Source organism: Pontibacter ummariensis (assembly GCF_900188175.1).
Classification (GTDB): domain Bacteria; phylum Bacteroidota; class Bacteroidia; order Cytophagales; family Hymenobacteraceae; genus Pontibacter; species Pontibacter ummariensis.
In genome coordinates, this window is record NZ_FZOQ01000015.1 from 1 (window position 1) to 57,671 (window position 57,671).

The window sequence follows — 57,671 nt, forward strand, 5'->3', positions numbered from 1 at the left end:
TTGCGGGCTGCAAAGTTCGGTGTTTCTCTCTAAACCGCCAAACTTTTCTTTTATTTTTTTCGACCGGCTCTTTCTTTGCCCAAGAAGTGTGCCATGCCTCCCCTTCCCTCTGAAGCGGGCTGCAAAGGTAAGAAGAGTTTTTCGTTTTGCAAGCACCAGGGGAGAGTTTTTCCTCTTTTCCCTTTGCCTGCCAATGCTCGCTACGGCCCCTGTTATCGCTGCCCCTGTCCTGCCGAAGGGAGCGCAAAGGTAGGGAAAGTTTCCCTACAGGCAAGGCCTCAGAGAAGATTTGCGCTAACAAAAAGCTAAGTGGCTCAGGCAGTGGGAGATTCTTTTTGATCCCCTTCTCTAGAGCGGGCGCTGGGGAATAACAGCCAGAGAACCGGTGAGAGTTCCGAAAGCAGGAAACTTTTTACTGCTTCCCCTACCCTACTCCCTCAAAGCACTGGCGAGAAAACAATAACTCTTTTACAAGTTCTACGGATAAGGTGTTTTACAAACGCTATGTAGCTCTGCTTCTTTCTGCCTATGAGGCAGTTGCAAGCTCAACCCTATTCGGGGTGGGCGCCCCCCTACTCCACTCCATTGACTTCGGATGGCCTCTTACACTACCCGACTGTCATCTTCAAAGCTTTTGTGATAAGAACGGAAGAGAGCCTGGGAAGCTGAAACCGGCTTAAACAGAATTTCAGATAAATTTCTACCGGGGTTGTGATAACAAATATTAAGAGATACTAAAAGAAAGGCACCCTGCACCGTTGAGATCACTAGTATAGAGGAAAGACTTAGGAACTCGGCTCATGCATATCTGCTCAAAAAAGCACTGGATTGCAGACAGGAATCCGCTAAGTTTGCAGCTTTAAAAAACACCTTTATGAAGAAGTACGTTCTGTTAATCTCCCTGCTGGCCCTGATCCTACAAGTAAGCTGTAAGCCTGTGTTAGTTGTTAAGGCCCCTCCAGGACAAGTCAAAAAAGTAACCGGCGCTAAGTCAGCCAAATCTTATGCTCCGGGGCAAATGAAAAAAGTAGCAGGCACAAAGTCCGCAAAACAATTCGCCCCTGGTCAGCAGAAGAAAAAGAAGAAAGGATAACGGCTGTGGTTTAACTGCTGCTAACTATAAAAACTTGCAGCGGAAGGAAGAGGCCGGCATCAGGTTGTATTTAGTTAGTTCGGGTTACCGCCCTTCGTTTAAAGCAAAAGCTCCGCCGGTCATCAATACCTGCAGGGCTTTTGCTATTTTACGGCTATCTGTTTTGTGGCATCTTCCTTTGGTTTGGGTTTCGTTTTCGTGGGCTTGCCTGTTAGCTTCGCCCATACCCATTCTCCTACCTGCTCGCCCTGCTTGGTCCCTTCCAGGGCTCCGTCCAGAAAGTGGATGCCGCCATACACCCTGCTCATGGAGGTTTCCATGTAGGCATCCCGGATGGATGTGAAAGACCGGACCCCGTGGCCAAACTCGTACTCTGTTGAGTCGATAAAGGCTACCTGATCACCCAGCAGGTAAGTAAGGACTTTTCCTGCGGATGCGGATATGGCGCTATGGCCACTCACGTACTCCGGGAAAGGCGGTGTTTCCAGGTATGGCTCCCACTCCCCGTCCAGGTGCTGGTTGATCACCGTAACCGGCCGGATGCGGTTAGAGCGGTACTTTTCTTCCCAGCAGGCAATAAAGGCGTCGTGCAGGGCAATGGCGGAAAAGGTGTAGGCCTGCAGCGATTGCATCATATCCAACTTCTGGTCGCGGGCAATGGTGCTCACGATCGCCTGCCAGTGCCCGGGCGGCGTCATCTTTTTGTCGAGGTAAGACACATGGCCCATCACATTGGTCACCGTCGCATTGTCGTCCCAAAAGTAAGCGATCTCCTTCTGCTCGGGGGTGGGGTGCTTACCATAGTTGTATACCTCCTCTACCATTTTATAGAAGGGGCTGCCCGGGGTCAGATCATAGGGGGCGGGAGGCGGTGGCATAAACTGCGTGCTGGAGTCCAGGGTGAAGGAGCGGATAGCGCTCCACTTGGGCTCGCAGGCCTGTGCGTAGTTGGGCGGCGTTGGCTCCCAGGAACCCGTGGTGTGGGTAAGCACGTGCCGGTAACCACGGGTGTATTTATAGTTATCTTTTTCGGCATAGTCAAGCACATGCTTGGCTACCGCGTCTCCCAGAGCCACTGAGCGGGTGTACACGTCCTCCGGAATGCCCATGTCTTTGAACTTGCGGTCCAGGTCCTCTTCGTAAGCGTCCCACATCTCCACGGAGAGGGTCAGGTTTTCGCTAACGCCTATAAAAGCCTTGATACTAGCCAGGGGATAACAGTACGCTTTTCCAGCCTCAGGTGCCGGTATGGGTGTAAACTCCCTGATCCTTCCGGCCAGGCTGGGGTAGTCGGGCGATTGGAGGCGCATGGTTTCATAGGCCGCCAGGTTAGCGTAGGCATAAATCCGGCTGGCAACGGGCGGCTTGAAAATATCCCGGATGATCACCGTCGTCAGTTGCTTCGAAGTCTGGTGCAGCAAGGCAGGCTCCGAGGCCAGCTTGTTGTACTCTTCAGGAGAGGTTTGGGAGCAGCTTGAAGCACTAAAAAGGGCGGCAAAAAGGATCAAAAAAGCTACCTCTTTTGCTTTAGATAAAGTACGCATAGCAGAAAAGTGTTCGGTTACCAGGGATACTGGCCCTAGTTAATTACAAAGCCGGTTTCCTGAAAAAGTGATTTCTAGCAACCCTTGGCTCGTGTCTTCGACCAAGATACTGTTTTCGGTTTTCAATCGAAAGTTTTAATCTCTTTGTTTTTAGATGCTTGTACAGGCTTTCTTCATGCCTTGGCTAAGTATTGTTGTCTTCCGTGCAACCTCTCCTCCCGCTACTTTACGTTTGCCTATAGGTGAAATGGAAGAGTACGATCAAAACAGCGCATTACGATACTACCCCCAAAGCGAACCCTTCACCCAGGCTGCCGTTCCTTTTCTTTGTAGATATATTGAAAAGTTATGGACTTAAAAAACAAGAAAGTGCTCATATCCGGTGGCAGTGCCGGTATAGGGAAAGCAATAATACAAGCCTTAGTGCACCGGGGTGTGCAGGACATCGCCGTGATCGGAAGAAGACAGGAGCCGATGGAAGCGCTCAAGTCCTCCTTCTCCTCCGTTAACTTCCTCACGATTCAGGGGAACGTGGCTAATCCAGCGGACCTGGACAAAGCTGTTGCCGCCGTGTCCGAAGCCTGGGGTGAGCTGGACATCCTGATCAACAACGCTGGGGTGGTAAGCGCCGGCTTGCTTACTGAGCAAAGCGACGAGGACATCATCAACCAAATAAACATCAACGTAACGGGCCTGATACTGCTCACAAAAAAGTCGCTGGACCTTCTAAAGAAGAGCAAGGAAGGGGCGATTGTAAATGTTTCCTCGGGCTACGGCTACATCGCCATGCCTTTTTATAGCGTGTATGCCGCTACCAAAGCTGCTGTAGGCCAGTTCTCGGATGCCATGCGCAGGGAGCTGCACCAATACCCCCTGCACGTAATGACGGTTTACCCAGGGGCTACGGACACGGACATGATTAAAACGGCTAACATGGGGCAAATGGATACTCCGGAAGAGGTCGCCAGGGTCTCTGTAGAAGGACTATTGCAAAAGGAAATAAACGTGATCCTGGGCGGGGAGCAAAGAAAAGAAATGATCCGTACGAACTTCCTGGAGCCAAAGAAAGTAGACCAGTTTGCCATTGCCAATTATGAGGGACTAAGAGAGGCAACGAAGAACCATCGGTCTATGTAAGAAATCCCAATTGCAAAACAAAATTTAAACAAGCCCCAGATGGCGACGAAGCTTTACTCCCTTATTACCTGCCCTGGCTGCGGACATGAAAAAGAAGAACGAATGCCGACAAATGCCTGCCAGTTCTTTAGTGTGAAGAGTGCCAGGCCAGTCTGAAACCTATACAAGGGGACTGCTGCGTTTTCTGCAGCTATGGCTCTGAGCCATGTCCGCCCGTTCAGAAACGAAAAAACTGTTGCGACTGAAAGGAACAGGAGACAGGTAAGGCACAGAAGGAGTGCACGGTCAGTTAGTATTTGTATCAGCTCTAGCTAGCACAAAAAAAGTCCCGGCTATGTTTGTAGCCGGGACTTTTATCTTAGGTGCCTGATCAATCAGGACATGTGTTTACACACCATAATAGGTGTTGTAAAGGCCATATTCATTCTCATCCCATACACCGTCACCGTTCTCATCCCAGGCGCTAAACACGCCGCCGGTGTACTCTTCCTCACTCAGCAAGTTATCGTCATCCTCGTCCCACTCGCCGTACCAGCCAGTCTCTGCGAAGGCAGTGTTATACTCTTCCTCCTCCAGGATGCCGTCTCCATCGTCATCCCATTCTGACCAGGTTTGGTTTTCCAGTCCCCAGTCATTCACGGCGGTGTTCCACTCCGTCTCGTCTATCTGGTTATCGTTGTTCACATCCCAGGTGTCATAAAAGCCACCATAGTACTCATTCTCGCTCAGGAAGTTGTCATCGTCCTCGTCCCAGGTCTCATAGTAATCCGTCGCGGCAAAAGTGGTATAAAACCGGTTTTCATCCCAGGTTTCTGCCGTAGCCACTTCCTCTTCTACTAGGGGCTCTTCAACAGCAGCCTCTTCTTCTACAGCGCCTTCTCCGCCGCAGGCTACCATACCGGCTACCAGAAAAAAGCATAGTCCGTTTCTGATTCCTTTCAGGATGTTCATTTCATTCTTTTTCATAGTTTGTCTGTTTTAGATTAACATATGTTGATATATAAACGAGGTGAAAGCAAAGGGGTTTAGAAAGGTTTAGTAATTAGGCCGATAGTAGCGGTATGTGTTCTATTTCGGCCTGCGAATTACGCACACCTGCGTTTTTGCACCTACCCACGCTGCCCCTCGTCCTGTTCCTCCAAGCAAACTGCCAGATGCAATAAGATCAGCGCAGCTTAAAAAACAAAGCCCCGAGCCGAGGCAGCCCCGACTTAGGCCTGTTTGGGTTACTTCATATAAAGCTTAAAAACAAAGCTTATATGCCATAGTAGGTATCATAAAAGGTAGTGTACTCTATTTCCGATAACATACCGTCGCCGTCTGCATCCCAAAGGCCAAACACCCCATCGGCAAACTCACGATCTTCTATCATATCAGTTCCATTCACATCCCATGTGGTGAACCAGTTAGTCAGTAAGTTGGTATCCTCTACACCCAGCTGGAATTCCGTTATCTCCAGCGTGCCGTTCGCATCCATGTCCCAGGCGTCCCAGTCGGCCCCAATCACACCAAAGTCCTGCTCAGCCGCGGTCAGCTCCGCATCGGTCAGCATGCCATTGTCGTCGGTATCCCAGGTATCGAAAAAGCTGGTCATGAACTCGTCTTCGTTCAGCCCATTGTCATTGTCTGAGTCCCAGCCGTCGAAAACGCTGTTAGCCGTGATGTCTTCAAAGAGTGTATCGTTGTTAAACACCCCCACATCATCTTCGTCGTCATCGTCGTCACATCCTACCGCACCCAACATCAGGAACAAACAAAGCCCCATTCCTGCTTTTCTCCACAAGTTTGTTCTGTCTCTTTTCATAGCTCTTATATCTATTTAGTTAATAATAAACATGTTACATGTTAAATTTTACGCAACAGGCGGGGTATCGTTTTTTACGTTAGCTCCTTTTTGCCATAAAAGAGTGCAAATGGCGTTTGCTTCAGTAGCCTGTAAGCACATAAACACAAAATACACACACTCAACATTTTATTAGTTTGGTACAGTATTTGAAACATACCCGGTAAATCTAGAAAACAGCTTTAGGTTTGATTAAGGTGTACTATTAACTGAAGATTTACATTTACATGAAGGCAAAACAATTCTTTGCAGGTCTTACCCTTTCTGCCCTCTTAGGGGGAGGCGTTGCCGCAGGCGGTTATAAATTAATGGATGCAAACACGAGTGGCTTTGCGCAGGGAGAGTCCCTGTTTCCGCAAGTGCACTACACGAGCGACATGCGGAGCAGCTCGCCGATCGTGCCAGAGGGGCTGAACTTCCTGAAGTCTGCCAGCACGGTAACGCCGGCTGTGGTGCATATCCGGACAGAATATAACGGCAGCAGTACCGTGAGCAACGGCAGCGCAGAAATGGACCCGTTCCTGCGTGAGTTTTTCGGGGACAACTATGAAAGACAGGCACCGGCTCAGCGTGCCAGAAAAGGATCTGGTTCGGGCGTGATCATCGCCTCGAACGGTTACATTGTAACCAACAACCACGTAATTGACAAGGCCAGTAAGATTGAGGTTGTGCTGGACGATAAGCGAACGTATGAAGCCACGCTGATCGGTACTGACCCGACGACCGATATTGCCTTGCTGAAAGTTAAGGCGGAGAAGCTGCCGACGGTACGCTTCGGCAGCTCCGATAACCTACAGGTAGGCGAGTGGGTGCTGGCCGTGGGTAACCCAATGAACCTGACCTCTACGGTAACGGCGGGTATCGTGAGTGCCAAAGGCCGTAGCATCGACCTGCTGCGGTCGAAGAATCCAAACCAGCAGTACAGCATCGAGTCCTTTATTCAGACAGATGCGGCGGTAAACCCGGGTAACTCGGGTGGTGCCCTGGTCAACCTGAACGGCGAGCTGGTCGGCATCAACACGGCTATTGCCTCGCAGACAGGGTCTTTCGCGGGCTACTCCTTTGCGGTGCCTTCCTCTATCGTGAGTAAAGTAGTGGAAGACCTGCGGAAGTACGGTGAAGTGCAGCGCGCCCTCTTAGGAGCGCAGATCCAGGAGATTGATGCTGCCTTTGCAAAAGAAAAAGGCCTGAAAACCCTGAACGGGGTGTACCTGGTAAACATCTCTGAGCAAAGCGCGGCCGATGAGGCTGGTTTGCTGGCGGGCGACGTCGTGACAGCCATCAACGGCGTTCCGGTTGCCAAGTCTTCTCAGTTGCTGGAGCAGGTAGCGCGCTACCGACCTGGTGATAAGGTAGAAGTTACTTACCTGCGTGCTGGCAAAGAGCGTACGGCAGACGTCACCTTCAAGAACCTGGAAAACAGCACAGGGATAATGAAGCGCAGCGCAGCGAAGGCAGCCATTACCTTTCATGGGGCGAGCCTGGAGTCCGTAAGCGAGCAGGAGATGCAAAAGCTGGGGATTTCCGGCGGTGCCAAGGTGGTAGACGTACGAAACAGTAAGTTCGCGGAGGCGGGCATGAAAGAAGGCTTTATCATCACCCGTATCGGCAAGCAAGCAGTAAGTGGACCTGCCGACCTGGCCAAACACCTGCAAGGCGCTGGTGAGGAAATGGTGTACCTGGAGGGCGTGTACCCGAACGGCCTGAAAGCCTACTACCCTTTCGTGAAGTAAACGCTGCCACGATACAGAGATAAGCGAAGAGCTTCTACAGCAAAGTAGAAGCTCTTTTTCATTGCGGCTGCTTTGTGCTCGAACACCGGGTCCTTTCCTTTTTCTGTTGCTGCCCGGCTTTCTGTAAGCCGGGCATTTTTCTTTTTACGCAGGAGCTACAGCAGGCATAACAACAGCTTTCCCTGTTGCCCGTAACAAGGAGCATGGCTGTTACACCTGCCATCCGCTCCTGTTCGTTCCTCTTCAGGGGGAGCATACCGGAAAGAGCCTGAGCAAAAGGAGCCGGTGCACAGGCCGGGCACAAACTGCTAGGGTGCACCGGAAAGCGGCACAGGGAGGCACGGAGGTGCTAACATAAGCAAAACCAGTACAAAATAAATGAATTATATAGAGGACTTAAATGAGACCGTAGGGCTGCTTTGGGAAAAGCTGGAGGCCTGGGGCGACCAGGCGGTGCTCATACTCCCTAACCTTTTGCTGGCTATTCTGCTGGTAATCCTGACCTTCTACGTCGCGGGCTTTGTAAGAAACTGGGCCGGGAAATTTGGCAGCAGGTTCTCCCACAGCCAGGCGCTGGTGAACCTCTTCCTGACACTCCTGTATACGGGCATCCTGCTGGTGGGCTTCTTCTTTGCCTTAAGCGTGCTGCGGCTGGACAAGGTCGTGGTGTCCCTGCTGGCTGGTGTCGGTGTGGTGGGCTTAGCCCTGGGCTTTGCCTTTAAAGATATTGCCGCAAATTTTATTTCCGGGATCATCATCGCCGTACAACGGCCTTTCCGGGTTGGCGACAACATCGAGACAAACGAGTACTTCGGCACTATCGAGCGCATCTCCCTCCGCACCATCGATATCCGGCAGGTGACGGGAGAAATGGTACACCTCCCCAACAAAACCGTGTTTGAGAACCCCCTGACAAATTTCTCGATCTATGGCACCCGCCGGATAGACCTGGAAGTGGGCATCTCTTACGCAGAGGACTTGGAGCGCGTGCAAAGGGTGGTGACAGAGGCCCTGCAGGAGGTAAAAAACCGCTTGGTAACACGTGATATAGAAGTGATGTTTGATGCTTTCGGCGATAGCTCCATCAACTTTAAAGCCCGCTTCTGGGTGTCTTACCGGCGGGAAGTAGATTATGTAAGTGCCAGGAGCGACGCCATCATCCGCATCAAAAAAGCCTTTGACGCCAATGATATCCTCATCCCATTCCCCATCCGCACACTGGACTTCGGCATAAAAGGAGGCGAAAAGCTAAACGAGCAACTGCGGTCTGTGAACGCGTCCTTTAAAAGCGGATTCCCACTCGGGAACAATGGCCAGTAAGGGCATCCGTAAACCCTTCCTTTTTTGTTTTCAGATGCCACGTGGCTGTTCTGCAGGCTACGTGCTAACGCAGCAGGATGCGTTAGAAAGGGCATGTGCTACTTCAAACGTCACTGTTTGCACCCGGCTCAAGGCGGCATCTCTGCCTCACGGCCCTTACTAAACATATAAAAAACGACCGCGTACTCAGAAGGCACCCTCACCTACAAATACGTTTGCTCATGCACGACTTAAAGCAAGTAGCGAAAGGAAAGACTGGTTGGGAAGGAGGTGCCTTGTGAGCACCTGGATCTGGGCTCTGGTTCTATTAGCTGCCGTGTGGGCCGCTCACTGGGGTGCTGAGCACCTGGCCAAGCCCCTGAAGAAGCTGCGCCAGCAGTGGGGCTTCTCAGTGGCCGCCGGCGGTGCCCTGGTGGGGCTGGCAGCCGCCAGCCCTGAAATAGGCATCAACGTGGCCAGCGCCATCACAGGCGTAGCAGATATCGGCCTCGGCACGATGTTCGGCTCCAATGTGATCGCCATCCCCTTTATGGTGATCACAGCTTACATCGCGACCCGCCACCTCAAGAAGAAAAACGCTGACAAAGCCCACCAGCAACACATCAAAGAACACCTGCTTAAAGTGGACCCTACGGCCGTCACGGTGCAGGCACTCCCTTACCTGGTGATCTTAGCCGTGGTGGCCATCCTGACCATTCCTGCGCCATGGCAGGGATTACAGCCGGTAGATGGCTGGATCATGCTGGGGATTTATTTTATCTATTTAACACAGGCCCTGCTCCGTGGGAAGGAAGAAGGCGAAAAGGTGGAATGGAAAAAGAAAGAAATCTGGCTGGCAGTGGCAGGGCTTGCCGCCTTGGGAGCTGGGGCCTATTTTACTGTCCGCGCTACCGAGAATATTGTCGCAGCCCTGGGTATCTCTAAAATTGTGGGAGGTCTTTTTATTACGGCTCCCATGGCTGCCCTGCCCGAAGTTTTCGCCACCTGGAGTGTGGCCAAAAGCGGCCAGATCACCTCTGCGGTTACGAGTGTGATTGGAGACCATGCCGTAACACTCACTGTGGCCTTCCTGCCGCTGGCCCTGGTCGTAGTCCCCGTCAACGACCTTCCCCTCTACATTACCGTTCTGAGCTTTGCAGCCCTCGTAGGCATCCTGTATGCCGCCTTCATCCACTGGGGCGGTAAGGACGGGAAGCACGGCTTTAACCGCTGGCAGGTCTTTTCCTTGGGAGGGGTCGTGCTGGTGTATGTAGGGGTTATGCTGCTTGGAGTGCTCCAGGTACTTGGTGGTTCATCCGGCGAGGGGGCAAAGCTTTTTAAAGCGTTTAACCAGGATCAAAACGATTACCTGGAGGAAAGGGAGTTTTACAGGGCAATAGCCCGGATGGACTTCTTCGGGGCCTGGAACCACAACCACGACCAGTCCCTGAGCGAGGACGAATGGCGAGCAGGCATCAGCGAGTACCTGGGTGGGTATAAGCTTGACCAGGTAGAGGAGTTCCGCGCCTGGGACCTGAACGGGAACGGACAGATTGCTGAGGAGGAGTTCAGGCAGGGCCTGTTGTCTGCAATAGACATAGACAGTAACGGCCAGATAAGCGAAAGCGAGTTTGTGAACTTGTATAAAGAAGGTCACAAATCCGAGAACTGAGGCACAGCATAACACAGAAAGCTTATGTGCCCTCTTAAAGAGGCACTAAGAGAAGGAACCGTCCCCCCGCGCGTTTGCGCATGAGCAAAAATGAACAATCATAAAATAAGCCAACACATAGAAGAGCGTCTTCCTCCGGGCGTATCCTACGACTGGCCGGGCATTAAAGTACAGCGGGTGGATTTAAGTACTGGGCAGGCGTACGACTACATCTATCACCCAAGCCTGTACCGGCCACAGCGAGTGCAGGCGGTATCCAGGGACAGACACATCTTGTCTGCGCTGGTGTTCTTGCTGCCGCCTAAGGCTTTTCCTAAGTGCGCATTTTGATCCTGTACTGTTATTTGACAAAGGGGACTTGTGCCGGCGGTATGGACTATAAGCCTTACCTTGTCCCATAATTTTCCTGCAAAACGGAATTTCAAAGTCACAGTATCTGACAGGTTCGAGCATTGTTCCCTTGAGGGGACTGTAGGAGTGTTTTACACGTACAGGTATTCTTCAAAGGCTTATCAACAGGTCTTGTGACCTCCCTACCTTTTAGTGGCAGTTGCGCTGGCAGCCTCCACCCGTTTTGTGCTACCTATCGGCTACCAGACCAGCACGTTGATTTATGGGGCGGGGCTTACAAGTTTAAGGTCCTCACCAAAATTGGTATAGGCCTTTGTTCTGTTTTGGATTCTGGCTACTGTCGTAATCCCGCAATTTATTACGAGTTTTAGCAGCCTGACAGCACACGGAAAGGGGACAACAAAAAGGCCTGCAACTTACGGCAGGCCAGAAGGCAAGTAGATAAAAGGAAGGACCGGGTATGAGTGAGTAGGGGCTAAGCCCCTATTCAATTACCTTCACATTCACAGCATTCAGACCTTTCGGGCCCTTCTCTACTTCGAAGCTAACTTTGTCGTTTTCCTTTATGATGCCAGACAAGTTATTCTGGTGCACAAAAATGCTTTCCTGCGTCTGATGATCCTTGATAAAGCCATAGCCTTTAGAAGCATTAAAGAAATTAACAGTTCCTTTTCGGATCAGATCAGCCGGGTCGTGCGCTGCCTGCCGGGATACCCCGATCTGTATGTCTTCCTGCTCTATTACTTTTTTCTTTTTGGGATCTGGTGGCGTGGAGGTGATGTTTCCTTCGTCATCCACGTAAGCCAGCATCTCTTCCAGCCCTTTGCCTTTAGCAGAGGCCTCTCTGCGCTCTTCCTTCTTCTCCTGCTTCTCCTGCCTTTTTTTCAGCTTTTTCTTTTCTTTTTCTTTCTTGCTGAATGTTTCCTGTGATCTACCCATGTTATGTCCCTCTTAATGTGTTAATTCCTTCTGTTTGATGGCATGGCCATCCCCCTAGTACCTGAACAGGAAGTTTGTCCCGTTGCGGATCCACTTTTCGAAAAAAGTATTGTCACTAAACTCACCCGCCAGTATCCTGGCATCTGTTTCATCTTCGGCTGGGCAGGAATCCATAAAAGGTTGCAATGACTCCTGATTGGTGGGCTCCCATCCTTTGCGCGTGTGCAGTGCTACGCACAGGTATACGCGGGTATCTTTGTCGACTAAGTATTTTCTGTTCATCTGACTTTATAAATGAGCCTTGTGCTTCCAGGCCCGTACAGCCTGTGTCATAGGGCCCTGTTGCTCCCGCTTGAAGCAAATAAAAAAAGCCTTACCGTAGTAAGGCTTTTTCCTGATAACTTATAGGCTAAAACTAAGCACGCTTTACATTTACCGCGTTTAGTCCTTTTCTTCCTTCCTGAAGATCAAAAGTTACCTGATCATTTTCTCTGATCTCGTGTACTAATCCAGAAACGTGCACGAAGTACTCCTGATCTGAATTGTCTTCTTTAATAAAACCAAATCCTTTCGAATCATTAAAGAATTTTACTGTTCCTTTATTCATGTTGTTTTGTTTATGATACACCTACTACGCCTGTAGCGGTGTAATCGTTCATTATTTCTTACAATGTACAATAAAAAGTTTACAACACGCGCTTTAGGTGCTCTAAACAAAGAATATTCTTTTTAACGCATCATTATATCTTGAAAACAGTATGCCTAAACTATAGGAAAGAGTATAACCTGCTGTACCCGGTAGCGAATCAAAAGGGTGGCAGCGTACAAGCATGCAGGCAGGGGGCTACAGCTTCTATGGAGGTTGTCCGTATGGCAAGGAAATCCTGGCATGGTCTTAGTAAGACACATCAGATGTCTGATACAATCAGATATCTGATACAATAATTCTTACAGCAGCATTTTCTTCTAACTTTGCAGCAACAGACGCTGTTCTTAGAAGCACCTCCACCTTTCGCCCTGGCTAGCGAGGCTCTTTTAACTTTCTTTTCTGATTCATGTAGTTGCAGTGATTGAGGCCCTGGAATTTCAAGATCAAAAAGTGTTTCCAATAATCAATTACCTCTGTCTATTAAAGTTTACATGTCACAAAAAGTTAAATTCATCAACACAAATAAATCGGCCTTTTTCGCCACCACGCGCAAAAGGGTGGAGACATATTTCAAAGAAAACGAGATACCTAAAAACGCCAACAGCTTAATGTGGGTTAAAGCCGTGTTCTTTGTGGTTGGTTTCTTTTCCCTGTACCTGCTGATCCTGTCCGGGTGGTTTGGTACCTGGGCCATGCTTGGTCTGGCCGTGGTACTAGGGGCATTTGCCGCCTTCATCGGTTTTAACGTATGCCACGACGCCATACATGGCTCTTTCTCTAAAAGCAGCAGCGTAAATAAAGGCCTTAGTTATCTGTTTTACCTGATCGGGGCCAACCCTTACCTGTGGAACATCTCCCACAACATCGTACACCACACGTATACCAACATACCGGGCCATGACGAGGACATCGAGGTCGCCCCGGGGTTGATCCGTTTAGATGAAAGTGAAAAAGTAAACAAGATACAACGCTATCAGCACCTGTACGCTTTCTGGTTATATGGCCTGGCCTCCCTTTCGTGGGTGCTGCGTAAGGATTACGTAAAGTTCTTTCAGAAAGAAATAGGGCAACACCGTGCCAAGCACCCCAAGCAGGAGTACTTTAACCTGTTTTTTTACAAGCTACTACACTACTTCCTTTTTATAGGGGTGCCCATACTGGTACTGAACTTAACCTGGTGGCAGGCTGCCCTTGGCTTTCTGGTCATGCACCTGGCCGAAGGGGTTGTGATGGGCCTGGTTTTTCAACTGGCGCACGTAGTAGAGGGCACGGAGTTTCCGGTACCTAATGAAGAGGGCAACATGGAGGAGGCCTGGGCAGAGCACCAGATGCGGACAACCGCTAATTTTGCCCCCCATAGCCCGGTCGCCAGCTTCTTTCTGGGTGGCCTGAACAGGCAGGTAGAGCACCACCTTTTCCCGAAGGTATGCCATGTACACTACCCGGCCATTTCAAAGATTGTAAAGCAAACCGCAGCAGAGTTTAACCTGCCTTACCTGGAGAGCCCTACCTTCCTTTCCGCCATCAGGTCCCATTACCGCATGCTGCGCAAGCTCGGGAAAGAGGCCTACCTGGCTAAAGCGCAACAGCCTGAAAACAAGCCGACACGGACTAAAGTGGAGAACTATGCTCCGGTAGAAGCGTAGAAACGCGCTTGCTTCGGGCAAGCACGTGTTCTTGTAGATTCCATCATAAAAACCTGCCCCACTGCCTTTGCTAGATGTTGTCTAGGAGGTTAGGGCAGGTTTTCTTTTATGGGTGCTTTTAAGGGGCAAGCGCCTCGGGTATACTGTCACTCAGCTTTCAGAAAAGCGTGGAGGTATCGCCGGTAATGCATCAGCCAGGCTCCCCCTTCAAGAAGGCAAAGGACTACTCCTGGCGGCCTGCTTTAAAGACATAGAGCATTTCGCGGCCAATCTGCCGGGCCCGCTCCAGGTACTTTGCCGCTTCCTCGGGCGTGCCATCAAAGTTTTTGGGGTCTTCATAGGTAATAGCTATTCTGCGCTCGGCCCCCTCCACAAAAGGGCAGTTGCCGTCGGCATCAGAGCAGGTCATGATGGCGCAGAATTCCCTTTGTGGATTGGCCGTATCATCGAAGCGCTTTGACCAGGTAACCACAGGCGCAGTGTCTGCTGCATAGCTTACCTCGTAGTGGGGATTATTGTCCTCCCGCTGGGCAGAAACAGCAAAGCCTAGTTCCTGCATGGCCTTTACAGCCCTTGGGTTAAAGGCCGTAGCCTCTGTGCCACCAGAAAAGGTATGCACGTCCGGCACTTCATAGTAGGCTGCGGCTGCCTGAGCCCAGAGCTGGGCCATGTGGCTCCGACGGGAGTTGTGGGTACAAATGTAGACCAGCTGTACAGGCTCACTTTTCGTTACTTTCTCCCTTACATAATCCGAGAGTTGGCGCAAGAGCTCTTTTCGCTCGTTAGTGATGGCGACAAATTCTTCTTCCAGGCCTTGCGCCGTTTTGTTCAGGGGGTCTAGTAATCTCATGCTGCTTTTTTTAAGGCTTGTTTGATATATAGTTTTCTTCTTAGCCAAAAGGCAACGTTAACGAGGGCTATCAGGGCAGGTACTTCTACCAGGGGCCCCACCACCCCGGCAAAGGCCTGGCCGGAATTTAAGCCGAACACGGCAATAGCCACCGCAATGGCTAGCTCAAAGTTATTGCCCGCCGCTGTAAAGGCCACAGAGGCATTCTCTTCATAATTGGCCCCCATAACCTTCCCCAGCAGGAAGCTCGCCAGAAACATAAACGCAAAATAAATCACCAGCGGCACGGCAATGCGGAGTACGTCGAACGGAATTTCTACAAGCAGCTCCCCTTTCAGGCTAAACATCACGACGATCGTAAAAAGGAGGGCAATCAGGGTAAGCGGAGAAATAAGGGGGACAAACGTTGTCTCATACCAGTCCTTCCCTTTTAAAGGCAGCAGTATTGCCCTGCTCAGCAAGCCGGCCAGGAAAGGAATGCCCAGGTAAATGGCAACACTCTCCGCAACTGTTCCAATCGATATGTCTACGACGGCCCCCTCAAAGCCAAAGAGTGGAGGTAGCTTGGTAATGAACAGCCAGGCCAGGAGGCTGTACAGAAACACTTGGAACACACTGTTCAGCGCGACCAGCCCTGCCGCGTATTCCCGGCTTCCATCTGCCAGATCGTTCCAGACCAGCACCATGGCAATACAGCGGGCAAGGCCGATGAGGATAAGGCCGGTCATGTACTCGGGGTAATCGCGCAGAAAGGTAAGGGCCAGGACGAACATCAGCAGGGGACCTATGAGCCAGTTCAGCACCAGGGACAAACCAATGACTTTCAGATTACCGAATACTTTGGGCAGCAGCCGGTAGTTCACCTTCGCCAGCGGCGGGTACATCATTAAGATTAACCCGATGGCAATGGGCAGGTTGGTAGTACCACTGGAAAGGGAGTTCAGGTAAGTGGCGCTTTCTGGCAGGAAATAGCCCAGGGCCACACCCACAAGCATCGCCAGGAAGATCCAAAGGGTAAGGTAACGGTCCAGAAAGCCAAGCTGCTTTCTGTTATGCGCAGGGGCATAGTGTTCCATAAAAGGGAAGAAAACTTAAGCTCCGCCACCCGCTTTTACAGCAGGTGGCGGAGTATGGTAAAAGTTAATAAGAACAGTTTTAGCAGCAACCAGCTCCTGGTTGGCAACAGGCAGAATCAGCAGGCTTAGCGCCATACACCGTGATGCTGTAAATGCCGGTGTTGCTGGCACGGAATGCCTTGATACCCTCCTCACTCAGGTAGTCTTTCAGAATCTCGTCCGGCACCTGTATCGCCTTCTCTTTTTGGACCACCACATGCTCGAAGCCAGTGTTTCGGATAAGCTGCAGGTAGTCCTCCTTCTGGATGGCACCAGATACGCAGCCGGCATACATTTCACTCGCCTTCACCAGTCCTTCCGGCAGTTCCCCTACCAATACGACATCGGATATACTGAAATGGCCTCCAGGCTTTAGTACACGAAAGGTCTCGGCAAAGGCTTTCTGTTTGTCCGGCACCAGGTTCAGCACACAGTTACTGATCACCACGTCCGCCCGGTTAGCGGCTATCGGCAGGTCCTCGATCTCTCCCTGGCGGAACTCTACATTGTTAAAGCCAAGTTTATCGGCATTCACGCGAGCCTTCGCGATCATCGCCTCCGTCATGTCTACGCCGATGACTTTGCCTTCTTCGCCTACCAGGGCCCGGGCCACAAAGCAGTCGTTGCCGGCACCAGAGCCCAGGTCGATCACGGTGTCACCTTTCTTTATCTGGGCAAACTCCGTCGGTACGCCACAGCCCAGGCCCAGGTCAGCATCCGGGTTATAACCCTGCAAGTCAGAGTAGTTATCGGCAAAGATGGCATAGTCTACCGTTCCGCACCCCGTAGCCCCGCAGCAGGAGGCCTCGTTTTGGTCTTTGCTCTGGAGGGCGATTTCGCCGTACTTCTCCTTCACCAGTTTTTTTAGTTCTTCTGCGTTGTTCATAGTTTTAGGATTTATATTATCGGTATTTTGCGATTAATTGGTGTAAAAAATTTTAACAGCAGCTGGTGCCACACGGGGTGTAGTCGGCAAACAGCACCTGCAAGAGCTGCTGGGCTTCCTTCCACACTTTCTCATCAATGCAATAGCATACCTTCTTGCCTTCCACGTCTCCTTTGATCAGGCCCGCCTCTTTCAGTTCCTTCAGGTGCTGCGACACGGTGGACTGCGACAGGGGCAACTCCTCTACAATATCCCCGCAGATACAGGACCTGCGCTCCAGCAGGATGCGCAGAATGGCAATCCGGGCAGGATGTGCCAGCGCCTTGGCATATTTGGCAATGATAACGTCTGCCTGTGTAAACGCCTCTGTTTTAGATACTCCCATACTTGACCTTATGATCGTAAATTTACGATTATAATTTAAAAAACAAGGCCTGCCGGAAATGTTTTTTTATTTCTCTCCAGGAAGGCCGTTCAGGAAGCAAAAGATACCGGCGAGGCCTGCGTTCCCCACCCACCTGTTCCAACTAAGCCCAAACAGAAACGTAGGTAAACCTAAGCAAAGCGGCGCCCTTTCTTTTAGCGCCTTCAAAAATTTAAACCTTTTAGATGCATGCCATATTCCAACCCAGACGCTGATAGCTTGCAGTTTTTAGCCAACCACACAGAGCAGGCCATCTTTGTCCTTGATGCAGCATCCCTACATTTCACCTATCTGAATCCTGCCTTTTTAAATGCCCTCAAACTAAATCAGGACAGTGGCCTGGCCTTCGACGCAGTGCTGAACATGATACACGAAGAAGACCAGCAGTATGTGCAGGAGGCCTACCAGCAGTTGTTGGAGGGGCAAGAACTAAAAGAACTGGAGTTTCGTGTAGATTTGCCCGAACATGGCGAGCGGTGGATGTGCCTCCGGCCCTTTTTAAAGCAGGGAGAGGCAGGCAGGCAGCAGGTTGTGGGTTATGTGGAGGACGTGACGGCAGCCAGGCAATACAACGATTACTTAAAGAAGTTTGCGAACAAAAAAGACTCTGTGCTTCATGTTCTGGGCCACGACCTGGCAGGTCCCCTTGGTATTATCCAAAGTTTATCCGGCGTGATGGCCGATGAGTTAAAAGCAAACAAAAGTGAAGAACTGGAGAAGCTAATAGGATTGATTGGCAAGACCAGTGCACATGCCGTTAAGCTAATCAAGAGCTTTATTAACCATGAGTTTCTGGCAACTACCGGCGTGGACACCATCAAGCGGAGGGTCAACATTGTAAAGCGGTTTGAAGAAATTATAGACCAGTACAGGTACTCTGCCGAGGAAATAGACAAGACTTTCGAGTTCTATGCCTCCAGCGATAAGATCTATGCCCTCCTGGATGACGTGAAATTCATGCAAGCCGTCAATAACCTTATCTCCAACGCTGTGAAGTTTACACCGGCAGGCGGTATTATACAGGTAGGCTTGGAAGAACAGGAACGGACAGTGCTGGTAAAAGTGGCGGACAACGGTATAGGCATACCCCAAAGATACCATCAGGTACTCTATGACACCTTCACACAAGCCCGCAGGCCCGGCCTAAAGGGGGAACCGACTACGGGCCTGGGCATGTCCATTGTCAAAACCATCGTGGAGTGGCACAAGGGGCAAGTCTGGTTTAAAAGCGAGGAGGGCGAGGGGACTACCTTTTATATCGAGATTCCCAAGTACTAGTACCCCGGCTCAAGGCTACGCCGTGTTCTAACGGTTCTAACACAGCAACGCATGCTTGCTATACTTTCTCCTGAGGCAACCCTACCCGGGGCCTGCCGTTGCATTTTCTACAGACACACAACATGACATGAAAAACAAACTGATCGGGCCTGATGCCCACGGAATCGTAGACTATACCTACACGGCGCTACAAGTACTTGGCCCACGTTTATTTAACCTAAAAGGACCTGCCAGGCCGCTGTGCTATGGCTTTGCCGGTTCACAACTACTGCTCAACATTTTGACAGACTACCGGCTGGGTGTAAAGCGCCTGGTGCCCTTTCGGGTGCATGGCGACCTGGAAAGCCCGGTAATACCCGCCCTGCTCTTACTGCCCTGGGCGACGGGTGCCCTGGAGCAACGCAAGGCACGCATCTTTTTCTTCTCCCTGTTTGGTATCTCCCTGGCTACCTACCTCCTGACGGATTACAAGGCCAACGAAAGGGAGAAGTAGCCTTAGTCACCCCATCCCCCATTCACGTAAAGGCCTCGTCCTTTATACTATGCAGAAAGAGAAGAACAGATTAACCCTATATTTGAGTGAACTGACGAAAGGAACATGAGCCGGAACAAATGGAAAAGCTAACCTTGATTCGAACAGACGCCTACGTGAACGGAGCCTGGGCAAAGGCCACGAGCGGCAAAACCTTTGAAGTAACAAACCCTGCTACCGGCGAAGTAATCAACGCAGTGGCCGACATGAGCCGGGATGATGTACGCCAAGCCATAGATGCCGCAGATGCCGCATGGCCCTCCTACCGCGATATGACGGCCAAGGAGCGCTCGGCCATCCTGCGGAAGTGGTTTAACCTGATGATGGAGCACAAAGAAGAGCTGGCCCACATCATGACGATCGAGTCCGGCAAGGTCATGACCGAAAGCCTGGGAGAGGTAAACTATGGCGCCTCCTTTATCGAATGGTTTGCCGAGGAAGCCAAGCGTGCCTACGGCGATGTGATCCCCCCGCATACAAAAGACAGACGCTTAGTGGTCATCAAACAATCAGTCGGGGTGGCCGCCGCTATTACGCCCTGGAATTTCCCACTGGCTATGATCACCCGCAAAGTCGGTCCGGCTTTAGCTGCGGGGAGCCCTGTCGTGGTGAAGCCGCCTTCGGAAACGCCCCTCACGGCCCTTGCCCTCTCCGAACTGGCCGAAAGAGCCGGCTTCCCCCCTGGCGTGTACAATACCGTGCCTTCTACAGAAAGCAGCGAAGTGGGAAAGGAGCTTTGTGAGAACCCCAAAGTACGCAAGCTTTCTTTCACAGGGTCTACCCCGGTAGGCAAGATCCTGATGGCCCAGTGTGCCTCTACCCTAAAGAAACTCTCGCTGGAGCTCGGCGGCAATGCTCCTTTTATCGTGTTTGAGGATGCCGATATCGATGCCGCCGTAAAAGGCGCTATCGTATCGAAGTTTCGTCATAATGGCCAGACCTGCGTCTGCGTGAACCGCATCCTGGTACAGGACAAAGTATACGACGAGTTTGTGGAGAAATTCTCCCGCGCCGTAAGCGAACTGAAGATAGGCAACGGGCTGGACAAGCGCGTGGACTTAGGCCCGCTGATCAGCGAGAAAGCGATCCGCAAGGTAAAGGAACACGTGGAGGATGCCGTATCGAAAGGGGCTACCGTCACGCACGGGGGGGAGCAGATGGAAGGTCTGTTTTACAAACCGACCGTACTCGCCAATGCCACAGAAGACATGATCATTGCCAAGGAGGAAGTCTTCGGGCCTGTTGCTCCTGTCTTCCGCTTCAGCACGGAAGAGGAGGCCATACGCATGGCCAACGATACCGTATACGGCCTTGCCTCCTACTTCTACAGCAAAGATGTCAACCGCTGCTGGCGTGTGGCAGAGGCCCTGGAATACGGCATGGTGGGCATCAACGAAGGACTGATCTCTACAGAAGTGGCACCTTTTGGCGGTGTGAAGGAGTCCGGCTTTGGCAGGGAGGGCTCCAAGTACGGCATGGACTACTTCATGGAAATCAAGTACATGTGCTTTGGCGGCGTTATGAAGCCATAAAAGCCGAGAAAGTAATGAAAAGCAAACAGCCGCTCCATTCATTAGAGCGGCTGTTTGCTTTTTAAGAAGAATAAAGCTTTTTACTTAATCCAGTTCTTGCGCTGGCTGAAATGGTTACAGCCAAAATCGGCCCCTGTAATCATTTCAAACTGCTTCGGCTTTTCATCTGAAGGTCCATTATGTACCAGTGGCAGCACATAAGCTGGCTCCAGGGCATGCTGGCCGGTTAACTCATCACACACGCCGAAGTTATTGTTCTGCAGTTGTACTTTATTCTGATCTTGCTCCCAATGGGTGCAGTGATTGCATGTCGCTTCCATATTCTAAAAAGTTTAATTCAACATAAACGGTTCTAATAGAATATACTGGCCAACCCGGGGATCAGGTTTAGGTCATCGCCTGGCTTTCGTGTAATTTAGGATGATTCTAAACACAGCATGCCCTACGACTCCGCCCTGTTTCCTGATACTCCCATTTACCAAAACTGGCAAAGCCCGCTGAAAGCACAAGTTCCCGTTACAGGATAGCCCGGACAAAACGGTCTGAGCTACACCATTCTTTACTATAAGTTTAGCATCGTCTTCTACGCCATGTAGCTTATACCCACCCCTACCCCTCCGAGGAGGGGATTTTGCCTGCAAGTACTTCCTTTTTCTGGCGCAAGCTTTCAGACTTGTGTCTAGTAATGTCGTTGCGTTTGCAAACGATTAGCTCAGAGCCATAAGAACCTGAGTTGGGCAGTTACTGCGATCTCACTTCAATTCAGATATGCTTTTGAACGACACGTCCCTACTAAAGAAGGAGTTTTGCCTGATGCGCGATAACCAACTCCTACGGACAGTATATCCAAGAAAAAAGCGGCTCTGATGTAGTTATATCGGAGCCGCTTTCGCTTATAAAACATCTGTCAAATTGCCAGTTAAACCTTCTTGTTCCTGTTGCTCCTGTAGCGGATGTTCTTTTCGATGGTCACGATCAGGAAGAGGACAAGGCCAGCGCCGAAGATCCGGAGTACCTGCATCAGTTCCAAGGGGCTGGAGTTAAACAGGGTGTTCATGAAGGGCACGTAGATGAACAAGGCCTGGAAGCCTAGCATGGCACCGATGCCGTAGAAGACCCACATATTAGAGAAGAAGCCAATCTGTTGCATTGGTCTTACCAAAGAGCGGCAGTTTAACAGGTAGAAACACTCCAGCACCACCAGTACGGTTGTGGCTACCGTCTGCGCCTCCGCTACACTCGCCCCTTGTTGGCGCTCGTAAACATACAGGCCAAAAGCGGCAATCAGCATCAGGACGCCTACCAGCAGGGTGCGCATGATCAGGTCATGCGTTAAAATGGGCTCTCCGGCAGGGCGCGGCGGCCGGCTCATAATACCAGGCTCTTTCGGCTCGAAAGCAAGCGTAAGCCCCAGCAGCACGGCTGTCGTCATGTTCACCCACAGGATTTGCACGGGCTGTACGGGTAATTGGGTGCCCAGCATAACAGCCATCAGGATCAAAAGGCCCTCTCCCAGGTTGGTTGGCAGCGTCCAGACAATGAACTTGGTCAGGTTGTCGAATACGCCCCGGCCCTCTTCTACGGCCCCTTCTATCGAGGAGAAGTTATCGTCGGTCAGCACCATATCGGAGGCTCCTTTGGCCACATCGGTCCCTGTTATGCCCATAGCGATGCCGATGTTTGCCTGCTTCAGGGCAGGGCCATCATTTACCCCATCGCCTGTCATGGCCACTACTTTATCGCGTGCCTGCAGGGCCTTTACAAGGCGCAGTTTCTGGTCCGGCGACACGCGGGCAAAGACAGAAGTGCGCGCTGCCACCTCCTCCAGTTCCCTGTCGTTCAGTTGCTGCAATTCTTTGCCTGTCAGGGCAAGCAGCTTGCCGTTCTGCTGCTGTCCGCCCAGGCCGATCTGACTGGCGATGGCAGCGGCTGTGATGGCATGGTCACCGGTAATCATTTTCACCTCGATGCCTGCCTGCTGGCACAGCTTTACGGCCTCTACTGCCTCCTGGCGCGGCGGGTCGATCATGCCCTGCAGGCCCAGAAAAACAAGGCCGCTGGTTATGTCCTGATGCCCTATCCCGGACATAACCGCAGGCGCTTCCGCCATGGCAAAAGCCAGCACCCGCAACCCTTCGCTTGCCATCGCCTCCACCTGTTTCTCCACTTCCTCCTTGTTCAGCAGGCTCAGTTTTCCATCTGGCTGCAGGACCTTGGAACTGCGCTCCAGCACAGCCTCTACAGAACCCTTCAGGTAAATCATCCGCTGGTCGCCACCGTGCAGGGTAGCCATGTACTGGTACTCCGATTCAAAAGGAATAGCATCAATGCGCGGTTGCTCCTGCTCCAGTCTTGCCCTGTCGAAGCCTGCTTTATGAGCCGACACAAGCAAAGCACCTTCTGTCGGGTCGCCCTCGATGATCCACTTCCCTTCCTTCTCTACCAGGGCGCTGTCGTTGCAGAGGGACCCTGCTTTCAGACACAGCTCCAGGGCTTTGTTAGGGCTTAGGTATAGCTTTTGCGCTTCCTCCTGCACTTCACCTTCCGGCCGGTAGCCAAGGCCGGTTACCTTATAAGCCTTGTCCCCTGCTACTATGCGCTGCACGGTCATCTGGTTTTCAGTCAGGGTACCTGTTTTGTCCGAGCAGATCACGTTGGTGCTACCCAGTGTCTCTACCGCCACCAGTTGGCGGATGATGGCCCGGCGCGCCGCCATCTTCGACACCCCCAGGGCCAGCATGATGGTCACCGCCACAGGCAGCCCTTCCGGAATGGCCCCCACCGCCAGGGCCACGGCCACCATAAAGGTATCGCCCGCGCTCTCGCCACGCAGCAGCCCTACCACAAAAACGATCAGCGAGAGCCCCAGGATCACCCAGAGCAGCAAATGGCTGAAGGCCTTTATTTTCTTTGTAAGGGGCGTCTCCAACTCCTGTGCGCCGTCGATCGACTGCTGTATCTTGCCTACCTCCGTACGGTCTCCGGTGGCCACCACTACCCCCTTGCCCTGCCCGTAGGTCACCACCGTGGAAGAGAAGCCCATGCACAGCCGGTCGCCCAACACGTGATCGGCCGCCACGGGCAGCACATTTTTTTCTACCGCCACAGACTCCCCAGTCAGGGCTGATTCGTCCACTTGCATGTCCCGCTCCTGCACCAGGCGCACGTCAGCCGGAAACTTGTCTCCCGATTGGACGTGTACGATATCGCCCGGCACCAGCTCCTGGGCATCGATGTTCTGTTTTTTCCCGTTGCGGATCACCTGTGCCCGGGATGTCATGCTTTTAGACAGGGCGTCGATGGCCTCCAGTGCTTTGGACTCCTGCACAAAACCAATAATGGCGTTCACAAACACCACGGCAAAGATCACAGCCGCATCCGTATACTCTCCCAGGAATATTGTCACCACGGTGGAGGCCAACAGGATGTAGATCAGGGGCTGGTGAAATTGCAGCATAAACCGCACAAAAGCACTTTGCTGCTCCTTCGGTGTCATGCTGTTGCGGCCATACAAAGCCTGCCGTTGCGCCACCTCCTCCTCGCTCAGCCCCCTGTGAGGCGATACCTGCAGAAGTTCCAGGGCCTCTTCGGCCTCCAGACTGTGCCATGAGCGCTGCTCCTTTCCCTGTGTAGGCTCCCGGCTTACCTTTTTTTCCAATACGGCGTTCATGATCTGATTTTTTTAAGATAGGAATAAGCGCCGCCTGCCCGCTACAGGACATGTGAGGGCAGGCGGCGGATGATGTGTTTTTTGCTACTGCGCCAGGTAGGCACCGTCTACAGCGTAATAAGCTCCTGTTACAAAAGAGGCTTTGGCAGAGCTTAGCCAGATCACCAGTTCAGCTACTTCTTCTGATTCTCCGAGCCTGCCGATCGGGTGGACTTTTGCCAACTGCTGCTGTACCTCTTCGTTCAGACCGGCATTGGTTAACAAAGGCGTTTTGATAAAGGCAGGTCCTACAGCGTTTATTCTTATTCCTTTGGCCGAATACTCCAGGGCGCCGTTTTTGGTAAGCCCCACCACACCGTGCTTGGCAGCCACGTAAGCGGCAGAGTTTGCAAAGCCTACCTGCCCCAGGATGGAAGAGTTATTCACGATGGCCCCGCCCCCGTTCTGCAGCATTTGCTGTACCTGGTACTTCATGCAGTAAAACACGCTGCTCAGGTTTACGGCAATCACTTTGTTCCAGCCTTCGATACTCATGTCGCCCACCGGGTTGGCCTCTCCGCCAATGCCGGCATTATTAAAGGCAATATCAAGGCGACCGTACTGCGCGATTGTCTTTTTTACCAGGTTTTCGCAATCATTCGGCTTCGCCACATCTGCCTTCACAAAAAGGGCCTCCCCCCCATTGTCCCTGATCTCCTCTACTACCCGGCTTCCTCCCGCCTCATCTATGTCGGATACCACTACGCTTGCCCCCTCCTGGGCATACTGCAGCGCTGCTGCCATACCGATACCGGATGACGCCCCTGTTACCAGCGCTACTTTACCTGTAAATTGTTTTTCTGTGTTCGTTGCCATGTTCTGAAGTCTAATTGTAGGATTAGTTGATTTAACTGCTACAAAAATCAGCACCTGCCCTTAGCTTTTAAATGACTTCGATCATGTTAAAATATGCTTGATATCAACCTCTTAGCGGTCTTAAAAAGCAAAAAGCTGCCCCAATGTATTGGAGCAGCTTTTTGCCTCATGGCCTGAGGAGGACTTCCCAGTAAGGGTAAGTCCTTATCCTACATAGGAATCCTTCTGAATCTTTACCTGCTGTTGCGAGGACGCACTTACCTTTGCCGGGGTCAGCACCATCAAAAACTTAACCTTGTCCTTCGTTTTAGCCTCCAGCACCTCCAAAGCAGTTCTGATGCTGTCTGTAGCATGCTGCTTTGCATAGTCCATGTTAGGGTAATGGTAATTCTGGTACTGTTTGGTGTCTGCCGCAACAAAGCTTCTGGCATAAATGATCACCTCACTCTCCCGCATGTGTGCTGCTTCATTCAGGTAGTTTACTTTAAAACCGCTTCCGCATAATTCTTCTGAGGCAGCAAAGGCCGACTCAAAATCCGGGAAACCGGCCAATAAATAACCTGTTCTCAGGTCCACGAATTGAAACTCCTTTTTAAGTGTGTCTTTCATAATATTAATAGTAGTACTTCAGGTGCAGTTGAGCTTGCCTCAACTTAAGGTCTGTTAATTAATTAACGTGTTTAAAGCCTTCTTCTTATTTTTTCTGGCTCCTATACTATAGCATACAACAAAGGTAGCACTTTGGTGCCACTTAACCCCATAATTAGTAATTAATTTATACTTTATATGATTTATGCGGACACGTTGTTACAACTACGTACTCCCTAGCAGCTAAGCACCTGCACCCCATCGGCTACTACGCTAAAACAAACAAAAGGTAACGCTTCAGTGCCTGCTTATCATAGCCATAGCCCTCAGGGAGCAGGCATATGGCCTGTGCCCTACCGGCGCTACCCAACTGCCCTCAATATAAAAAGTACAGGTTTCTACCCGCCTGCCACTGGCCATGCCTTTGCAAAACCCGGCTGCTCCCCGGTATTATTTTCCGGCAAAAGTACTAACCAACTAATACAGGACGGATGACTTAAGTCAGCACGTCCGGTGACCTGGGTCATCCTAATAAAAGAGAAAGAGCTCTTCCTTTACAACATGAAACGACAACAAATCTAACATTATGAAAAGCTCACACCTATCTAAAGCAGCGCAACTGATGGGATTGGCCATTTACGGTATAGGCATCCTGTTCTCTTCCTGCAGCACCCAGGCAACCCAAGCAGAAAATACCGATGTCTCCGTCAGAACCGTGTCCGCAGAACTCCCGGTCATTGAAGCGGAGCTGACCACCCCACCCATGGTCCCCGCCCCTATTACGCGGAAGCACCCGGCGAAGGTCGTTGTGCGCCTGGAAGTAACAGAGGAGGTGAAACGGCTGGCTGATGGGGTAGACTATACTTTCTGGACCTTTGGCGGTTCCGTGCCGGGTAAGTTTATCCGCATCCGCCAGAACGATGAGGTAGAGTTTCACCTGCTAAACCACCCGGACAGCAAGAACCCACACAACATCGACTTACACGCCGTAACCGGCCCGGGCGGTGGGGCAAGCTCTACTTTTACAGCACCTGGCCACGAGACAGTATTCAACTTCAAGGCCCTGAACCCTGGCTTGTACGTGTACCACTGCGCCACAGCACCGGTAGGCATGCACATTGCCAACGGCATGTACGGCCTTATCCTGGTAGAGCCAGAAGAAGGCCTTCCTGCCGTAGACAAAGAGTACTACGTGATGCAGGGGGATTTCTACACCAAAGGCAAGTTCGGGGAAGCCGGCCTGCAACCCTTCGACATGGAAAAAGCGCTGGACGAAAAACCTACCTATGTGGTCTTTAACGGTGCCGTGGGCTCCCTGACCGGCGACAATGCCATCACCGCGAAGAAAGGGGAAACCGTGCGACTGTATGTAGGCAATGGCGGCCCCAGCCTCATCTCTTCCTTCCACGTGATCGGCGAGATCTTCGATAAAGTGTATCCCGAAGGGGGTTCTAATGTGAACACCAACGTGCAAACCACCCTGGTGCCTGCCGGCGGTGCGGCCATTACTGAGTTTAAAGTAGAAGTGCCGGGCAACTACGTGCTGGTAGACCACTCTATCTTCAGAACCTTTAACAAAGGGGCACTGGGCATGCTGAAAGTAGAAGGCTCCGAAGAACTGGCGATCTACTCTGGCCAGATCTCCGATAAGGTACTGAAGCCTGAAGGCTCTACGATACAGGAAATGCCGATGGCTGAGGCTCCGAAAGCACAGGTGGCCAACAACAAAGACATGCGGATTGCCCTTGGTAAAACGGTTTACGTGCAGAACTGCCAGGCCTGCCACCAGGCAGAGGGACAAGGCATACAGGGCGCTTTCCCGCCGCTGGCCAAGTCTGACTTCCTGAACGACAACGTGGACCGGGCCATTGGGGTGGTGGCCCACGGGCTGGAAGGCCAGATCAAAGTGAACGGCGAGGTGTACAACAGCACCATGCCAAAGCTGAAACTGTCTGACGAACAAATCGCCAACGTGATGACCTTTGTCCTGAACAACTGGGGCAACAAAGGCGGCGAGGTGACCCTGAAGCAGGTAAGCAAAGCAAGAGCTAGCAACCCTCACTAATCACGTAAGCTGCGACTGATTTCGCAGGCTATCCCCTCCTGAGAAGGCGGCAAAAGAAGGAAAGGCCAGTTCCACGAGGGGCTGGGGAGGGTTTACAAATGCAGGGGCTAGTTCAGAGTTGCCCCTCCTTCACACAAATAGCATACAAAAAGAACTGCCATGAAGCGCTGGTTTCTTATCCTAATCCTTACATTCCTAGCTACTGGCCAGGCTATCGCACAAAAGACCATTCCCCAGCACATGGTCCCTATCAAGGGAGGCACCTTTGTGCCACTTTACGGCGACGAGGCTGCCCCGGTAGAGGTGAAAGGCTTTCTGCTGGACAAGTACCCAGTCACCAATGCGGAGTACGCCCGGTTTTTAGCGGACAACCCAAAGTGGGAAAAGGACGCGGTAAAACCCCTCTTTGCCGACAAAAACTACCTCCGGCACTGGGACACGGGACAAGGCACGGCGGCGACCGGCAAGGCCATGTACAGCCCGGTAACAAACGTATCGTGGTTTGCGGCAAAAGCCTACTGCGAGTGCCAGGGCAAGCGGCTGCCAACGGTTAGTGAGTGGGAATTCGCCGCCCTGGCAAGCGAAGACAAGCCCAACGCCGCGCAGGACGAGAAGTTTTACCAGCGGAGCCTGGACTGGTACAGCAAACCGAACCCCGACATACTGCCACCGGTACAGAACAGCTTCCGCAATTACTATGGCCTGTATGGTATGATCGGGCTGGTGTGGGAATGGACGCAGGACTTTAACTCGGCGCTGTTAGTGGGAGACTCCAGGTCCGATGCCAGCCAGGACAGGCAGCTTTTCTGCGGTGCCGGTGTGAACGGGGCAAAATACGTCGGAAACTATGTGGCTTTTATGCGCTACGCCTTCCGCTCCAGTTTAAAGGCAAACTATACGGTGGCGAACCTCGGTTTCCGATGCGCGCAAAGCATAAAATAAGCCACGGGTTAATTAAACATCAAACGCAATACTTATGAAACGCTATACCTATCTGTTACTGCTCCCCCTTCTGTTCGGCCTTCCTGCTTGTCAGGAGGAAGAACTTGGCTGCTGCTCCAAGCCGGCAGCGGAGCATGCGAGCGCATCGGCTACGCACGCTACGGCCACCCCTACGGCTGCCCTCACCGATATGTCGCTCTACAACCTGGAGTCCGAATGGCAAAACCAGGAAGGCCGAAAGATGAAACTACCGGAACTGCAGGGGAAAGTACAGCTCGTTTCGATGATCTTTACCAACTGTAGCTATGCCTGCCCCCGGATTATTGCGGACCTGAAGCGAATTGAAACCGAGTTACAGCAACTCGACCGGGATGACGTGGGCATTGTGCTGGTTACAATGGATCCGGAGCGGGACACCCCTGCAAGGCTAAAAGAATTTGCCACAGACAACAAGCTTGATCCCAGCAGGTGGACACTCCTGACCGGCGAAGCAGAGGCTATCCGCGAGCTCTCTGCTCTCCTGAACATGAAATATAAACAGGAGCTGGACGGCAACATCTCCCATGCCAACATGATCTCTGTCCTAAACGAGCAGGGCGAACTGGTGCACCAGCAGGAAGGGCTGGGGGTATCGCCCGAAGCAACGGTTCAGGCCGTACAGGGGCTTGTTCAAGCCTTGTAAAGAAACAGACAAACCCGTTGTCCTATTCTACTGTAAGCAAAAGGCTCCTATGGTTAGCACAGGAGCCTTTTGCTTTTGAACAGGCGCTAAAACAGTGCTACTGCTCGTGGGGCTGCCATACCTCCCTCACTAGATATGTGCATAGGTCCTATGGCAACTGGAGCGTAAACTCTGTAAACTCGCCTTCTACTGAATCCACGCTTAAGGTACCGCCGTGCCCTTTCGTAATGATGTCATAGCTAAGTGAGAGGCCAAGGCCCGTTCCCTGCCCGGAAGGCTTGGTGGTAAAAAAGGGTTGGAAGATCTTGCCTCTGACGGCTTTCGGGATGCCAGCTCCATTGTCGCGTATTTTGATTTCTGTTTTGCCTCCGCGCTGCCGGGTGCTGACGCACACTTCGGGCTGATAGCCCTGGCCCTCCTGCTTTAGCTTTTGCTGTGTGGCGTAAAAGGCATTGTTGTAGAGGTTCAGCAGCACCCGCCCAATTTCCTGCGGCACCACCTCTACCGGGGCCAGGAGCTCGTCGAACTGCGTTACCAGCTTCGCGTTAAAGCTCTTGTCTTTCGCTCTCAGGCCGTGGTAGGCCAGGCGCAGGTACTCGCCGGCCAGTGCGTTCAGGTCAATCGGTCGTTTTTCCCCACAAGATGCCCGGGAGTGCTCCAGCATGCCGTTCACAATGCTTTCGGCCCTGCTCCCATGCTCGTGTATTTTGGCAAGGTTTTCCTGCAGGCCCCGGATGATCTCCTCTTCCAAAGCATCGTCGCGCTTTCTTTTCTGCTGCTCTTCGCGCAACTCCTCTACCAACTCCTGGCAGACTTCCGAAAAGTTATTCACAAAGTTCAGCGGGTTCCGGATCTCATGGGCAATACCGGCGGTGAGCTCTCCCAGCGAGGCCATCTTTTCAGACTGGATCAGCTGCATCTGCGTTTTCTTGAGCTGGTCGTAGGCTTTCTTCAGCTCGATATTGCGGAGCCGGTGTATTTCCGCTTCTCTTTTCTGCGCTTCGATCTGGTTTGCCAGCTCCATGTTCTTCAGCTTGGTGCTGGCCGAAAAGTTAATGACCTCCTCCTTGCTCTGATGGTACTTTTCGTGGTATATCAAAGCCTGCTGATAGTCGCCCTGCTGTTTGTAGACAGCCGACAGGGCCAGGTAAATGTCATAGATCAGGTAGCGCAGGTGCGCCTCCTTTGCCGTGCGCAAGGCCTCCTCCAGCAAGTCCACCGCCTCCCCGTAGTTTTTATAGTGCAAGTGCACTTTTGAGAGGCTGGTACACAAACGGCAGAAATTGGCCGGGAAAGCCTTGTTGCATTGCTTCGCCTTTTGCAGGGCGTCCGACAGGTACTGCTCCGCTTTGGAGAGTTTGTCCTGCTCCAGGTAAAAATCACCCAGGTAATTCATGGCAACAAGCCAGCCGTGGGTCTCTCCTAACTCTTCCCGCATCGCCAGGCTCTCCAGCAGGTCGCCCTCTGCTTCCCCATACTGCCGCCGCTTCTGTTTAACAAGTGCCAAGCCCACCAGCACGGCGGCGATACCGGCCTGGTCGTGGAGCTCCCGCCGGAGGGAGATGCTTTTCTCATAGTGCTTTTCCGCTTCCTCCAGATTGCCAAACTGCATGTTGATGTAGCCCAACTGCATCAGGCAGGCGGCCTCCCCCTCCTTATCCCCAAGCGAACGCCGCACCGTAATGCTTTCCTGGCAGGACTCCAGCGCCTGGTTGTAATCCCCGACACCGCGGTACACCAGGCCGAGGTTGTACAAGGCATGTGCCCGGCCCTCTGCATCCTGTAAGGTCTCGAAGATCTGGGCCGCTTTAAAGAGCACCTGAAAAGCCGTGCTGTAATTGGCCAGTACCATCTCTACAAAGCCCTGGTTCAGCAGCCCGGAGGCCAGGCCCTTCTCATAGGAGATCGTCTCGGCCAGTTGGATGGCCTGCTTGCTTTTGAGCAAAGACAAAGCGGTATCCGTGTGCCTTAGCTCATAAGCCACACGATTTAAGAGGTCGATGCAGGTCACCGTGTCCTTGGCTGTCTGCAACTGCTCTTCCAGAAGCTTTATTCTTTCGTTGATAGCGCTCAAAGGCCAAACTGCGTAAGGTGGTAGTCAGCATGTGCGTAGGCCAAATGCCCCCAGTCGTTGCGGCTCATCTTTCCGAAAAGGGTATGCGTGGGCTGGAGGGAGGGCGCATCGATCATGTGCTCCACGGTGGCTTTATAGCGTGCCTTTTCCATCTCCAGTTCCTCCAGCGCCAGGCCCAGCTGCACGACATCTACCTCCGGAAAGGTCTGCACCTTTCCTTTCTCACGGCCGGGCGGCTTGATGTTACTTAAAAACATCCACTTGAAAAGCGTGCGGGTCAGGAAACTGCTTCTGTCGGGCAGCGGTTTCTCGGCAAAGGCCAAACGGTTAGCCTCCGAGAGATGGCGGATCATTTGTGTGGCGGTCAGCTTGCCCCACTTCCCTTTCGTATCGGCCGTGAGCCTGTCTACCCGGTCGAAAAGCAAAGGTTTTACATTGGGTTCAAATATGCTGTGTTTCATCTGACATAGCGTTTGCAGTTGGTTGGTGAGCAGGGTCCTCTTTCATGGGATGAGTCGTGCTAATCTTCAAATGGTTATAAAGGCATTATACGTAGTAGCGCCACATAAGTACCAGCGGTGCCGCCCTTTACTGCTGACAACTAGTGCTTCACAGACACAGACAGCTTGTACACCTTTGTTTGTTGTATACTTTAAAAGGTAAATAAAATACTATGTTCATACAATACCACAAGAATAATTTATGTTAGCAGCTGCCACGAAGGGGCCAGGTCACTGTTTCAACATGGTAAGTGCTGTTCCTGCGCAAACCTTTACTCATAAAGCCAGGTGCCCTTCCTTCACCGAGCGCTGCCAAAGGGACTGCTGAGAAAAGAACCTGTCCCATAAGCCTCTCCAGCCCGCGCGCCTCCATCCCCAAAACCTGCCCTGGTACCCCGCCCGTCCGAAAGCCTGACGCAGTTATCATTTACCTACTGTTACAGCCCTCCTGCTGTTACTTTGCTAAAAAATCGCTTACTTTAAGCAGGAAAAGACAAGGCTGCCGCGAATGGCCCCCTGTAAAAGCATATTTAGATTTTATTATCCCACCAAAACATGGACAACATCATCAGCTCGGTAAACGACCTCGTTTGGAGCAATGCCCTTATCATCCTATGCCTGGGGGCAGGTATTTACTTTTCAGTAGTCACCCGTTTCCTGCAGGTACGTTACCTCCGCGAAATGCTTCGCCTCCTCTTCAAGGGCGAATCCTCCGAAAAAGGGGTAAGCTCCTTTCAGGCTTTCTCCATTGCCATCGCCGGCCGTGTTGGCACCGGTAACATTGCCGGGGTGGCCACGGCCATTGCCATGGGCGGACCGGGAGCCGTGTTCTGGATGTGGGTGATTGCCTTCCTAGGCAGCGCCTCTGCTTTTATTGAGGCAACGCTGGGCCAGATCTACAAGCAGGTAAAACAGGGCGAGTACCGGGGCGGCCCTGCCTACTACATCGAGAAAGGCCTGGGCGTGAAATGGTATGCCGTCGTTTTCGCGGTGGCTACGATCATGAGCATGGCCCTGTTCTTACCGGGGGTGCAGAGTAACAGCATCGCCCTGAGCGTGCATACGGCGTTTGACATACCGGTAGCAGTAACGGGGGCTATCGTCACGGCCCTGCTGGCCCTGATCATTTTTGGCGGGGTAAAGCGCATAGGCAAGGTAGCAGAAGTAGCCGTTCCCTTTATGGCAGGCGCTTATATCCTGATGACGGTCATCATTATAGGCATGAACATAACGGAGGTACCGGAGGTGATCAGCCTGATTGTATGCTCTGCCTTTGACATAGAGCCGGCCTTTGCCGGTGTGTTTGGCATGGCGATCTCCTGGGGCGTGAAGCGCGGCATTTATTCGAACGAGGCCGGTCAGGGTACTGCCCCACACGCGGCAGCGGCAGCAGAAGTGTCTCACCCGGCCAAGCAGGGACTGGTACAGGCCTTTTCGGTATACGTAGACACCCTGTTTGTTTGTACCGCCACTGCCTTCATGATCCTGTTTACCGGACAGTACAATGTCGTGAACCCCGAGGGCGGCTTTATTGTGGAGAACCTGCCGGGGGTAGCCTTTGGCCCGGAGTTTACGCAGCAGGCCGTCAATACCTACTTCCCATCCCTGGGTAGTGGGTTTGTAGCCATCTCCCTGTTACTTTTCGCCTTCACCACCATCATGGCCTACTACTATATCGCCGAGACGAACCTGAGTTACCTGAACGGCAAGGGCAATAAGTGGCTGCTCTGGGCGCTGCGGACGCTTATCCTGGCCGCCACCTTCTACGGCTCTGTTAAAACGGCCGAGTCCGCCTGGGTGATGGGCGACATCGGCGTGGGCATCATGGCCTGGCTGAACGTGGTCGCGATTCTGCTGCTCCGCAAACCGGCCCTCCGTGCCCTCAAGGATTACCATGCGCAACGCCAAGCCGGACTTGACCCTGTGTTCAGTGCTAAGAAACTGGGGATCGAGAATGCCGATGAGTGGGACAAGGCCGAAGAACCCGACAAAGAATTGCAGGCCGTTTAAGCTGGTCTGTCAGTTTTTTCAGGTAAAGCAGGGCTTCCGGGCCCTGCTTTATTTTTTTGTGCGGTGGCGAAGCATTGAGCTGAAATGTTAGCAGAGGAGGTTCTCTCCCTATAAAGAGGAAAGAAGCAAGCTAAGGGGCGCTGTTGATTTGGTTGAATAATGTCTATATTTACATCCGACATCAAAACACAACAACATGTATACAGGAATACAGCATTTACACTCCTACATGACGTATCTGGTACTGCTGGGGCTGGTTATCAGCCTGGTCGTAGCACTGGGCGGCTTGTTTGGGAGCAAGGTCTTCACAGACAAGCATAGAAAACTGAGCCTGCTCGGCTTGATCCCGGCGCACCTGCAATGGGTGATTGGCGTGATCCTATACTTTGTATCGCCGCTCGGCTTCTCAAATTTCTCTGGCACTGCCATGGGGGATGCTGTCTCCCGGCTTTACATCCTGGAGCACCCACTTACCATGATCATCGCGGTGGTGCTGATCACCGTTGGGTATGCCCGTGCCAAGCGCCAGCTCGGGGAGCAGAGAGGCTTTAAGAGCATTGCTATCTTTTACACCCTGGCCCTGATCCTCATCCTGATCCGCATTCCTTGGAATGCCTGGCCGAACAGCTAAGCAGACGCAGTAGCGGGCAACGCACCTCGCAATAGCCTCTGCCAACCTGCGGGTTCAGATTACTTTATAGCGCAGCCTCTTACACGAAAAGTAAGAGGCTGTTTTTTTTTGATGGCATTGGCCTGCTCCCTTGGGGCAAGCAACACAAGCCGTTTTTAAACAGCCAGTATACTGTTCGTGCCACCAAACTCGTTGGGCGCCTCGCCGTCGGCTTCCGGGTCGTTGCGCCACTCCGACCCGTTTACCAGGTACTTGAACTCGTGATGGGTGTTCTTGGGGAGCGACTGCACAATTTCGAAGGTGTCGCCCTTCTTTTTATTCATTTCGATGGGGTTGTCCCAATCATCGTTAAGGCCTACTACCTCGACCTTGTCAGCGTTCTCGATGCTAACGGTAAACTTAACCTTGCACTGGTCTTTCGTTTTCAAGTAGGTTTTCTGAATCATCGTTCTAGGGTTATATCTTATCGTTTAAGTGTCGTAAAGCGGTGGAAGTAGCGCGAACGGGCAGGACGGCTTTTCAGCCTACAGCCACGTGTGCTGCTGCCTGTTGCACAGAAATATAGCCAGAGCACTGGCCAATACCTCTACTCCTTTGCCAGCCTTTTAGTTAGCTCTTTTTCAAGGCAGCCTATACGATAAAAAGCAGAAAAATGTTTTTTGCCCCTCCCCTCAAAGGTCCAACTGTTGCTCAGGCAGGTGTTTGCCTTACCCGGCCAGCTCATTTAAGCTTAAACGAACCCACGAATTAAATTGCCAAAGCCAGGTACAGCACCTTCAAGGAGGTCCTAGCCAAACCGGCTATAAGATGATAGAGAACCACATCCCCAAACCGAAGTACTCCTAGCCAGGTTAAACTGACTTAGCCCTTTTATCACCAGGGCTTCCTGGGCTTCTCAGCGCCCACGCCGGCCGCTACCTCTACCACGTTGTCATCCCGTGTCCACTCGATCAATTTATGATAGGGGTCTATGCCAGCACGGGCTGGTAACACAGGCACGGTAACGGTGACGGCCTGGCTTCCGCTCCGAATACGGTGTTTCTGCAGGTACAGCGCTTTTCCCCGCTCCTCCCCCTCGCCGGCAGCGGCAAAAGCCCCGATCTCTACGAGGTCGTCCATGGGGGCCTGACGGGCACGGCCGATACTGTCTGCTTTCATTTTGTTTGCCTCTACCTGTAGCGTTACCCGGTACCCGCCCGTGCGAAGGGGCACCGCCTGCACCTGTTTTGTGCGCATGTCCCACAGGGTGATCTCCTCGAAAAGGTCGGTGAGCAGGTACTGCAGGGAGTCCGGGGTGACCGCCTGCAGTTCCTGCAAAAGGTCGCGGCTTGTAGGATAGGGAGCCCCGCCATAGCGGTGCTTCTCCAGAAAATGGCGCAGGGCCCTGTTCACCGCTTCCTCCCCGAGATAGTCGCGCAGGGCGTACATCACCACAGCCCCCTTGTCGTAGTGGATGTAGTCCTGGTCCTCTGATAACAGCAGGGGCACTTCCAGATGCCCCCGGTTCTGGCGGCCTACCAGGTAGCGGTGCCGGAACTGCCCGAGGAACTGCCGGACCTTTGCAGGGCCATAGGCCTTTTCCATCACCATCAGGGCACTGTAGTGTGCCAGGGTCTCGTGCAGCACCCGCCGGCCCTGCACATCGGCCGCCACGAACTGCCCTCCCCACCATTGGTGCGCCACCTCGTGCGCCGTCACCACAAAGGGATAATCGATCCCATCCTCTACCCGGGCCAGGAAGCCCAGCCCCTCGGAATAGGCCACAGTACCCGGAAAGGCACGGGCATAGCTCCCCTGGTGGCGCGGGAACTCCACGATCCTGAGCTGCGGATAAAGGTAGGGGCCGAAATGCTTTGTGTAGTAATCGAGGGAGGCCTTGACGCCGCGCACCATGCTGTTTAGGTTAAAGGCATGCTCCGGATGGTGGAGCACCTGCACTTGCACGCCTTGCCACTGGTCTTCCAGCACCTGGTACCGGGCCGAAAGGAACACAGCGATGTTCTTGACCGGCCCATCCGTTGCGTAGTGGAAGTAGCGCCGGCCGTTCTCCTGCCATGTCCGCTTCAGGGAGCCGGGCGCTACCGCTACCTGGTCTGGGGACGTGCCGATTATGGTCTCGTAGTTAACCCATTCCCCATAACCGGGCCTGCGCGCCCGTGCTTTTGCATCGTACACCGAAGCCGTCTTGGCGCGGGCGGCGAGGCCCTGCTCCCGGCGCAGGGCCTCGCTTTTGAGCTCTCTGTCCGGCTGATAGCCCACTACCGGCAGCCGCCTTTGGTCTAAGAGGGTGCCGTTGCCTACCAGGGCCTCGGATACCCCGCTATTCGAAAAGCCCTGCTCATCATAGAGCAGGTCGAAGAAAAGAAACACTGAATCGCCGGGGGCAAGCGCCTTTTTAAGCTGGAAAATATAGTAGCCGTGCTCCTTGTCGGCGAGTACTTGCCCGGCCTCCTGCCCCAGGCCCGCCTCCTGCACGTGGATGTCAGGGTCTATCATCAGGTGGATGGAGTCGATGGCCGCAGGCGTGCTGTTGCGGAGCAGGTAGGTGCCGCGCACCGAAATGGCCGGCCTTTCGGGGTAAATCTCTACTTGGTAACTGGAGCCGGCAATGTGCGGCTGGGGCAGGTCCTCATACCGTTTGTAAAGCCGCTCGTACGCGGCGAGCCGGGCGACCCGCGCATCAAAGGGCTGGTACTCGTGCAATACGTTGGTGTTGTAGAAAACGAAGCCGCCGGTGGCGAGCAGGAGCAACATGGCGACACCCGTGAGCATGGCGGTACGCCGCGTAAAGCCCGCCCCTGCCTCCCGGAGCCTGTGCAGCAGGCCCGCTTCCCGGCCACGCCGCCAGAAGAGGTTGGCCACCACCAGCAGGAGCAGCGCCCAGGCGCCCCAGTATAGCTTGAACCACAGGTAAGGGGCCAGAAAGGGGGTAAAGCCACTCATGTCGGAATAGGTCCAGGCGGGGGCGGAGGGATAAAGCAGCATGTGGTGCTCGATTTCCAGCAGGCGCCTGCCAAAGCTGAAAAAGACATAGTACAGCACGAACACCAGGTGCCCCACGTATTTCTGGTTCACCAGCACGTGCACGAGCATGGCCAGGGCCGCCCACAGGAGGTAGTCGGCCAGCTGTATGCCGAAGAGGATCTGCACGTACAGGCCCGGCTCGAAGTTGTAATAGCCCTTCAGCGCCTGCAGCAGCATGCCGCCTCCCATCAATACGCCCTGCAGCGCGACAAGGGCCAGCACGAGGGCCAGGAACTTCCCGAAAAACGAGACCCAGTTCGGCAGGGGCAGCGCATCCGTTATCTCGCTCATGCCTGCCTCCCGCTCCATCCAGACCAGCTCCCCGGCAAAGACCACGAGCAGGAAATAAACCAGCGGGGGCAGCTGGCCCAGCACCTCTTTAGCCACCACGTATGTGACAGGCCAGGTGGGGGTATCAAATACCACCCAGGCATCCCAGCCGTTGAGGAAGAGAAAGAGGAGGCTTGCCGTAGCGAGGAACAGCAGGTAGCGGTTCGCGAAAATCTCCCGGAACGAGCGTCCGGCAACGGCGAATACCTGGCGCAGCCTCGCCTCTCCCGTAAAGGCCTGTGCCACCTGGGGCACTGCCAGCGGGGCTACCCGTTCTGGGGCCAGCTCCGGCTGCGGTTCCGGCTTGTGCCTGCCCCGGCTTTGCGCGGCTTCATGCCCAAAACGGAAACGGCGGTAGAGCAAGACCAGCACGCCCAAAGCCCCGGTTATCCAGAGCAGGCGGTTCCACAGGAGCACCTCCCCCAGCGGCACAAGCTGTGTGTTGCGTTCTACCGGCGTCCAGTAGGCAATCGTTTCGCGCACCGCCAGGAAGCCAAAGGGCTCCAGGAGCGCCGCCACCTCCCGGAGGGCCGTCTGCTCTACAAGCGTCTCCGCCGTGATCAGGCTCCCCATAAAAAGAACCAGGCCGCCAATGTAGCTCGCCAGCGCACGACGGCTCAGCACGGCTGTGGCAGACAAAATCGCGGCCGTCACGAACATGTTGGGCAGCAGGATGACAACGTAAGGCTGCAGGAAGGCACCTAGCCGAAATGGGCCGAGCAGCTCCGGCTCCAGCTCCTGTAGCTGCAGGCCCAGCAAGAGCCCGACCGGCATGAGCAGCAACAGCAGGGCATTTACCACAAAGGCGCCGAGTAGGCGGCCGCCCAGGTAGTCGGCCTTGCGGATGGGGGCGGTGAAAAAGAGCGGGTGCATCCGGGACTGAAAATCCCGGAGGGTGGCGTCGTTGAAAAAAGCTGCCGTGGCGGCCATCCCGATCATGCTGAAAAAGACCATGGCAAAGACAATCATGAAAGGGGCGTTCACCTGTATACTACCGCCGGTATTGCCGCTCCCCTTCGCCTCCTGCACCAGGATGCCATCCACCATCAGCAGGGCCACGGCCAGGAAAAGAAGGAAGTAGAGCCAGGTAGAGGCGTGGCGCAGCCGGTAGGCTATCTCAAAGCGAAAGATCTCCCAGAATCTCATGAGGCGACCTCCTTCTCCTGTTGCTGCCCCAGATGCCCCGACATCGTGCTGAAGTACACATCCTCCAGGTGCGGCTCTGCCGGCTCAAAGCCGTTTCCGGGCACCTCGGTACTGTAAATGCGCACTACTGTGCGTCCGCTGAGTAATTTGGTGGAGATCACGGCATGTTCCCGCTCCAGCCGGGGCAGCAGGTGCTTGTCCACCACCCGCCGCCATATCCGCCCTTGCAGCTCCGCAACCGCTTTTAGGGGCTCGGCCTCCTGCAGGATCCGGCCCTTGTCGATGATGGCCATGCGCGTGCAGAGCTCGCTCACGTCCTCCACAATGTGGGTGGAGAGGATCACCACGCTGTGCTCCCCCAGCTCGCTCAGCAGGTTCAGAAAGCGCACCCGCTCGGCCGGGTCCAAGCCGGCGGTCGGCTCGTCCACAATCATCAGCTGTGGACTACCCAGGAGGGCCACGGCCACGCCGAAGCGCTGCCGCATGCCGCCCGAGAAGCCGCCGAGCTTTTGCCGGCGCACCTCCCAGAGGTTGGTTTGCCGGAGTAGGCCCTCCACCACCTCGCGACGCGCCTGTCGCCCCGTGATCCCCTTGAGCACCGCGAAGTGATCCAGCAGGTCCTCTGCCCTTACTTTGGGGTACACGCCGAACTCCTGCGGCAGGTAGCCGAGCATTTTGCGCACCTCGTCCTTCTGCTGCAGCACATCGAGCTCCCCGAGGTGGATGCTCCCCTCGTCCGGCTCCTGCAGGGTGGCCAGCATGCGCATGAGGGTAGACTTGCCCGCCCCGTTCGGCCCCAGCAGCCCGTACATGCCGGCCGGGATAGTCAGGGAAGCTCCCTTTAGCGCCTGCACTCCGTTCGCATAGGTTTTGGAGATGTTTCTGATCGTTACTTTCATAGTTTTGTTTTGTACAGTATGGCAGTTGCGGCTCAGGAAGGCTTGCCTCCCCCAGCCTCTCAGGACAAGGGTAGCCAAAAAGCCGTACGCCCTCAACTAAATGTGATGAATGCCCTAAAAGATGTGATGGAAATAAGTAGCAGATACAGATATGGACGTGGCTGGAGCACTGCATCCTCGGTTCCGTTACTGGGTTTTGCCTTGCCAGATCCTGTCACACAGGTGGTCCCGTGATAGCGACAGGCAGGAACAGCCCTATCGGCCCGCACAGCTGTGCTTTCGGCAGCTTTTAGGTTGGAGCAGTACGGTGCAGGAAAGATTGAATGTGATGAACTGCGGGTGAAAGCGATGCCCAAATGCAGGATGTGATGGAAGCATGAGCTTGGAAGACTTGCCAGATGCAGGAGGACCAGCAGAAAAAGAACCTACCCCTACTCCTCCGAGGAGGGGAGTATAGGATAAGATACCCAGCAAAAGGCTCCTTTTAGGAGTCCTGATTTCTTTTTTCTCGTATAGTTTGTAACTCCTTTTATCTCATGCCTAAAAACCGGATCATTCCTTACAGAGAAGATTTGAAGGCGAAGCCAGAGAACTCAGGAAGAACAGCACACTATCTGAAATACTACTGTGGGAGGAGATAAAGGCACGGAAACTGCTGGGATACCAGTTCCACCGTCAGGTTCCCATGCTTGATTTTATCGTTGACTTTTACTGCCATGAGTTGGGCCTGGCGATTGAAGTAGATGGATGCAGCCATAACGATAATTATGACTATGATGATCAGCGGCAGCATGAGTTGCAGCAGTATGGCATTAGTTTTATCAGATTCGACGATCTGGAAGTAAAGAAGGATATGCCTTCCGTGCTACGGACGCTAGAGGGTTGGATACTCGATAAGAAGGGATAAAATTCAACAATAACCGATTTACAATGCCTCTTGCAGGCTTTGCTCACGAACGATTACACCCCTATGGTCCCCTCAAGGGGACAGTTTCCCTGCTATTGCACCACTAATCTTTCTTCGCAACTACTACAGTAGCTACAGCACCAGTTAATCTAGAACAGTAACAGCAGGACTATCCCCTTGAGGACAAGTGAGAACGCGAGTTCGAAACTAGCGAGCGTAGCTCTGAGGGGCAGAAACTCCTGAACTCTCTAACTCCTAAACTCCCCTACTCCAATCAACCTCCGGAAACACCACCTCCAGCTGCCGTTTGATCACCCTATAGTTGCCTTTCCAGAAACTCGCCAGATCCGACACCGTTGTGATTGGCTTGAGCTCCGGGGTGAGCAGGGCCAGCTCCACCGTCATCTCGCCATCATCTACTTTCGGGCTTTCCTCCCAGTCCAGCACGTCCTGCAGGCGGATCTCCAGCTTCGGCTGTGTGCCATCCGGTTTATACTCCAGCTCGATGGAAGATCCATCCGGCAGCGTCAGAAAAGCCGGCGCCAGTACCTCCAGCCTTGCGCGCTGCTCCTCATTCAGGTACTTCTTCTCAAGTATAGGCAGGAGCTCCAGCTCCATCAGCTCATCCGGGTGCTCGATGTCGTAGAGGTAGGGCTTCAGCCAGTCCCAGTTGGTCATGAGCAGGGTGCTGGTGCTGACGTCGGGCCAGAACTCGGAGGGGCGCCATTTACGGAGGCTCATCACGCGGTTCTGCCATTGCTTCACTTCCTCGTTGAAGTCCAGCAGGTGCTCGCCTTCTACTTTGATGGCTTCGGACATGGCAGGTACGCGGTGCTTCTCGTCTGGTGGCGGCAGCGGCTTGCTTTGCAGCACAATGCTGCCGATACGGGTGTCCAGTGAGGCGGTGAGTTCGCCGTCGTTCACGTCCCAGTGGTAGACTTCCTGCTGCTTCAGCAGTGGGGCCAGGTCGCGGGGGTTGAGCTGCGAGGCCAGGAAAATGCGGCCCGGGTTGTCGCCGGTACCCGCATGCAGGTGCGCGATGGCCAGCCAGGGCTCGTGCGCCAGGTCGTCTCTATGACCGGCGGAGGCATACTGCCCGCTGGCCAGCTGGAACTGCGCGTTGTTGCCGGGGCGGGAGTAAGCGATGCGCTCGGGGTAGCAGTGGGCCAGCAGCACACCGGTTTCATACTCGTCGAAGGTGCCGTTCTCAGGCTCCACCGCAAACAGCTGGCGGTACGAGCGGGCTATCTTCTCGATCTTGGCAAAGCGCTTGCCCTGCCCCTGCTCTTTTCTATACCTGCGCAGGGCTTCCACTCTTAAATTTAGGTCGATGCCGGCATTGCGGTCCAGCGGGTCGCGCTCTTCCAGCACGGCGGCAATATCGGAGGCCAGCGGCACCTGGTCTGTTTCCTCGGCTTTGAGCAGCATGTGCGCGATGCGCGGGTGGCAAGGCAGCGCGTGCATGCGCTTGCCATGCTCGGTGATGCGGCCATGCTCCAGCGCTTGCAACTGGTGCAGCATGTCAGTGGCGTAAGCCAGGGCCGCACGCGGCGGCGGGTTGAGCCAGGTAAGGCCACGGATATCGGTCACGCCCCACTGCGCCATGTCGAGCACCAGGTTCGACAGGTCGGCCTCCATGATCTCGGGGGTGCGGTGCGGGGCCATGCGCTCCTGCGTGGTTTTGCTCCACATGCGGTAGGCGGTGCCGGGCCCCAGGCGTCCGGCGCGACCGGCACGCTGGTCGGCGGCGTCTTTGGAGATGCGTACCGTTTCGAGGCGCGACAAACCCGACTTCGGATCGAAGCGGGAGGTTTTGCCGAAGCCCGTATCCACCACCACCGAAATGCCTTCTATGGTTAAGCTGGTCTCGGCGATGCTGGTGGCCAGCACCACTTTGCGCCTGCCCTGGCGGTCGGGCATGATGGCAGCATACTGTTTGCCGAAGGGCAGCATCCCGAACAGCGGGTGTATCTGCACGCCACGTAGCTGCTTGCGCAATATAATCTCTACTTTCCGGATGTCGTTTTCGCCGGGCAGGAACACGAGGATATCTCCTTCCTGCTCTTTGGCGGCTTGCTGCACTACTTTTGCCGTCATTTCGGGCAGCATGCGGTCGTCGGCGTCGCCGGTATAGATGGTGTTGATGGGATATTGTCGCCCCATGCTTTGCGCCACCGGGGCCTTGAGCAGGCTCGTGAGCTGGGGCATGTCCAGGGTGGCCGACATCACCATAATGCGCAGGTCCGGGCGAAGGGTGTGCTGCGCCTCCCGGCTCAGGGCCATGGCCACATCGGCATGGATGCTACGCTCATGAAACTCGTCGAAGATCACGATGCCGATGCCAGTTAACGAGCGGTCGCTGTGGATCATGCGGGTGAGGATGCCTTCGGTCACGACCTCGATGCGGGTAGCAGCGGAGGTGCGGTTCTCGAAACGGATGCGGTAACCGACAGTCTGGCCTACCTCCTCGCCAAGCAGTTGCGCCAGGCGCTCGGCAATGGTTTTGGCCGCCAGGCGCCGGGGCTCCAGCATCACGATCTTCTGGCCCTCGAGCCAGGCCTCGTCCAACAAAGCCAGCGGCAGCAAGGTGCTTTTACCGGCTCCGGGAGGGGCGTTTACGATCAGCGTATTCTGCGCCGCCAGGTGCTCCCAAACGGCAGGTATAATTTCCCGAACGGGGAGGTCTATGATGAATGGGTTGAAGGGCAAGGGGAATAATAAAATTTTGAAGTCAACTACTATAAGTAAAACACTTTAATCATTTGCGTAGGTGTTGGAACAATGCTTTGCTATCAAAGTTCTAAGACACTCTATAAAATCATTAAAACTGTTAGAGTAAGCTATTCCTACTTCTTCTCTAATGCTTTTAAATAATAAAGGTCCATGAACAGTTTTCTTGTACTGTGTATTCATCAATTTATCTAAAATACTAGCTCCATTTTTACCATCATAATAATCTTGAATCGCATCATCATTTATAAATTTGGATGCTCTTATTCCTTCGATGTCACATACAATCCAGTTTTCAAACATTATATCTGGAGGACAGACAAAGATTGTATCTTGTAGAGAATCCTTGGATAATTTTGTACATTCCAACAAAGCTTCAATTATACTCGCTTTCAATTTATCTGAGAAGCTCCTAAATGTTTCTTTTCTTCTTTCTAAATCAGGGAGTAGAATAACTGCTCTTATGTTGCTAGTTAATGCAAGTTTTATTGTAGGAAGTACTCCTTTTGTATAGCCTTGTATTGAAAAGTCTAATCCATTTCCAGGCCCTTTCCTTATTTCAGGACAATCATAATATTGCTTTTTGAATTTACTCTGTAATGCACCAATTTCCGTTGGTCCATCAACTATGCACATTATTCTCTTTAAACTCATTTTTAGAAGATTGGAACACCACCTAAATTACCAGCAATGTAGTGGTAACCGCACCCAAAGCCTGAATCAGCTATTACTTCTTTTATTTCTTCGATATTATCTAGTCTTCTACAATTAGTAAAGGCTTCTTTTAACTCGCATATGATAAGTTCTTCCGGATTAAGTAGGTTCAGAATAGTTTCGGAATGACTTGTTAAAATGCAAATTCCATCATTAAAAGTGTCACGTAAATAATTGATTAGTAAAGTATTAGCATAGGGGTGAAGGTAATTTTCAGGCTCTTCTATTATAGTTGTATTTTGCTTTTGTTTAACAACTCCAACTAACAAGGCCAAAATCTTTACTGTCCCATCTGATAAAGTATTTGATGGAAATTTATTTCCATAGCTGTCCTTTAAAGCAAAATACCTTTTATAGCTAATGTCAGATATCTCTGGACTAATTTGTTGATAATTTGGTAGTATTTGTTCTAAGAGTAAATTTATTTCACTTAAATACTCTGATCTTTTATTCATAAAATGTAGAGTATTCGCCAAATACCTTCCATTCCCTAGCATCTCGTTAGGCTCAGTAATATCACATGATAGTCGAGCGATATTAGGATCAATATTTATTGATTTAATTTTATTAAAATCAGATGATACGAGATGACAGACAAAGAACAATTTTGACATCAAGGGAAGAAAGCTTTCATTATTTTCCCTTTCTTCTCCTAACTCAATAGTCAAAGTTTTTTGTCCTTTTTTTATTATTTTAAAATCCCCTAGCAAATCTTTACTTAAAACCTTTGCATCAATTTCATTATCCTTCTGTATAATTCTTAAAACTTTCCTATAAGCTTTTTTAGGTCCCTTTCTACTTATTTCTACTTTCTCTTCAGTTATAAAAAGCTCTTCTCCAACTGAAAGGTTTATTGAATAAATGTACTTTAAATCATACTGATCATCTCCCAGTTTACCTTTAACTCTTCCTCGTGCCTCTAATTTAATACTTCTTTCTTCATCAGTATTCACAGCATTAAAAGTAGAGCCCACACCTCCGTACTGTGTGAATGCTTCATACAAAGTGCTTGAACTCAAAGATGATAATAATGAAAGAGCTTGGCATATATTGGTTTTACCAACTCCATTAGGTCCTACTAGGACGTTGATACCTTTGGTAAATGAAATTTCGAAATTTTTGAGTGACTTGAAGCCATCTACCTTAAAATTTTCAATCATGTTTGAGCAAAAAATTAATTCTATTATTAGACCGAAGCAATATACCAATATTGTATATCAACTTAGCACAATTGAATTGGCAGTAAGATTAGAGATAAAAATAATTTCTAGTAGAACCACCTCCGCTGGCGCGAGCTTGTAACTCGTGCAATCTCTTGTTCACGCAGCTATACCTTCTGCTAGAGTAACAGTACGAGCTACAAGCTTGCACTAGCGAAATACGACCAAAACCCGGTCGCTGCTGTTATAAGTATAAGCAGAAACATGAGCCGGAAGTATAAATTTAATAACCAGGAAGGGCTATACTTTGTCAGCTTTGCGGTGGTGTACTGGATAAACGTATTTACGCGGGAGGAGTACTTTGCCATCCTTACCGATAGCCTGGACTACTGCCGCAAGAACAAAGGCATAGAGATCTATGCCTGGTGCATCATGCCTAGCCACGTGCACCTTATCTTCCGTGCCAAGGCCAGCAACCCGAGTGTGCTGCTGAAGGAGTTGAAGACGCATATTTCTAAACAACTACAGAAGGCCATAGCTGAGCACAACCAGGAGAGTCGGAAAGAATGGATGCTTTGGCTGATGGAACGGGCCGGCCTGAAGAGCAGCAACGTGAAGCACCGGCAGTTCTGGCAGCAGCACAATCAGCCCATTGAGCTTTGGAGTCCTGCGTTGATAGACCAAAAGATCGACTATATCCATAACAACCCTGTAGTAGCTGGCTTTGTGTCGGAACCGGAGCATTGGAAGTATAGCAGTGCCATAGACTATAGTGGTGGTAAAGGTGTGCTTGAGATTGATATTGCTTGAACAATGGAGGTACGAGCTACAAGCTCGCACCAGCAATATTGGAAATAACCCCCACTGCCATTCAGGACCACATCAGCCTATACCGGTAAGTAAATCCGGAAGGTCGTGCCCACATTTACCTTACTTTCCACTTCGATCTTCCCGTCTGCGTTCTCCACTACTTTTTTCACCATATAAAGCCCGATGCCAGTGCCTTCTACATGGTCGTGGAAGCGCTTAAACATGGTAAAAAGGCCTTCCCTCTGGCTTGGTGTCATGCCAAGTCCGTTATCGGCGAAGGTCAGGACATGGTATTTACCCACCAGCTGGCAACTGATCTGAACGTGCGGCGTCCGGTTGGTAGCGTGGTATTTGATGGCGTTGGAGAGCAGGTTGTAAACGATACTCCGCAAATTCTTGCTCGAGAAGCGAATAGCCGTATCAGGCGCCACCTGTACGTCCACCACAGCCTCAGAAGATTTTAACAAGTGCGCCAGGTCCAGCATCACCTCTTCGATTACCTCCGCTACATGCACCTGCTCGGTATTGAACACGTTTTCCTGCTGCAGCTTGGCCACTTCAGTCAGACTGTCGATGGTTTTCTTGAAGCGCTCGACGGAGCTCTTCATCCTTTTCAGGATAGCCTGTGTTTCAGTGCTTCTGAGATCTGCAGCAGTATGTTCGTCAAACAAGAGGGCCAGGAGGCCCTCAATGTTCAGGATAGGCGCTTTCAGGTCATGGGAGGCGGTATAGATGAAATTGTCCAGATCGTTGTTGATGCTCACCAGGTGCCTGTTCTTCTCTTCCAGCGCCTCCTGCTGCTCTTTCCGTTCGTGCACATCGGTAGCCGTTCCGAACCAGCCAGTTACCCTGCCGTTGCTGTCGAACTGCGGTAGTGCGCGACTCAGGTGCCAGCGGTAGCTGCCATCAGACATCCGTAGCCTGTGCTCAATTTCGTAGGGTGTACACGCTTGCACCGCCTCATTCCAGGTGTCTAATGTCCGTTGCTCGTCTTCTTCAATTAGTATGCTTTCCCAATGCCAACTGCCGTCAGGCTGCTGCCTGGCCCCCGAAAACTCAGACACACGTTTGTTGTAGTAGGTAACAGTCCCATCCGGTTTGGCAATCCATACGATCTGCGGCATGGCGTCGGCCAGGTTCTGCAGGTCGCGGGCACTTTGTTCGATTTTCTTCCTTGCCTGTACCTGCTCTGTTACATCCTGGGCCACATGGATCACACCGCTTACTTCACCTTCCTCCATGAGCGGGGTATAAGACAGGTCTAAATAATGCGGCTCCACTTTGCCGTTCTTCAGCAAATGCACCAGCTGTTCGTTTGCCGAGATCGCTTTTCCGGTATGCAGCACCTGGCGTACCACCTCCAGTACGGCCTGGCCCTCCACCTCTGGCAGCGCTTCCACCAATTTCTTGCCGTTCACTTCGTCTGCGGATTCTCTGCCCATCATGTGCAGCATGGGCGCATTCACGTTCTCAATCACCATATCGTCGCCCCACGTGAAGGCGATGGCGACGGGTGCCTGTTTGATCATGTTCCGGAAGCGCGCATCGCTTTCCTCTAAGCGCTTTTGCGCCAGGTTCAGCTCTGTAACATCGGCTCCTGTGTTGATGACACCGTACACCTCTCCTGCTGTATTAAAAAGGGGCGTAAAGCTAAAATCGAAATAATGCGTCCGCAGCTCTCCGCCGACTACTAAATCAAGTTTATGATTTTTGGCCTGGAAAGGTACACCTGTTTTATAAACTGTTTCGAGCTGCTCGAACACCTGCTGGTTCTCCAACTCGGGCAGCACGTCTTTGTATAACTTGCCCACAATGTCGTTGCCTTTGCCCAGGCCATCTTTAAGCGCCTGGTTGGCAAACTGTATCCGCATTTCGCTGCCAAAGTATACACCAATGGGGTGGTGCGAACTTTCAATAAAAGACCGCAACTGCTGCTCGCTTTCCTCGACCTTTCGGCGTGCCAGCACCTGCTCCGTTACGTCATGCGCCACGCTGAACACACCGGCAGCTACCGTGTCGCCTGCGTTTGCATAATAAGGCTGGTATACAAAGTTGTAGTAGCGAAGCACTTCCTTCCCGTCCTTTATGAGTGTAACAGGGTACTCAGTCGCATAAAAAGGTTGGCCTACATCACGCACCTGATCCAGCAATTCTCGGAAGCCTTGCGAGGCGGTTTCCGGAAGGGACTCAAACAAAGGTTTGCCGATGATCTCTGATGTTTTGCCTAATATGCTGAGTATTTCCTCATTGGCGAGCTCTACAATATGCTCAAGGCCGGTTACAATGCAAACCGCCACCGGAGCCTGCATAAACAGACTGTACTTTTTTTCAATCTCCCGCATGGCAGCGGCCTTTCTCTCTGCCACTACTTGCTCCGTAATCTCAGCCGGAGAATGTAAAATATACAGCACGTTGCCTTCCGCGTCCAGGACAGGCTTGTTGCTTGCCTTCCAATACCGCTCTTCAAATTCTCCGGCTGCGTTTATCAAATCATAACGCACCATGGGCATCTGGTCGAGCACTTTGTTGCTTAACGCGTTCTCAAGAGAAGCCCTTAGACTGGAAGGACCCGTTGTTGAGTCAGTTTCCGGGTTCACAGGATATGCCTCAAAAATACTTTTGCCCACTACCTCGTGCCTTTCATAGCCCGTAATGCGCAGCTGTTCGTCACTCACGGCCAGTATGGTAAAAAGGGGCGGGTTGGGTTGCAGCAACAAGTAATTGCCTGACAGAGAATTGAAGACAATCTGAAGGTCCGGCGCCGGGATACTCTCCCGGCCAGAATTGGCGTGGGGCATTTTGAAAAAATAAGTATTGCTGAAAGGTACAAAATTACAACGCAAGATTGATTTCCTGGTTCCGTATTGTCTGCTTGAACATGATACCTGGTATGAAGTGGAATTGACGGTACCCTTCCTCAGCGCCCGCTGGCCCCGCTAGCGCGAGCTTTGTAGCTCGTGCCTTTCTTTTCCACGCAGCTATACTTTCAGCACAAGCACAAGCACAAGCACCAGTACGAGCTCGCACTAGCGTCATACTTTCCTAACCCAAAACCCGGACGCATCTGTTATAAGTATAAGCAGGAACATGAGCCGGAAGTATAAATTTCATAACAAGGAGGGGCTATACTTTGTAAGCTTTGTGGTGGTGTAGGGGATAGACGTGTTTACGCGGGAGGCGTAGTTGCCTTGCTTACCGACAGCCTGAACTAAGCCGGAAAAACAAAGGCATGGCGATCTATGCCTGGTGCATCATGCTCCCCCACGTGCACTTCATCTTCCGGACTAGAGATAACAACCCGAGCGTGCTGCTGAAGGAGCTGAAATGTATACTTTTAAACAGCTGCAGAATACCACAGCGGAGCACATGCAATGGGAAGTCAGCAGAAGTTGAAACCCACCCCCGCCCCTCCAAGGAGGGGAATTCTACTATAAGAAACTACTCCCCTCTTGGGAGGGGTTAGGGGTGGGTAAAAAGACCAAGAGAGTTCACCACTACCTTACTGGCGTATCCTTTACTTTCTACATATTTCTGCAGGCTTTGTGTCGGAGCCAGCTTATTGGACGTATAGCAGCGCCATAGACTTTAGCAGCGGCAAAGGTGTGCTGGAGATTGATATTGCCGGAACAATGGAGGTACGAGCTGCAAGCTTGCACCTCCATTGCCTTCACTAGCATTACTTTTACGAGCACTAATCTACAGTAGCGGAGAACTACTAACGAACTAAAATACTGCCCGGCACCTGGAGTGTTGCCTTCCGCTGGGGCAAGCTAGTAGCTTGTGCCTTTCCTTTTCATAAAGCTTTACCTTTAGCACGGGCTACAATTTTGCAGGAGCAAGGTTTATTGAGCAGAAACGGATGGGTTGTTGAAGTAAGCTTTTAACTTTTTCCCGGTTAGTATTTTCGTAGCATGAAGCCAATTGATGATTTCCGTTCTGGAGGCCTCGTCTAAATCGCCATTCCTCTTGGTATACTCTACAATCCAAACGGTATATTGAAAGAGGATGGTGGGGGGCTCCAATATCTTTTTTATTTCGCTTTGCGCCTCAAAGGGGCCGCATTTGTCGCTTTTCGTTTCATACAGAACATACTTATCCGTCTCCTCTAATATATTCGAATAATAAGTTTTGCCTGGGCAGTTCTTTTCTCTTTGCTTCATCAGCATCCGATGAATTTTTTGCGCCGATTTCCCTTCCGCATCAATTCGAATAATCGCAATCATTTCCTGCCAGTTAGCTAAGTCCTGGCCTTCCGGCACCAGATTGATGATTCCTTCATCAACATATGTGGAGTAGAGGTTCCAGCGATCTCCAAGTAAATCGAATGAAGCGTAGCCTGTATCGTCTTCGATAGCTGTATCACAAGGCATAAGAAGTCCTTCCCTAAAATCAACCCACAGCAGATTTTTTTCTTCCGGGAAAAACTTAACTCTAATCCCTCTTTGTCCGGGAGAGGTTAATTGCCCAAAAGCTGTTGTGCAGCTAAGCACCAGCAGGAAACCGAAGAAATAACAGGCTTTCATTTAGGTTGCTTTAAATTGCGGGAATAACTCGCAGGAAATTGAGCGAAAGAACAGCTTAATGATAAAGAACACTTACATCATCCTTTCTGTAACGAGAGAGTATTTGAGGCGAAGCTATTTTTAAAGAACTCAACAGTTTACAAAGAGCAGGAAGCAAGATGAGTTGCCAAAGGCACACAACGTACAGGCGGCACTCTTTTATACCAGGGTAAGTAGCTAAACAGAAGGAGTTACTTATTTCAAGTCCTGGCTAAACAGAGACTTTAGGGCTATTTTTAATCTCTGGCTGTAAAACCGGTTACCTTATAACCTATATACGTTTATAATTTTAATACGATTTATTTTACTTTTAACTAAAAACAGAGTATCATTCTTTGTCTAAGCCAGCCAGCACTCGCTTTTCATAAGAACCCTTGCTGGCGCGCACTTGCAGTTCGTGCCTTTTCTTTTCCTCAAAGTATTACCTTCACTGCCGTAATAGACCAGAAGTTCGGACCATCCATAACAACCCCGTGGAGGCTGGCTTTGTGTCGGAGCCACAGCATTGGAAACACAGCAGCGCCATTGACTTTAGCGGCGGCAAAGGTGTGCTGGAGATTGATCTTGCATGAAGAATGGAGACACAAGCTGCAAGTTCGGGCCAGCGGAGAAGTTAATGCTAGTAAGCCAGCAAACGTCCGCAGGTAATCACGAGCACCCATACCACCACAGAGCATGCCGCCACGGCTTTCGCAGCCGGGGGTGTGTGGCCCTGCCGCCATTCGGGTGCAGCAGGAAAGATATACCTGTGAAAAAGCCCGGCATTTACACCACCTGCCACCAGCCCGATCAGTTTGATCTGAAACATCGTATCAGCGGCCAACGCCACGGCATTAGTACTAAACAGGAGTATTCCGGAAGGCACGATCAGGTATAAGCCCCTCCTGGACCAGGGCAGCAGGTAACAGGCCAGCTCCGGGACAGGTAGTTTTCTGGAAAAGCCCAGCAGGCGCATGTCGAACAGGAAAGCGGCCCCGACCAACAGCACAATCCCCAGGATGTGCACAATCTCCAGGAAAGGGTACAGCCAGGAAGAACTCCGGATGGCGCTGGCTAAAGCTGACGCTTCCAGCCCCTGCAACAGCCCGGCCAGGGTAGCGGCCACCGCTAGCGTAGCTCTATCTTTTTATCTCCTACATATATCCGTTCGGCACGCATCTCGTCCCCCTCTTCTTTATGCGGATAGCCTACTACCCGCACCTTATCGCCAGGTTGGATCATGTCTTTTGTCAGTCCACGGGAACTCATTCTGCTGGGCGGGGCCAGCACTACCGTCCAGGTTTTATCTTCGTGCTGCAGTTGCAGCATACCATGCGGGTTCTCGTAGGTGATTTCCTTCACCTGGCCGGTGTAGTCCAGCGTTTTGGTCTGGTCGTAATTTGCCCAACCGTGGTGCAGTGCCACAGCCAGCGGGAAAAACAGCATCAGGAGTAATTTGACAGGCAATAGCATAAGTATAAACTTTAAATTCAGACACTTATGTAAAAACGAAGAAAACAGAAAAAAGTGTAAGTATGCGTATCTCCCGCTGGCGCGAGCTTAAAGCTTGTGCCTTTTCTTTTCCACGTAGCTACACCTTCAGCACATGTAACGATATAAGCTATTACGTCCATAACAACCCCGTGGAGGCTGGCTTTGTGTCGGAGCCGGAGCATGGGAAGTATAGCAGCGCCAAAGTCTTTAGCGGCGGGAAAGGTGTGTTGTAGATTAACCCCCATGACTACAGGATATCTGTTGAGAACTGTATAACAAAAGAATTCCCCCTAGTGTAATACCAGTTTTGTGCGTTGTAAGCAAGTAAGTATTTCCCATCGGTTGTAGAAGTTGCCCCTCTTAACCCATATACTACTGAATACCACGCATTAGTATGAATGCGATTATAATCTAAGACACGGATATAGTCATTATCACAGAAGTAAATGACGTTCTCTTCATTCGCTTTATAACTAAAGTCGGCACTACCATTTTCCCTGTTGTCCAGGAAAGACTCGCTGCTCGCAAACCCAGTCGTCGGGTTGACTATTAACTGGTTATAAAGTTGCCCCATGTAAATTCTGTCATCCTTCCTGTTAGGAGTAATAAACACACCCCTGGTAAATTTCGGTGGCACATAGCTCGTAATCTTTTGGGTATGTTGGTCAAAAATGGCAATGTTGGCTGATCCGTAAGAAGGCATCAAGAGTAGTTTGCTCTTGTTGTAGTTTACATGGGCATAATCAAAATAGGCATAAGTGGTTGTTCCAAAAAAATCATGCTGATCGTGCTTATAGAAGGTGTCATTCTTCTGGCTGTCTATCATTCGCCAGCTGAGCGCACTTGAACCTTTCGCGCCAAGAAGAAGAATCCCCAGACCATTATTCGTAAATTCGAAATCGTAGGGGTATATAGTTGGATGATCCGGATGATCACCAGGATCTGCTGGTATCGTAATTTCCCGCTTAAGCACACCCGTTGTTCTGTTTAAAACGGAAATTATGGGCGAATCTTGGTAAACATACAGTTCATTGGTTAGATAGTTGATGGCAAGACCTTTGGGCTCAAATGAGAGATTAAATTTATGCTTCAGCCCTAAATCGCTCATTGCCAATTCGTAAACTGAATTAGGCGAAGCCGTCAGCACCCAATAGGTCTTGTTCGACTCATCAACAAAATGGTTGACAATTCTGCCCGGCACTTCTATTTTCCGGCTGTAAAAGCCAACTTTTAAAACATGCTTACTGATCTGACTATCTTCATCTTCCACTTCTAAATCAAATGTATATTCACCTCCCAGTTTTGCGCATGCATAACTAAACTTAATTCCGAAGTTGTTGTCGGTATAAGTGGTGTTTGCAGCACTTAGGCATGTTTCCAGGTGTGGTCTAATTGTTTTGAGTTTAACCTTCTTGTTAAACTTTACATATACTGAGTCCTCCTCTGATGCTGCGCCATTTCCAGGTATACCAGCATAGCTTAGTACCATTAACTTAGCAGCTTGCTTAACTTTAAACAGCTTATTTATAGTACCTGCTGACACACTTACTAAGCCGATTCTACTTTCTGCAGCATCATTTTGAGTCCAGTTTACTCTTACCTCTCCATTGCCTGAGCCTTCTGATTTAGATGTTTTTATCCAATCTGCATCAGCATGCACTGTCCAGTTTGTGTTACTATTGATTTCAAGTTCACGCCAGCCGAGGCTGGAGGCAGCATTGACCAAAGTATCTGAAACTGTTAGAAACTCTTCACCTCTCTTTAAATAGAAGTCTTCTAAAACTTTCTGTTCATCCGGTATATTCACCACTGACGACACCCCAATGTAGTGAGGCTGCGATACGGATATTTCGTATCGCCCCACCTTTAGGCTTTTGAACTCGTAAGCGCCATTTGCTGTCAGTACACTTTTGCTGGTTCCATCACCTTTAACCGTAACAGTTATCCCGTTTAGTGGCTGGCCAAACTCATTATAAACGGTCCCGCCCACACTGCCGAATACTTCTGGTAAAGCATCCTCTTTTTTGTCACAACTGTTGTAAGTTATAACAGCAAGAAAGAGGAGCAACAGCCTGATAGGTGCCTGTTTTATAGCTGAAAAATGGGGAGGAAACTTGGGAGCGTACACAGGATGAACAGTGTTAGAGTGGACTTGATTTAGAGACGGCAATCATACTACAAAAATACAATTTGACAAAACAGGAGCTCAATATAATTAAGAAATAGGGTACACCCGACTACGCAGTAGAAGCAGTAGGTTTAGCCCCGTTGGAGCGAGTTTGTTGCTGTTGTCTTTTCCTGTTCAGGCAACTATACTTTCAGCACAAGTGCAAGTACGACCTACAAGCTCCACTTGCACACGTAAACATGTTACGATTTTTCAACCTACGATGATAAGAAGGACAGTCGTTTTCACATTGAAAGAGTACTTAAAATTCCTATTCCTACTGCTAACAAGCATACGGAATCTCCTTTATCACTATCTTACAAAGGAATTACAACCACGTAAACCTGGGTAAAACCTTGCGCTACTTCTTTCATATCGGCTGTGGCGGCACACACAACAAAGGCTGGCAATGCCACCCCTATGGAGTAGGGGTGCAGCAGGTGATAGAAGAAAGGCTTCAAAAGATTCTGAAGCAGCCAGTAGTGGTTATTGGCTGTGGCAGAACAGATGCAGGTTTACATGCGAGCCAGTTCTTTTTTCACCAGGATGTAGCGCAGCCCTGGGAATTCGACATGCTTTTCCGGCTGAACAAAGTGTTACCGCCCGACCCTCTCTCCTACCTTCCAACATGTAACGAATGCCGGCTGGCAAACACCCTGAGAAAAACCACCTGGTACGAGGGTGGGTTTCCATATTCCCACAGGCTGGGGTTTAAAGCGGCTAGTTATTTATAAAACCATTACTTTTTCAGAATTGAGTTATAATTCGCTTACCACCGCACAGCTTGCCTTAGCCATCAGAGCCGGCTATTTAACAAAAAATATAAGTTCAACTATTTATTTAAATTATTTAATTCGTAGAATTAAACTACACTTCCCTCAGCTCCAGCAGGTACCACTGTTCAGTTAAATCACCCTAACATTGTAAACCGGTAAGTGACTACATTCTGCTCCCAGGCTGTTTTCCTGGCGCCAAGGCTACTTGCCTCCCCTGATTCGCCCTCATCACGTTCTAGTGTTAAGTCTTTACCTCGATTGGTTAATTAAGATCAGAAACATTGTAATCATTCTAAACATAATTAAAACTTAATCCTATGAAAAACTTTCGACTAAATGTGATGGTGCCTCTACTGGCCCTTTGTCTTGTATTAATCTCCTGTGAATCTGAGGAAGTTGCTCCTGTAGATCCAGTTATGAGTGAGGCAATAACACAAGATGCCTCATCAGGGGCCATTGTGTATAAGAGTAAAGAAGTAATAGACTTCGGAGAGGAAGAATGGTATTTTCTAACACCATGTGGTGAGTATAGGATTCTTGAAGGGGTACAGCAAATCAACTTTATGGTTGTTGAAAATAAGAATAAGCTAAACATTCATTTCCATCTCAACAATTCTAATTTCAGGGTAATAAATGAAAGTACAGGGGTAACCTACGTAGGCAATAACACAATAAATGTCACTGAGCATATTACTAAGCCAACTGGTTTTCCTTACACCATCAAGGAGTCTTTCCGGTCTGTTCTTACAGTTCCGGGCAGTGACAATAATGTTATGCTGAAGTTCGATTATATTCTTTGGATAAATGCAGACGGAAGCATAAAAATTGCAGCAGAAACCATCAGCGTTGACTGCGAAAAATAGCTACTGTGAATAAGATGTAAACTTATCATAGAACTTGCCCCCCGCTGGCGCGAGCTTACAGCTCGTGCCTTTTCCATTCCACACAGCTGTACCTGCAGTACGCCTGATCGTATGGGCAGAATCTATAAAACCACCGGGTTCACCTTATGTTAGTAGCGGTCTTTTGAGTATTCGTATAATATTTTTTTAGATGTAGGCAGAAATGCTTGTTTTGACATTGTTAAAACCAATGCACACGCCTCCAAACCCATAAAACTATGCTCAAGAACAAAGACCTGCTCACACTCCTGATCCGGATATTTTTAGGTTATATTTTTCTCTCCGCCGGTGTCTGTAAGCTGACGCACGGCAATTTCGGACAGATGATAGGACCTCCCTGGCTGGAAGAACGATTGGCAGCATATGGTCTGGGCCTGTTCGCGCAGGTGGTGGCCCTAAGTCAGGTGGTGTGTGGTGCGCTGCTGCTCTCGCAGCGGTTTAGCTTACTGGGTGCCGTTATGCTTGTACCGATGAACGTGGCCATACTTGCTGTAACAGTTTCGCAGCAATGGGCGGGCACACCAGGCATCAACGCCGCACTGCTGCTGCTCAACCTGTCGCTCCTGGCCATGGAGCACCCGAAGTTCCGGTTTTTGCTGCAGGCCGACAAGACTTTCAACATTAAGCCCACCTCAACAGACCGGATCGGGCAGAATGTCTTTAGTTGGCTGGGGCTAGGTTTTTGCCTCCTCACACTGGCAGCAGCGCCCTTTCACCTGGTGCTTACAACTGTATTTGCGGTGTCGGCCTTCGCGGCCTTTGCCCTAACCCTTACCCGCAACGGCATACGGCACAAGCTCGATGTGCTGCTCCTGATCCTGCCTTTTGTGGCTATGATCGTTCTGACGCTGGGAAGGAGGATACCTTTTGCCGGGTTCGTTTTAGCCGGGCTGGTACTGGTAGAGGCGCTGCTGTTGGTTATCAGGCTTGTACTGGGGGCAAGAAACAGAAAAGGTATCACACAGGCTACAGCCGCTTTATCCTGAAAGCAGCTGTAGCCTAGGACACAGACGAGCATCTTCCAGGCCAAGTAGCGGCAAGCCTCCCTCCAACTGGAGGTAGCTGGCAGCTAGTGTTTTTTCCGCGCTGCTGTACCTACAGAGCAGGTAAACCTCTGTGGAGGCTGGTTTTGTGTCGGAGCCGGTGCTTTTGAGGCATGGCAGGGCCATGGCTTTTGGCGAGGGCAAGGGTGTATTAAAATGGATAAAGTAGCCCAATTGCTTTACGAAGCCCTTCCCTCCTGCGCTTTTGACAGGACATGATGTGAGGGATCGGCCTTACCCCTGTGTTTTCTGGTTTTCCAGCCTTTTATTCGAAGATCTCAATCTCTACTTTCCGGTCCAAGGGGCTATCCTTCTGAGAAGAGGCTTCATCGCCCCTATAGGCTGTTTGCACGCGCTCTTTAGCGATCCCCTGGTCGGTTAGTAACTTCTCCAGCGCCTCTACCCGCTTCCGGCTGAGGGCCATGTTATAGGCGGCGCTGCCGGACCGGGAGGCATAGCCAGTGAGCTTTACCTGCAGGTGCGGGTTC

At 51.5% G+C, this 57,671-nt stretch carries 50 protein-coding genes (1 of these 50 running past the window's edge); 22 read left to right on the forward strand and 28 right to left on the reverse strand.

Going from position 1 to position 57,671, the window contains the following annotated elements:
- The first annotated feature begins 874 nt into the window (after window positions 1-874).
- Window positions 875-1,093, forward strand: a complete 219-nt coding sequence (locus CHB92_RS15835; RefSeq protein WP_089320213.1) for a hypothetical protein — start codon at window positions 875-877, stop codon at window positions 1,091-1,093.
- Between the two features lie 143 nt (window positions 1,094-1,236).
- On the opposite strand, the gene CHB92_RS15840 is transcribed toward CHB92_RS15835, so the two are convergent.
- A complete protein-coding gene (locus CHB92_RS15840) occupies window positions 1,237-2,637 on the reverse strand; it encodes a vanadium-dependent haloperoxidase (protein WP_089320214.1) in 1,401 nt (466 codons plus the stop codon).
- Window positions 2,638-2,985: 348 nt separating this feature from the next.
- On the opposite strand from CHB92_RS15840, the gene CHB92_RS15845 reads away from it, so the two are divergent.
- Both CHB92_RS15845 and CHB92_RS26560 read left to right on the forward strand, forming a co-directional pair.
- Window positions 2,986-3,774 (forward strand): SDR family NAD(P)-dependent oxidoreductase, encoded by a 789-nt coding sequence (locus CHB92_RS15845; RefSeq protein WP_089320215.1) that lies wholly within the window; start codon window positions 2,986-2,988, stop codon window positions 3,772-3,774.
- A 161-nt stretch (window positions 3,775-3,935) separates the two neighbouring features.
- A complete protein-coding gene (locus CHB92_RS26560; RefSeq protein WP_444850683.1) occupies window positions 3,936-4,019 on the forward strand; it encodes a hypothetical protein in 84 nt (27 codons plus the stop codon).
- Between the two features lie 142 nt (window positions 4,020-4,161).
- Here the strand turns inward: CHB92_RS26560 and CHB92_RS15855 are convergent, their stop codons facing one another.
- Both CHB92_RS15855 and CHB92_RS15860 read right to left on the reverse strand, forming a co-directional pair.
- The gene (locus CHB92_RS15855; RefSeq protein WP_089320216.1) at window positions 4,162-4,740 is read right to left on the reverse strand and encodes an EF-hand domain-containing protein; all 579 of its coding nucleotides are present in this window, start codon (window positions 4,738-4,740) and stop codon (window positions 4,162-4,164) included.
- Window positions 4,741-5,029: 289 nt separating this feature from the next.
- Window positions 5,030-5,578 (reverse strand): EF-hand domain-containing protein, encoded by a 549-nt coding sequence (locus CHB92_RS15860; protein ID WP_144266329.1) that lies wholly within the window; start codon window positions 5,576-5,578, stop codon window positions 5,030-5,032.
- A 266-nt stretch (window positions 5,579-5,844) separates the two neighbouring features.
- Here CHB92_RS15860 and CHB92_RS15865 point away from each other — a divergent pair, with 266 nt between their 5' ends.
- The 4 genes from CHB92_RS15865 (at window position 5,845) to CHB92_RS15885 (ending at window position 10,651) form a co-directional block, all read left to right on the forward strand.
- Complete coding sequence (locus tag CHB92_RS15865) at window positions 5,845-7,350, forward strand: Do family serine endopeptidase (protein ID WP_089320218.1); 1,506 nt, start codon at window positions 5,845-5,847, stop codon at window positions 7,348-7,350.
- A gap of 378 nt (window positions 7,351-7,728) precedes the next feature.
- Window positions 7,729-8,670, forward strand: coding sequence for a mechanosensitive ion channel family protein (locus CHB92_RS15875; protein WP_245842639.1), 942 nt, complete (start codon window positions 7,729-7,731; stop codon window positions 8,668-8,670).
- 277 nt (window positions 8,671-8,947) lie between these two features.
- Complete coding sequence (locus tag CHB92_RS15880; RefSeq protein WP_089320220.1) at window positions 8,948-10,321, forward strand: EF-hand domain-containing protein; 1,374 nt, start codon at window positions 8,948-8,950, stop codon at window positions 10,319-10,321.
- A gap of 90 nt (window positions 10,322-10,411) precedes the next feature.
- Window positions 10,412-10,651 carry a hypothetical protein gene (locus tag CHB92_RS15885; RefSeq protein WP_089320221.1) on the forward strand — a complete coding sequence of 80 codons (240 nt, stop codon included), beginning with the start codon at window positions 10,412-10,414 and terminating at the stop codon, window positions 10,649-10,651.
- 504 nt (window positions 10,652-11,155) lie between these two features.
- Here the strand turns inward: CHB92_RS15885 and CHB92_RS15890 are convergent.
- The 3 genes from CHB92_RS15890 to CHB92_RS15900 all read right to left on the reverse strand — a co-directional run bounded on the left by CHB92_RS15890 (window position 11,156) and on the right by CHB92_RS15900 (window position 12,218).
- Window positions 11,156-11,611 (reverse strand): cold-shock protein, encoded by a 456-nt coding sequence (locus tag CHB92_RS15890; protein ID WP_089320222.1) that lies wholly within the window; start codon window positions 11,609-11,611, stop codon window positions 11,156-11,158.
- A gap of 54 nt (window positions 11,612-11,665) precedes the next feature.
- The gene (locus CHB92_RS15895) at window positions 11,666-11,893 is read right to left on the reverse strand and encodes a hypothetical protein (protein WP_089320223.1); all 228 of its coding nucleotides are present in this window, start codon (window positions 11,891-11,893) and stop codon (window positions 11,666-11,668) included.
- Between the two features lie 133 nt (window positions 11,894-12,026).
- Complete coding sequence (locus CHB92_RS15900; RefSeq protein WP_089320224.1) at window positions 12,027-12,218, reverse strand: cold-shock protein; 192 nt, start codon at window positions 12,216-12,218, stop codon at window positions 12,027-12,029.
- Window positions 12,219-12,751: 533 nt separating this feature from the next.
- Between CHB92_RS15900 and CHB92_RS15905 the strand changes: the two genes are divergently transcribed.
- Window positions 12,752-13,906: a fatty acid desaturase family protein gene (locus CHB92_RS15905; protein WP_089320225.1), complete on the forward strand. Its 1,155-nt coding sequence runs from the start codon at window positions 12,752-12,754 to the stop codon at window positions 13,904-13,906.
- Between the two features lie 223 nt (window positions 13,907-14,129).
- Here the strand turns inward: CHB92_RS15905 and CHB92_RS15910 are convergent, their stop codons facing one another.
- The 4 genes from CHB92_RS15910 to CHB92_RS15925 all read right to left on the reverse strand — a co-directional run bounded on the left by CHB92_RS15910 (window position 14,130) and on the right by CHB92_RS15925 (window position 17,142).
- A complete protein-coding gene (locus tag CHB92_RS15910) occupies window positions 14,130-14,756 on the reverse strand; it encodes a low molecular weight phosphatase family protein (RefSeq protein WP_089320226.1) in 627 nt (208 codons plus the stop codon).
- Window positions 14,753-15,832, reverse strand: coding sequence for an ACR3 family arsenite efflux transporter (arsB, locus tag CHB92_RS15915; protein ID WP_089320227.1), 1,080 nt, complete (start codon window positions 15,830-15,832; stop codon window positions 14,753-14,755). Before arsB ends, CHB92_RS15910 begins: the two co-directional genes overlap by 4 nt.
- A gap of 79 nt (window positions 15,833-15,911) precedes the next feature.
- Window positions 15,912-16,757: an arsenite methyltransferase gene (locus CHB92_RS15920; RefSeq protein ID WP_089320228.1), complete on the reverse strand. Its 846-nt coding sequence runs from the start codon at window positions 16,755-16,757 to the stop codon at window positions 15,912-15,914.
- 52 nt (window positions 16,758-16,809) lie between these two features.
- On the reverse strand, window positions 16,810-17,142 hold the full coding sequence (locus CHB92_RS15925; RefSeq protein WP_089320229.1) for an ArsR/SmtB family transcription factor: 333 nt from the start codon (window positions 17,140-17,142) through the stop codon (window positions 16,810-16,812).
- A 228-nt stretch (window positions 17,143-17,370) separates the two neighbouring features.
- On the opposite strand from CHB92_RS15925, the gene CHB92_RS15930 reads away from it, so the two are divergent.
- From CHB92_RS15930 to CHB92_RS15940, 3 genes are all read left to right on the forward strand, one after another.
- On the forward strand, window positions 17,371-18,459 hold the full coding sequence (locus tag CHB92_RS15930; RefSeq protein WP_089320230.1) for a PAS domain-containing sensor histidine kinase: 1,089 nt from the start codon (window positions 17,371-17,373) through the stop codon (window positions 18,457-18,459).
- 127 nt (window positions 18,460-18,586) lie between these two features.
- Window positions 18,587-18,952, forward strand: a complete 366-nt coding sequence (locus CHB92_RS15935) for a hypothetical protein (RefSeq protein WP_089320231.1) — start codon at window positions 18,587-18,589, stop codon at window positions 18,950-18,952.
- Window positions 18,953-19,071: 119 nt separating this feature from the next.
- Complete coding sequence (locus tag CHB92_RS15940; RefSeq protein ID WP_089320232.1) at window positions 19,072-20,523, forward strand: NAD-dependent succinate-semialdehyde dehydrogenase; 1,452 nt, start codon at window positions 19,072-19,074, stop codon at window positions 20,521-20,523.
- Window positions 20,524-20,603: 80 nt separating this feature from the next.
- Here the strand turns inward: CHB92_RS15940 and CHB92_RS15945 are convergent, their stop codons facing one another.
- The 4 genes from CHB92_RS15945 to CHB92_RS15960 form a co-directional block, all read right to left on the reverse strand.
- Window positions 20,604-20,843, reverse strand: a complete 240-nt coding sequence (locus CHB92_RS15945) for a hypothetical protein (protein ID WP_089320233.1) — start codon at window positions 20,841-20,843, stop codon at window positions 20,604-20,606.
- 599 nt (window positions 20,844-21,442) lie between these two features.
- On the reverse strand, window positions 21,443-24,193 hold the full coding sequence (locus CHB92_RS15950) for a cation-transporting P-type ATPase (RefSeq protein WP_089320234.1): 2,751 nt from the start codon (window positions 24,191-24,193) through the stop codon (window positions 21,443-21,445).
- A gap of 84 nt (window positions 24,194-24,277) precedes the next feature.
- Entirely contained in the window at window positions 24,278-25,048 is a 771-nt protein-coding gene (locus tag CHB92_RS15955) for a glucose 1-dehydrogenase (protein WP_089320235.1), read from the reverse strand.
- Between the two features lie 204 nt (window positions 25,049-25,252).
- Window positions 25,253-25,657 (reverse strand): hypothetical protein, encoded by a 405-nt coding sequence (locus tag CHB92_RS15960; protein ID WP_089320236.1) that lies wholly within the window; start codon window positions 25,655-25,657, stop codon window positions 25,253-25,255.
- A 565-nt stretch (window positions 25,658-26,222) separates the two neighbouring features.
- Here CHB92_RS15960 and nirK point away from each other — a divergent pair.
- The 3 genes from nirK to CHB92_RS15975 all read left to right on the forward strand — a co-directional run bounded on the left by nirK (window position 26,223) and on the right by CHB92_RS15975 (window position 29,325).
- The gene (gene nirK, locus CHB92_RS15965) at window positions 26,223-27,701 is read left to right on the forward strand and encodes a copper-containing nitrite reductase (protein ID WP_089320237.1); all 1,479 of its coding nucleotides are present in this window, start codon (window positions 26,223-26,225) and stop codon (window positions 27,699-27,701) included.
- 159 nt (window positions 27,702-27,860) lie between these two features.
- On the forward strand, window positions 27,861-28,643 hold the full coding sequence (locus CHB92_RS15970; RefSeq protein ID WP_179223074.1) for a formylglycine-generating enzyme family protein: 783 nt from the start codon (window positions 27,861-27,863) through the stop codon (window positions 28,641-28,643).
- A 34-nt stretch (window positions 28,644-28,677) separates the two neighbouring features.
- The gene (locus CHB92_RS15975; RefSeq protein WP_089320238.1) at window positions 28,678-29,325 is read left to right on the forward strand and encodes an SCO family protein; all 648 of its coding nucleotides are present in this window, start codon (window positions 28,678-28,680) and stop codon (window positions 29,323-29,325) included.
- Window positions 29,326-29,473: 148 nt separating this feature from the next.
- Here the strand turns inward: CHB92_RS15975 and CHB92_RS25530 are convergent, their stop codons facing one another.
- Both CHB92_RS25530 and CHB92_RS15985 read right to left on the reverse strand, forming a co-directional pair.
- Entirely contained in the window at window positions 29,474-31,399 is a 1,926-nt protein-coding gene (locus CHB92_RS25530) for a tetratricopeptide repeat protein (RefSeq protein ID WP_144266330.1), read from the reverse strand.
- Complete coding sequence (locus tag CHB92_RS15985) at window positions 31,396-31,860, reverse strand: DUF1569 domain-containing protein (RefSeq protein WP_089320239.1); 465 nt, start codon at window positions 31,858-31,860, stop codon at window positions 31,396-31,398. Before CHB92_RS15985 ends, CHB92_RS25530 begins: the two co-directional genes overlap by 4 nt.
- A 594-nt stretch (window positions 31,861-32,454) precedes the next feature.
- On the opposite strand from CHB92_RS15985, the gene CHB92_RS15995 reads away from it, so the two are divergent.
- Both CHB92_RS15995 and CHB92_RS16000 read left to right on the forward strand, forming a co-directional pair.
- Window positions 32,455-33,909, forward strand: a complete 1,455-nt coding sequence (locus CHB92_RS15995) for an alanine/glycine:cation symporter family protein (protein ID WP_089320241.1) — start codon at window positions 32,455-32,457, stop codon at window positions 33,907-33,909.
- Window positions 33,910-34,105: 196 nt separating this feature from the next.
- A complete protein-coding gene (locus tag CHB92_RS16000) occupies window positions 34,106-34,540 on the forward strand; it encodes a hypothetical protein (protein WP_179223075.1) in 435 nt (144 codons plus the stop codon).
- Window positions 34,541-34,695: 155 nt separating this feature from the next.
- Here the strand turns inward: CHB92_RS16000 and CHB92_RS16005 are convergent, their stop codons facing one another.
- The 3 genes from CHB92_RS16005 to CHB92_RS16015 form a co-directional block, all read right to left on the reverse strand.
- Entirely contained in the window at window positions 34,696-34,986 is a 291-nt protein-coding gene (locus tag CHB92_RS16005; RefSeq protein ID WP_089320242.1) for an isoamylase early set domain-containing protein, read from the reverse strand.
- A 427-nt stretch (window positions 34,987-35,413) separates the two neighbouring features.
- A complete protein-coding gene (locus tag CHB92_RS16010; protein ID WP_089320243.1) occupies window positions 35,414-39,040 on the reverse strand; it encodes an ABC transporter permease/M1 family aminopeptidase in 3,627 nt (1,208 codons plus the stop codon).
- The gene (locus CHB92_RS16015; protein WP_089320244.1) at window positions 39,037-39,939 is read right to left on the reverse strand and encodes an ABC transporter ATP-binding protein; all 903 of its coding nucleotides are present in this window, start codon (window positions 39,937-39,939) and stop codon (window positions 39,037-39,039) included. The genes CHB92_RS16010 and CHB92_RS16015 overlap by 4 nt, the downstream gene beginning before the upstream one ends.
- Window positions 39,940-40,576: 637 nt before the next feature.
- Between CHB92_RS16015 and CHB92_RS16020 the strand changes: the two genes are divergently transcribed.
- Window positions 40,577-40,846 carry an endonuclease domain-containing protein gene (locus tag CHB92_RS16020; protein ID WP_245842654.1) on the forward strand — a complete coding sequence of 90 codons (270 nt, stop codon included), beginning with the start codon at window positions 40,577-40,579 and terminating at the stop codon, window positions 40,844-40,846.
- A 255-nt stretch (window positions 40,847-41,101) separates the two neighbouring features.
- On the opposite strand, the gene hrpB is transcribed toward CHB92_RS16020, so the two are convergent.
- The 3 genes from hrpB to CHB92_RS16035 are packed head-to-tail and all read right to left on the reverse strand — an operon-like array spanning window position 41,102 to window position 45,450.
- The gene (hrpB, locus tag CHB92_RS16025; protein WP_089320245.1) at window positions 41,102-43,555 is read right to left on the reverse strand and encodes an ATP-dependent helicase HrpB; all 2,454 of its coding nucleotides are present in this window, start codon (window positions 43,553-43,555) and stop codon (window positions 41,102-41,104) included.
- A gap of 45 nt (window positions 43,556-43,600) precedes the next feature.
- Entirely contained in the window at window positions 43,601-44,230 is a 630-nt protein-coding gene (locus CHB92_RS16030) for a hypothetical protein (protein ID WP_106219139.1), read from the reverse strand.
- Window positions 44,231-44,232: 2 nt separating this feature from the next.
- The gene (locus tag CHB92_RS16035; RefSeq protein WP_089320247.1) at window positions 44,233-45,450 is read right to left on the reverse strand and encodes an AAA family ATPase; all 1,218 of its coding nucleotides are present in this window, start codon (window positions 45,448-45,450) and stop codon (window positions 44,233-44,235) included.
- 264 nt (window positions 45,451-45,714) lie between these two features.
- Here CHB92_RS16035 and CHB92_RS16040 point away from each other — a divergent pair, with 264 nt between their 5' ends.
- On the forward strand, window positions 45,715-46,260 hold the full coding sequence (locus tag CHB92_RS16040) for an REP-associated tyrosine transposase (RefSeq protein ID WP_089320248.1): 546 nt from the start codon (window positions 45,715-45,717) through the stop codon (window positions 46,258-46,260).
- Window positions 46,261-46,337: 77 nt separating this feature from the next.
- Here CHB92_RS16040 and CHB92_RS16045 read toward each other — a convergent pair whose 3' ends face one another.
- From CHB92_RS16045 to CHB92_RS16070, 4 genes are all read right to left on the reverse strand, one after another.
- Entirely contained in the window at window positions 46,338-49,058 is a 2,721-nt protein-coding gene (locus CHB92_RS16045; RefSeq protein WP_089320249.1) for a PAS domain-containing protein, read from the reverse strand.
- Window positions 49,059-50,102: 1,044 nt separating this feature from the next.
- A complete protein-coding gene (locus tag CHB92_RS16055) occupies window positions 50,103-50,783 on the reverse strand; it encodes a hypothetical protein (protein ID WP_089320251.1) in 681 nt (226 codons plus the stop codon).
- 658 nt (window positions 50,784-51,441) lie between these two features.
- Window positions 51,442-51,927 (reverse strand): DUF6644 family protein, encoded by a 486-nt coding sequence (locus CHB92_RS16065; RefSeq protein ID WP_245842640.1) that lies wholly within the window; start codon window positions 51,925-51,927, stop codon window positions 51,442-51,444.
- 2 nt (window positions 51,928-51,929) lie between these two features.
- Window positions 51,930-52,274: a DUF6152 family protein gene (locus CHB92_RS16070; protein ID WP_089320252.1), complete on the reverse strand. Its 345-nt coding sequence runs from the start codon at window positions 52,272-52,274 to the stop codon at window positions 51,930-51,932.
- Between the two features lie 62 nt (window positions 52,275-52,336).
- Here CHB92_RS16070 and CHB92_RS25885 point away from each other — a divergent pair, with 62 nt between their 5' ends.
- Window positions 52,337-52,528 carry a hypothetical protein gene (locus CHB92_RS25885; protein ID WP_089320253.1) on the forward strand — a complete coding sequence of 64 codons (192 nt, stop codon included), beginning with the start codon at window positions 52,337-52,339 and terminating at the stop codon, window positions 52,526-52,528.
- A gap of 14 nt (window positions 52,529-52,542) precedes the next feature.
- Here the strand turns inward: CHB92_RS25885 and CHB92_RS16080 are convergent, their stop codons facing one another.
- A complete protein-coding gene (locus CHB92_RS16080) occupies window positions 52,543-54,423 on the reverse strand; it encodes a carboxypeptidase regulatory-like domain-containing protein (RefSeq protein WP_179223076.1) in 1,881 nt (626 codons plus the stop codon).
- A 395-nt stretch (window positions 54,424-54,818) separates the two neighbouring features.
- Between CHB92_RS16080 and CHB92_RS16085 the strand changes: the two genes are divergently transcribed.
- The 3 genes from CHB92_RS16085 to CHB92_RS16095 all read left to right on the forward strand — a co-directional run bounded on the left by CHB92_RS16085 (window position 54,819) and on the right by CHB92_RS16095 (window position 57,126).
- A complete protein-coding gene (locus CHB92_RS16085) occupies window positions 54,819-55,196 on the forward strand; it encodes a tRNA pseudouridine synthase A (protein ID WP_245842641.1) in 378 nt (125 codons plus the stop codon).
- 359 nt (window positions 55,197-55,555) lie between these two features.
- Complete coding sequence (locus tag CHB92_RS16090; RefSeq protein WP_089320255.1) at window positions 55,556-56,101, forward strand: hypothetical protein; 546 nt, start codon at window positions 55,556-55,558, stop codon at window positions 56,099-56,101.
- 257 nt (window positions 56,102-56,358) lie between these two features.
- A complete protein-coding gene (locus tag CHB92_RS16095; RefSeq protein WP_089320256.1) occupies window positions 56,359-57,126 on the forward strand; it encodes a DoxX family protein in 768 nt (255 codons plus the stop codon).
- 322 nt (window positions 57,127-57,448) lie between these two features.
- Here CHB92_RS16095 and CHB92_RS16105 read toward each other — a convergent pair whose 3' ends face one another.
- A protein-coding gene (locus CHB92_RS16105) for an OmpA family protein (RefSeq protein WP_089320258.1) crosses the window boundary here: on the reverse strand, window positions 57,449-57,671 show its 3' portion. It continues 1,712 nt past the right edge of the window; 223 of the gene's 1,935 nt are visible here — the last part of the coding sequence; its start codon lies off the right edge, out of view; it ends in the stop codon at window positions 57,449-57,451.

Bases quoted from the DNA above. Each gene is read 5' to 3' on its own strand.
- CHB92_RS15835 (WP_089320213.1), top strand. From the start codon at position 875: ATGAAGAAGTACGTTCTGTTAATCTCCCTGCTGGCCCTGATCCTACAA.
- CHB92_RS16035 (WP_089320247.1), bottom strand. From the start codon at position 45,450: ATGATTGAAAATTTTAAGGTAGATGGCTTCAAGTCACTCAAAAATTTC.
- CHB92_RS15875 (WP_245842639.1), top strand. From the start codon at position 7,729: ATGAATTATATAGAGGACTTAAATGAGACCGTAGGGCTGCTTTGGGAA.
- CHB92_RS16005 (WP_089320242.1), bottom strand. From the start codon at position 34,986: ATGATTCAGAAAACCTACTTGAAAACGAAAGACCAGTGCAAGGTTAAG.
- CHB92_RS16015 (WP_089320244.1), bottom strand. From the start codon at position 39,939: ATGAAAGTAACGATCAGAAACATCTCCAAAACCTATGCGAACGGAGTG.
- CHB92_RS15895 (WP_089320223.1), bottom strand. From the start codon at position 11,893: ATGAACAGAAAATACTTAGTCGACAAAGATACCCGCGTATACCTGTGC.
- CHB92_RS16040 (WP_089320248.1), top strand. From the start codon at position 45,715: ATGAGCCGGAAGTATAAATTTAATAACCAGGAAGGGCTATACTTTGTC.
- CHB92_RS15970 (WP_179223074.1), top strand. From the start codon at position 27,861: ATGAAGCGCTGGTTTCTTATCCTAATCCTTACATTCCTAGCTACTGGC.
- CHB92_RS15930 (WP_089320230.1), top strand. From the start codon at position 17,371: ATGCCATATTCCAACCCAGACGCTGATAGCTTGCAGTTTTTAGCCAAC.
- CHB92_RS15860 (WP_144266329.1), bottom strand. From the start codon at position 5,578: ATGAAAAGAGACAGAACAAACTTGTGGAGAAAAGCAGGAATGGGGCTT.
- CHB92_RS16010 (WP_089320243.1), bottom strand. From the start codon at position 39,040: ATGAGATTCTGGGAGATCTTTCGCTTTGAGATAGCCTACCGGCTGCGC.
- CHB92_RS15950 (WP_089320234.1), bottom strand. From the start codon at position 24,193: ATGAACGCCGTATTGGAAAAAAAGGTAAGCCGGGAGCCTACACAGGGA.
- CHB92_RS15925 (WP_089320229.1), bottom strand. From the start codon at position 17,142: ATGGGAGTATCTAAAACAGAGGCGTTTACACAGGCAGACGTTATCATT.
- arsB (WP_089320227.1), bottom strand. From the start codon at position 15,832: ATGGAACACTATGCCCCTGCGCATAACAGAAAGCAGCTTGGCTTTCTG.
- CHB92_RS16055 (WP_089320251.1), bottom strand. From the start codon at position 50,783: ATGAAAGCCTGTTATTTCTTCGGTTTCCTGCTGGTGCTTAGCTGCACA.
- CHB92_RS15905 (WP_089320225.1), top strand. From the start codon at position 12,752: ATGTCACAAAAAGTTAAATTCATCAACACAAATAAATCGGCCTTTTTC.
- CHB92_RS15855 (WP_089320216.1), bottom strand. From the start codon at position 4,740: ATGAAAAAGAATGAAATGAACATCCTGAAAGGAATCAGAAACGGACTA.
- CHB92_RS15935 (WP_089320231.1), top strand. From the start codon at position 18,587: ATGAAAAACAAACTGATCGGGCCTGATGCCCACGGAATCGTAGACTAT.
- CHB92_RS15975 (WP_089320238.1), top strand. From the start codon at position 28,678: ATGAAACGCTATACCTATCTGTTACTGCTCCCCCTTCTGTTCGGCCTT.
- CHB92_RS15910 (WP_089320226.1), bottom strand. From the start codon at position 14,756: ATGAGATTACTAGACCCCCTGAACAAAACGGCGCAAGGCCTGGAAGAA.
- CHB92_RS15840 (WP_089320214.1), bottom strand. From the start codon at position 2,637: ATGCGTACTTTATCTAAAGCAAAAGAGGTAGCTTTTTTGATCCTTTTT.
- CHB92_RS15865 (WP_089320218.1), top strand. From the start codon at position 5,845: ATGAAGGCAAAACAATTCTTTGCAGGTCTTACCCTTTCTGCCCTCTTA.
- CHB92_RS15955 (WP_089320235.1), bottom strand. From the start codon at position 25,048: ATGGCAACGAACACAGAAAAACAATTTACAGGTAAAGTAGCGCTGGTA.
- CHB92_RS15940 (WP_089320232.1), top strand. From the start codon at position 19,072: ATGGAAAAGCTAACCTTGATTCGAACAGACGCCTACGTGAACGGAGCC.
- CHB92_RS16030 (WP_106219139.1), bottom strand. From the start codon at position 44,230: ATGAGTTTAAAGAGAATAATGTGCATAGTTGATGGACCAACGGAAATT.
- CHB92_RS15960 (WP_089320236.1), bottom strand. From the start codon at position 25,657: ATGAAAGACACACTTAAAAAGGAGTTTCAATTCGTGGACCTGAGAACA.
- CHB92_RS15900 (WP_089320224.1), bottom strand. From the start codon at position 12,218: ATGAATAAAGGAACAGTAAAATTCTTTAATGATTCGAAAGGATTTGGT.
- CHB92_RS15885 (WP_089320221.1), top strand. From the start codon at position 10,412: ATGAACAATCATAAAATAAGCCAACACATAGAAGAGCGTCTTCCTCCG.
- CHB92_RS15845 (WP_089320215.1), top strand. From the start codon at position 2,986: ATGGACTTAAAAAACAAGAAAGTGCTCATATCCGGTGGCAGTGCCGGT.
- CHB92_RS16070 (WP_089320252.1), bottom strand. From the start codon at position 52,274: ATGCTATTGCCTGTCAAATTACTCCTGATGCTGTTTTTCCCGCTGGCT.
- CHB92_RS25885 (WP_089320253.1), top strand. From the start codon at position 52,337: ATGCGTATCTCCCGCTGGCGCGAGCTTAAAGCTTGTGCCTTTTCTTTT.
- CHB92_RS16045 (WP_089320249.1), bottom strand. From the start codon at position 49,058: ATGCCCCACGCCAATTCTGGCCGGGAGAGTATCCCGGCGCCGGACCTT.
- CHB92_RS15945 (WP_089320233.1), bottom strand. From the start codon at position 20,843: ATGGAAGCGACATGCAATCACTGCACCCATTGGGAGCAAGATCAGAAT.
- CHB92_RS15920 (WP_089320228.1), bottom strand. From the start codon at position 16,757: ATGAACAACGCAGAAGAACTAAAAAAACTGGTGAAGGAGAAGTACGGC.
- CHB92_RS16095 (WP_089320256.1), top strand. From the start codon at position 56,359: ATGCTCAAGAACAAAGACCTGCTCACACTCCTGATCCGGATATTTTTA.
- CHB92_RS15890 (WP_089320222.1), bottom strand. From the start codon at position 11,611: ATGGGTAGATCACAGGAAACATTCAGCAAGAAAGAAAAAGAAAAGAAA.
- nirK (WP_089320237.1), top strand. From the start codon at position 26,223: ATGAAAAGCTCACACCTATCTAAAGCAGCGCAACTGATGGGATTGGCC.
- CHB92_RS16090 (WP_089320255.1), top strand. From the start codon at position 55,556: ATGAAAAACTTTCGACTAAATGTGATGGTGCCTCTACTGGCCCTTTGT.
- CHB92_RS16000 (WP_179223075.1), top strand. From the start codon at position 34,106: ATGTATACAGGAATACAGCATTTACACTCCTACATGACGTATCTGGTA.
- CHB92_RS15985 (WP_089320239.1), bottom strand. From the start codon at position 31,860: ATGAAACACAGCATATTTGAACCCAATGTAAAACCTTTGCTTTTCGAC.
- CHB92_RS15995 (WP_089320241.1), top strand. From the start codon at position 32,455: ATGGACAACATCATCAGCTCGGTAAACGACCTCGTTTGGAGCAATGCC.